At 41.7% G+C, this 46886-nt stretch carries 41 protein-coding genes, 1 tRNA gene and 2 pseudogenes; 15 read left to right on the top strand and 29 right to left on the bottom strand.

Annotated features, from left to right (window positions below; all coding sequences use genetic code 11):
* The 5 genes and pseudogenes from D464_RS14010 to rplU all read right to left on the bottom strand — a co-directional run.
* Positions 1-243: pseudogene (locus D464_RS14010) on the bottom strand (hypothetical protein); the annotation flags it as partial.
* 43 nt (positions 244-286) lie between these two features.
* On the bottom strand, positions 287-583 hold the full coding sequence (locus D464_RS14005; RefSeq protein WP_244264094.1) for a COG3415 family protein: 297 nt from the start codon (positions 581-583) through the stop codon (positions 287-289).
* Positions 584-748: 165 nt separating this feature from the next.
* The gene (locus tag D464_RS12755; protein WP_018911519.1) at positions 749-1237 is read right to left on the bottom strand and encodes a transposase; all 489 of its coding nucleotides are present in this window, start codon (positions 1235-1237) and stop codon (positions 749-751) included.
* A 254-nt stretch (positions 1238-1491) separates the two neighbouring features.
* Entirely contained in the window at positions 1492-1782 is a 291-nt protein-coding gene (gene rpmA / locus D464_RS0111575) for a 50S ribosomal protein L27 (protein WP_004381900.1), read from the bottom strand.
* 16 nt (positions 1783-1798) lie between these two features.
* The gene (gene rplU / locus D464_RS0111570) at positions 1799-2116 is read right to left on the bottom strand and encodes a 50S ribosomal protein L21 (RefSeq protein WP_009434990.1); all 318 of its coding nucleotides are present in this window, start codon (positions 2114-2116) and stop codon (positions 1799-1801) included.
* A 762-nt stretch (positions 2117-2878) separates the two neighbouring features.
* Here rplU and D464_RS0111560 point away from each other — a divergent pair.
* Both D464_RS0111560 and D464_RS0111555 read left to right on the top strand, forming a co-directional pair.
* Positions 2879-3445, top strand: coding sequence for an NUDIX hydrolase (locus D464_RS0111560; RefSeq protein ID WP_018911518.1), 567 nt, complete (start codon positions 2879-2881; stop codon positions 3443-3445).
* A gap of 55 nt (positions 3446-3500) precedes the next feature.
* Complete coding sequence (locus D464_RS0111555; protein ID WP_004381894.1) at positions 3501-3746, top strand: hypothetical protein; 246 nt, start codon at positions 3501-3503, stop codon at positions 3744-3746.
* 377 nt (positions 3747-4123) lie between these two features.
* Here D464_RS0111555 and D464_RS0111550 read toward each other — a convergent pair whose 3' ends face one another.
* The 5 genes from D464_RS0111550 to D464_RS0111530 all read right to left on the bottom strand — a co-directional run bounded on the left by D464_RS0111550 (position 4124) and on the right by D464_RS0111530 (position 12400).
* Positions 4124-5314 carry an AGE family epimerase/isomerase gene (locus D464_RS0111550; protein ID WP_018911517.1) on the bottom strand — a complete coding sequence of 397 codons (1191 nt, stop codon included), beginning with the start codon at positions 5312-5314 and terminating at the stop codon, positions 4124-4126.
* 314 nt (positions 5315-5628) lie between these two features.
* Positions 5629-6918, bottom strand: coding sequence for a histidine-type phosphatase (locus tag D464_RS0111545; protein ID WP_018911516.1), 1290 nt, complete (start codon positions 6916-6918; stop codon positions 5629-5631).
* A 156-nt stretch (positions 6919-7074) separates the two neighbouring features.
* Entirely contained in the window at positions 7075-8232 is a 1158-nt protein-coding gene (locus D464_RS0111540; protein ID WP_018911515.1) for an OprO/OprP family phosphate-selective porin, read from the bottom strand.
* A gap of 45 nt (positions 8233-8277) precedes the next feature.
* On the bottom strand, positions 8278-9069 hold the full coding sequence (locus D464_RS0111535; RefSeq protein WP_018911514.1) for an acid phosphatase: 792 nt from the start codon (positions 9067-9069) through the stop codon (positions 8278-8280).
* A 154-nt stretch (positions 9070-9223) separates the two neighbouring features.
* Positions 9224-12400: a coiled-coil domain-containing protein gene (locus tag D464_RS0111530; RefSeq protein WP_018911513.1), complete on the bottom strand. Its 3177-nt coding sequence runs from the start codon at positions 12398-12400 to the stop codon at positions 9224-9226.
* Positions 12401-12733: 333 nt separating this feature from the next.
* Here D464_RS0111530 and D464_RS13850 point away from each other — a divergent pair, with 333 nt between their 5' ends.
* Positions 12734-12913, top strand: a complete 180-nt coding sequence (locus D464_RS13850; RefSeq protein WP_004381884.1) for a hypothetical protein — start codon at positions 12734-12736, stop codon at positions 12911-12913.
* Positions 12914-13184: 271 nt separating this feature from the next.
* Here D464_RS13850 and D464_RS0111525 read toward each other — a convergent pair whose 3' ends face one another.
* From D464_RS0111525 to D464_RS0111485, 9 genes and pseudogenes are all read right to left on the bottom strand, one after another.
* A complete protein-coding gene (locus tag D464_RS0111525; protein WP_018911512.1) occupies positions 13185-15197 on the bottom strand; it encodes a fructose-bisphosphatase class III in 2013 nt (670 codons plus the stop codon).
* 61 nt (positions 15198-15258) lie between these two features.
* Entirely contained in the window at positions 15259-16416 is a 1158-nt protein-coding gene (locus D464_RS0111520) for a glycosyltransferase (protein ID WP_018911511.1), read from the bottom strand.
* Positions 16417-17622, bottom strand: coding sequence for a glycosyltransferase family protein (locus D464_RS0111515; protein WP_018911510.1), 1206 nt, complete (start codon positions 17620-17622; stop codon positions 16417-16419).
* Between the two features lie 20 nt (positions 17623-17642).
* A pseudogene (gene lysA, locus D464_RS0111510) lies at positions 17643-18803 on the bottom strand (diaminopimelate decarboxylase); the annotation flags it as partial.
* 122 nt (positions 18804-18925) lie between these two features.
* On the bottom strand, positions 18926-20245 hold the full coding sequence (locus D464_RS0111505; protein ID WP_018911508.1) for an aspartate kinase: 1320 nt from the start codon (positions 20243-20245) through the stop codon (positions 18926-18928).
* Between the two features lie 45 nt (positions 20246-20290).
* Positions 20291-21037, bottom strand: coding sequence for a cell division ATP-binding protein FtsE (locus D464_RS0111500; protein ID WP_018911507.1), 747 nt, complete (start codon positions 21035-21037; stop codon positions 20291-20293).
* 753 nt (positions 21038-21790) lie between these two features.
* A complete protein-coding gene (locus tag D464_RS0111495; protein WP_018911506.1) occupies positions 21791-24022 on the bottom strand; it encodes a GH92 family glycosyl hydrolase in 2232 nt (743 codons plus the stop codon).
* Between the two features lie 209 nt (positions 24023-24231).
* Positions 24232-24708: a 6,7-dimethyl-8-ribityllumazine synthase gene (gene ribH / locus D464_RS0111490; RefSeq protein WP_018911505.1), complete on the bottom strand. Its 477-nt coding sequence runs from the start codon at positions 24706-24708 to the stop codon at positions 24232-24234.
* Between the two features lie 8 nt (positions 24709-24716).
* A complete protein-coding gene (locus tag D464_RS0111485) occupies positions 24717-25391 on the bottom strand; it encodes a tetratricopeptide repeat protein (protein WP_018911504.1) in 675 nt (224 codons plus the stop codon).
* Positions 25392-25574: 183 nt separating this feature from the next.
* Between D464_RS0111485 and recF the strand changes: the two genes are divergently transcribed.
* The gene (recF, locus tag D464_RS0111480; protein ID WP_018911503.1) at positions 25575-26681 is read left to right on the top strand and encodes a DNA replication/repair protein RecF; all 1107 of its coding nucleotides are present in this window, start codon (positions 25575-25577) and stop codon (positions 26679-26681) included.
* A 4-nt stretch (positions 26682-26685) separates the two neighbouring features.
* Positions 26686-26976: a DciA family protein gene (locus tag D464_RS0111475; RefSeq protein WP_018911502.1), complete on the top strand. Its 291-nt coding sequence runs from the start codon at positions 26686-26688 to the stop codon at positions 26974-26976.
* A gap of 729 nt (positions 26977-27705) precedes the next feature.
* On the opposite strand, the gene porQ is transcribed toward D464_RS0111475, so the two are convergent.
* A complete protein-coding gene (gene porQ / locus D464_RS0111470; RefSeq protein WP_018911501.1) occupies positions 27706-28650 on the bottom strand; it encodes a type IX secretion system protein PorQ in 945 nt (314 codons plus the stop codon).
* A 154-nt stretch (positions 28651-28804) separates the two neighbouring features.
* Between porQ and D464_RS0111465 the strand changes: the two genes are divergently transcribed.
* The 4 genes from D464_RS0111465 (at position 28805) to D464_RS0111450 (ending at position 31720) form a co-directional block, all read left to right on the top strand.
* On the top strand, positions 28805-29602 hold the full coding sequence (locus tag D464_RS0111465; protein WP_018911500.1) for an energy transducer TonB: 798 nt from the start codon (positions 28805-28807) through the stop codon (positions 29600-29602).
* Positions 29603-29697: 95 nt separating this feature from the next.
* Positions 29698-30672 (top strand): polyprenyl synthetase family protein, encoded by a 975-nt coding sequence (locus D464_RS0111460; RefSeq protein ID WP_018911499.1) that lies wholly within the window; start codon positions 29698-29700, stop codon positions 30670-30672.
* 13 nt (positions 30673-30685) lie between these two features.
* On the top strand, positions 30686-31537 hold the full coding sequence (locus tag D464_RS0111455; protein WP_018911498.1) for a TatD family hydrolase: 852 nt from the start codon (positions 30686-30688) through the stop codon (positions 31535-31537).
* Positions 31538-31632: 95 nt separating this feature from the next.
* Positions 31633-31720: transfer RNA gene (locus tag D464_RS0111450), tRNA-Ser, on the top strand.
* 117 nt (positions 31721-31837) lie between these two features.
* Here the strand turns inward: D464_RS0111450 and D464_RS0111445 are convergent.
* From D464_RS0111445 to D464_RS0111425, 5 genes are all read right to left on the bottom strand, one after another.
* A complete protein-coding gene (locus tag D464_RS0111445; protein WP_018911497.1) occupies positions 31838-32851 on the bottom strand; it encodes a virulence RhuM family protein in 1014 nt (337 codons plus the stop codon).
* Between the two features lie 23 nt (positions 32852-32874).
* A complete protein-coding gene (locus D464_RS0111440) occupies positions 32875-33858 on the bottom strand; it encodes a hypothetical protein (RefSeq protein WP_018911496.1) in 984 nt (327 codons plus the stop codon).
* A gap of 209 nt (positions 33859-34067) precedes the next feature.
* Entirely contained in the window at positions 34068-35156 is a 1089-nt protein-coding gene (locus D464_RS0111435; protein ID WP_018911495.1) for a hypothetical protein, read from the bottom strand.
* 87 nt (positions 35157-35243) lie between these two features.
* The gene (locus D464_RS0111430) at positions 35244-36803 is read right to left on the bottom strand and encodes a DNA methyltransferase (RefSeq protein WP_018911494.1); all 1560 of its coding nucleotides are present in this window, start codon (positions 36801-36803) and stop codon (positions 35244-35246) included.
* 9 nt (positions 36804-36812) lie between these two features.
* On the bottom strand, positions 36813-37016 hold the full coding sequence (locus D464_RS0111425) for a helix-turn-helix domain-containing protein (RefSeq protein WP_018911493.1): 204 nt from the start codon (positions 37014-37016) through the stop codon (positions 36813-36815).
* 357 nt (positions 37017-37373) lie between these two features.
* On the opposite strand from D464_RS0111425, the gene D464_RS0111420 reads away from it, so the two are divergent.
* The 6 genes from D464_RS0111420 to D464_RS12750 all read left to right on the top strand — a co-directional run bounded on the left by D464_RS0111420 (position 37374) and on the right by D464_RS12750 (position 41858).
* Positions 37374-37682, top strand: a complete 309-nt coding sequence (locus D464_RS0111420; protein WP_018911492.1) for a DUF3853 family protein — start codon at positions 37374-37376, stop codon at positions 37680-37682.
* The gene (locus D464_RS0111415) at positions 37679-38731 is read left to right on the top strand and encodes an AAA family ATPase (RefSeq protein WP_018911491.1); all 1053 of its coding nucleotides are present in this window, start codon (positions 37679-37681) and stop codon (positions 38729-38731) included. Before D464_RS0111420 ends, D464_RS0111415 begins: the two co-directional genes overlap by 4 nt.
* A 182-nt stretch (positions 38732-38913) precedes the next feature.
* Positions 38914-39804 carry a CHC2 zinc finger domain-containing protein gene (locus D464_RS0111410; protein ID WP_018911490.1) on the top strand — a complete coding sequence of 297 codons (891 nt, stop codon included), beginning with the start codon at positions 38914-38916 and terminating at the stop codon, positions 39802-39804.
* 102 nt (positions 39805-39906) lie between these two features.
* Positions 39907-40254, top strand: coding sequence for a plasmid mobilization protein (locus D464_RS0111405; protein WP_024985909.1), 348 nt, complete (start codon positions 39907-39909; stop codon positions 40252-40254).
* Positions 40251-41177: a relaxase/mobilization nuclease domain-containing protein gene (locus D464_RS0111400; RefSeq protein ID WP_018911488.1), complete on the top strand. Its 927-nt coding sequence runs from the start codon at positions 40251-40253 to the stop codon at positions 41175-41177. The genes D464_RS0111405 and D464_RS0111400 overlap by 4 nt, the downstream gene beginning before the upstream one ends.
* Before the next feature lie 84 nt (positions 41178-41261).
* Positions 41262-41858, top strand: a complete 597-nt coding sequence (locus D464_RS12750) for a hypothetical protein (protein WP_238309137.1) — start codon at positions 41262-41264, stop codon at positions 41856-41858.
* A 133-nt stretch (positions 41859-41991) separates the two neighbouring features.
* Here the strand turns inward: D464_RS12750 and D464_RS0111390 are convergent, their stop codons facing one another.
* The 4 genes from D464_RS0111390 to D464_RS0111375 all read right to left on the bottom strand — a co-directional run bounded on the left by D464_RS0111390 (position 41992) and on the right by D464_RS0111375 (position 46462).
* On the bottom strand, positions 41992-43344 hold the full coding sequence (locus D464_RS0111390) for a PIN-like domain-containing protein (protein ID WP_018911486.1): 1353 nt from the start codon (positions 43342-43344) through the stop codon (positions 41992-41994).
* A gap of 99 nt (positions 43345-43443) precedes the next feature.
* Positions 43444-44715: a PDDEXK nuclease domain-containing protein gene (locus tag D464_RS0111385; RefSeq protein WP_024985912.1), complete on the bottom strand. Its 1272-nt coding sequence runs from the start codon at positions 44713-44715 to the stop codon at positions 43444-43446.
* A gap of 10 nt (positions 44716-44725) precedes the next feature.
* The gene (locus D464_RS0111380; protein ID WP_018911484.1) at positions 44726-45157 is read right to left on the bottom strand and encodes a hypothetical protein; all 432 of its coding nucleotides are present in this window, start codon (positions 45155-45157) and stop codon (positions 44726-44728) included.
* 18 nt (positions 45158-45175) lie between these two features.
* Positions 45176-46462 carry a site-specific integrase gene (locus D464_RS0111375; RefSeq protein WP_018911483.1) on the bottom strand — a complete coding sequence of 429 codons (1287 nt, stop codon included), beginning with the start codon at positions 46460-46462 and terminating at the stop codon, positions 45176-45178.
* Positions 46463-46886 lie beyond the last annotated feature (424 nt).

The following is a 46886-nucleotide window of genomic DNA, read 5'->3' as shown; positions in this document are numbered from 1 at the left end:
TCCATCCATACAGATATGACTCTCATCACCATAGTAAAGGTCTATAAGACCGTCCTTTTCCTGTTGTACGAGTTCCTGCAGCTTCTCTCTATTGTAAGCATAGAGCTGCGGCGAGGGGCTCCCCTTGGAACGTTTCCTTATACGTCTATATCTTGCACCAATGCGGATAAAAAAGCCCGGAAGGTACTTTCCGCTCGCTTTCTTGCCGGAAGCCTGCTGCCAGGCTTCTTTCGCTTTCTTCATGCTCTGCCTGTCATTCTCGATGGTCCTGCGTACCAATTCCTCGTCAGAACTGTCTATTATATCGGTTTCCGACCTCGCCCGAGACGTGTATCCAGCCCTTGACACCTTCACACTCGACCCGTTTCACCCATGAGTTCACAGATATGTCTGTCATTTCTGTTTGAATACCGACGTCTTTTGATGTTAGACCATTGGATTTCAACAGTATGGCACGACAACGCATACGGAAGGAATGACTCTTCCCACGACGGAAGCCCTCCTCCAACTGAAGACGCTCTTTGTCTGTCAGTTCTATAATTTTAATCTTTCCGATAGTTGTACTTCTTTTATATGTCCGCAAAAAGTATGATATAAACTAATTTTCAATATCTACTTATCTACTTCGTACCCCCATGTTTGTATCTGTATGGCATTTACACTGTTATCATAGAAGAAATGCAGCAGAAAGTATAGTTTGAGTTGCTTATAAAGTGACTCAATATCCCATCTGCGCTTGTAGATCTCCTCAAGGTCTTTTTACATCAAGTTCAAAGTTACTGGTCAGCACGACAACAGACTTATGTGAGTTATTACCCCATAGTTCCACTCGTCTTGCCTCATGTCTTATCTCCCCCTTCTCAAAGACGATCTTCTTGTCTGTATGTGTAACCAGTCCGTCAGGGCTTACATAGGTTACGGAGGACAGCTCCCTATAGGTGAGGTTCTTCTTCATCTTGGTAACATAGCCTACGCCCTCCTCTTCAAGTCGCTGAAAGTGTGCATAATCAACGTATGCTCTGTCCATTGTAAGGGTTTCATCCTTAAGAAGATGCACTTCCTTAAGCAGATACTGATCATGCGTAGTGGCAGAGGTCAGCTGTACGACCGTGGGAACACCAACATGATACTTCATCACCGTATGAACCTTCATACCACCTTTCTTCTTACCACTTTTAGGATGTCTACCTGCACCCTTGAGGGTGTTATCAAAAAGGGTAATCGTAGTTGAATCCATTATATACAGAATCTTTTCCCACGTCTTCTGCTCACCTTTGGGCGGCTGTCCGCTAAAAGGTGTATTTTGCTCATGTTATTGAAGTTTTGTAGAGAAAACAAAAGTAATCACTTTTAACCAGCCACCCCATCTACCATTTAACTCGTCTACCCATCTACTTGTAAGCTTGTCTACCCCCCTGAACGCATAAATCCCAGTCTCCTAATGGAGCTGGGATTATGTTGTTTGTTTGGAATAGTTGTTTTGTTTCTCGCTTAAGCTTCAGGCTTTACAGTCTTTGCAGCGTAAACTTCCTCTGAAAGAACAGATACTGTACTCTTATTGTACTTGCCCTTGTGGAAGTAAACAACACCGTCTGCAAGAGCATACAATGTGTCGTCCTTACCCTGTGCAACATTCTCACCTGGGTAGTGCTTGTTACCACGCTGGCGCACAATGATGTTACCAGCTATGATTTTCTGACCACCCCAGATCTTAACACCTAAACGCTTTGAAGCTGATTCGCGACCGTTCTTAGAACTACCTACACCTTTTTTATGTGCCATTCTTAAGTCCTCCTTTTTAAGCGTTAATTGATTTAATTTCTACCTGAGTGAAGTGAGTACGATGACCATTCTTCTTTCTGTAGTCCTTGCGACGCTTCATCTTGAAGACGATAACCTTGTCGCCCTTTACTAGAGGAGCTACAACCTCAGCTACTACCTTTGCACCTTCTACAGTTGGTGCACCTACTGTGATAGATCCGTTGTTATCTACTAACAGGACCTTGTCAAACTCAACAGCTTTACCTTCTTCCGCATCTTTGATGTGGTTTACGAAGAGCTTCTTGCCCTCCTCTGCCTTAAACTGTTGACCGTTAATTTCTACAATTGCGTACATGTTTATATTGTAAAACGGGTTTGTACCGATGGGCGGCTGAGCATCTATCCAGCACTTGTTCTGAGCCCAATACGGCATAATCGGTTGCAAAGTTAGTAATTTTCTGTATTATACGTGACAGCTTCTTATGATAAATGTTAGTTTGTTAACAATAATTAGTTGATTAATATTGCTTTGTGTTTTCGGCGTGCCAATAGTAATATTAATGACAAGTTCTGCGACTTATCATTGACGGGTGGAAGAGAGTTAAGCTCTGTTCCTGCAATATATAATTGTGGTCAGTGAGTTAGGAAGGAGGCTGTATCTTATCGACAAGAGCTATTGCCCCAGTATTAGGTATCCATGTTCAGTCTTTTAATACAGCCTATCCTTTTTATCTATTGAGCCTTTCAAAAGGCAGATCATCTAGAATGTCAAGCTGACGTTCATCATCTTGATAGATATTATCAAGCTCAAACTCACGTTCATTGTGCATCTTACGTTTTCTTTTCATAGTTGTATTCCTCCATAATTAATTAGCTTCACGACAGGTGATGGGGTTAGTATTCTGTGATTGATAGGATTGTATCCTTTTTGTTTGCCCGTGTACAAAGATAGGTATAAAAGATGAGTAAGTTGTCAATAAACACGAAATGTTTTCGTTCGAGGGGTATATATTGCATGTAATAGGTGTTATGTGCTTATTACTTTGCGAATATATATTTGCTCATTCAAGTGTAATCCTTTACCTTTGTTGATGTATAACGAATGACAATCAATTAAATGAATGATAGTATGGCACGGAATGATAAAGAAATGGTATGGCATACGCTTTCTTCAAAGCAACTCATCAATCGCCCTTGGTTGAAGGCGCGTTGCGATACGGTGGAACTCCCGAATGGCAAGATTTATGATGAATATTATGTACTCTCTTATCCATCGTGGATCAATGTCATTGCAGAGACCGAAGAGGGCGACATTATATTAGAACGTCAGTACCGTCATGGGCTGGGGGTTGTCTCAACCGAGATTTGTGCTGGTGTGATTGAAGCGGGTGAGGAACCCTTGCACGCTGCACAACGTGAACTGGAGGAAGAGACAGGTTACACTGGTGGCGAGTGGCAAGAAATCATGACTATCGCCCCTAACCCTGGCGTGATGGATAATCTCTGCCACTGTTTCTATGCCCGTGGGGTGAAGAAGACAAGCCAGCAACATTTGGATGAGACCGAAGATATAGAGGTTTTCCTACGCACGAAAGTGGAAGTTAAGGATATGCTTGTGCAAGGGAAATTCATACAAGCACTGATGGTCGCACCGCTTTGGAAATTCTTTTCAATGTATGCTTGAGCGTGTTAATGAGCATTCTACAGCGTATGAATAGATAGGTAAAAAGTAATGTAATATGATAACAAAAGACAGTATAGATGCGGCTTATTGCTTCTTTCATCAGAAGTATCAGGTGTACGCATTCTCGCATAGTGAACGGCAAAAGGACGATATAGAGTATGCCATTAGTTCGTATGTTGACTCGATGAATAAGGAACTCTATGACAAACTAGCAGCCGGTAGGGAAGGGTTCTTGCTGACCCATAGCACCTTTGCATCCGATATGCAAGAGGCGATAAAATATCTTAGTAGTTTCGAGTAAATACATATATAATAAGGTGAAGAGGGTATGTATCAACAGGCACATACCCTCTTTTTCGTTTGATTATACGTTATCTGTTTTCATTTTGTGCGCTTTCCGTATTCACGGAACACGTATATTTTTATATTATCTAAGTGTGATAAAGTATTATCAGACTTAGATAATTAATTATCACGCTTAGATAATTAGTTATCACGCTTAGATAATTAAATAATATACGTATCAAAGCAATGCAAAACACGCATCAAAACAATGCAGAACACGTAGGAAAGTAATGCAAGACACGCAGGTAAGCAAAAGAAAAGCAGGGAAAACGAAATGCAATACGTGCGCATCTCGCTTTCCCTGCTTATGCTTTAAGCGGAGTGATAGGGGCTTTATTCCTCCATCTTCTGTAAGATCTCCTGACAGAGCATATAGCCCTTAATCATCATACGAGGGATATGGAACGGCCCTTTAAATATATTTCCTTTGGCTGGTTGGGCTACCGTACCATCACGATGCAGGTATCCGTACCATTCTGGGTAATCCTTATCTGGGAAGTGAGCGTATGTCCACTCACTGATTCGCTGGTGCCGATAGAGGTACTCTTCATCACCCGTACCGAGGTAAGCATAGAGCGAGGCAATGATTGTCTCGCATTGCGGCCACCAGAACTTCATGTCTTGTGAATAGTCCTGTGCAGGTAAGTTGCGGCAATCACGGAAGTTGATAATACCACCATAGAGCTTATCCCAGCCCCAATCCCACGACCAGTCGAATATGGTCAGGGCTGTGTCAAGGAGTGACTTGTCCCACTTGCGCAGCTTAGCCTCCTCCATGATGAACCATGCCGTCTCAATGCAATGACCTGGATTGATGATTCGCCCAGCATTAGTATCTATAAACTCTCCATTCATGCCAACGGTCTCAAGGAGTGCCTTAAACTCTGGGTGCATGAAGTACTGGCGCAATAGTGCGATTGACTTATCTATCTGCTCGGTGAGAGTAGGGTCGTCAATTACTTCGCGAAGGCGTGAGCCAACGTTAATGAGAATCATGATAATCGAATGACTCTGCGCCTCCACACCCTTTTCATACTTGGCTGGGAGGAATCCTGGAGTAGCCAGAAAGCGTTGTGCGTCATGGAATACTTGCAATGCACGTTCGGCATAATGGCGGTCGCCCGTTGCCTTTGAGTATTCTGCAAAGGCTATAGCTGCGAAGGTCTCAGAGAATACGTAACGGCGTTTGCGTATAGGTTGACCAGTGGCAGAAACCTCGAAGTACATGTGACCATCTTGGTCGAAACAATACTTCTCAATGAAGTCGATAGCCGATTTCGACGCCTCTAACCACTCTTGATTCTTCTCTACATTGTTATAGGCAAAGGCGCAGATGAATGCCCATCGCCCTTGGAACCACACCGACTTAGTGGTATCCATCAACGAACCATCACGGTTAAGACATGTATAAATACCGCCATTCTCTTTATCCCAACCATGTTCCAACCAGAATGGCATGATGTTGTTTGTCAAGTCGTTCTTGTAGCTTTCAGCCCATGAACGCACGTATTCTTTCTTATTCATAATTTGTTTTATAGTGTCTGTTTACTTGGTCTTTAGGTGTATGTGATAGATGATATGTTCGTGAATCTCTGCCGCCTTGCATCCTTATCTACACGCACCGACAAAAGTAAAACTTATTTGTTAATCTCCCAAACAATTGCCGATAAAGTTTATTATTACGGCTTTATAAGGCGTAGGTGTACGAAGGGAGCGAGCGTGTGTGGTGGGAGGTTATTAAGAATATGACGCCATATCAGAACGATATGACGTCATTTCCCTTTCGTGTGTACCTATTTCGTGAATTAGATACTACGAGTGTGCAATAGCCTTACACCTTATTTTATCTCATCATAAGCACGGAGGGCTTGCATGAAGCGATTGTTTACATCCTCAAATGAGTATAAGCCATCTGCATTCTGCGTGAGCCCTTTCAACTTCAGGGAATATACTTGTGGCGCATGCTGAAGGTCGAGTAGGGACATCTGTTTCAACTGATCCGTACTCTGGTAAACAAGGTTTACGGCAACGTAAGTCTTACCTGCGTTATCCACCCACTTCTCGAATACTAGCTTAGAGCCGATAGGTGTCTTCTTCTCTATGGAGTTAGGGAGTGAATACTCTTCTACGCCTAATGCAGCATCAACGCTTGCTATGTTTGAGTCGTGCCCACATAGGAAGGTGAACTTACGAGAGTCTGTATTCAACTCGTCATACATGTATTGCAGCAATGGATGTGCTACGTTCACTGCCACGATAGGAGCGGTGAAAAGCACGTCGCCATATACGTCTTTTATCTTCGCAATCTTCGTCCATTCGTCAAGAGATAGCTTATGACCAAAGGCTGCTTTCACGGCATCTGGCTCCTCATAATACTGCAGGATGAAAGCGTCAGAGGCTGAGTTGGCAGTCTTTAATGAGCCTTTCATGCTTGGTTCTTGGTTGAGTTCGAAGATAATCTTGGTGTCGTTATCAACGAAGTCCTTTATCTCGCCTTTCTTATAAGCATCGCTTTCTTTCATATCGAGTACCTTTGAGATAATCGCATAAGAATCCTTCAAGCCCTTGTTGATACCAACGAGCCCATCCTTACCGCCCATCTCATTGATTTGCTTCATAGCCTCCGTGCGGAACGCCTCACTGTTCTTTGTAATGCGAGGGAAGAAGATTGGATCCATTTTAGAGGGTACATAGCGATGGTTTATGCGCAAGTTTGCAACAGGCATAAAGCCACTTGAGAAGTATTGAGCCGTCGCAATACATCGCTGCATAGAGTTTGCATAGAGGTTCACCTCGTCTATGTTAGGCACATAGTTATCCTTGAACAAGCCCTCATTGACTGTCCATTTGCGGAAGAACTGCCCCATCTCGGTCTCTAACACACCTCCACGCAAGGTCAGTTCGCTACCCGCAGCCGACCAGTTTGTCCACTGATGAGGGGTCATCTTGCCCAATGTTGAGCCGTTGGCAGATATTGGAGAGCGGATGTTGTGACGTGAGAGAATGACCAACTCCTTTAGTTTGTATTTAGCTTTAAACGCCTCGGAGCGTTGGAGCTGTGCGAAGGTCAGTGACGGACAAAGGATTGTCAACGCCACGAGCATAAGGATAAAACTAATCTTTTTCATTGTTATTTGTTTTTAGGTTAAGGGTTGCGTGTGGACTACGTTTAGCGTAAAAGGGGCAGACGTGTTCGGTCGTCTAGCCCCTTTTTACTCTTTCCTTTAAAGTCCGATAGCGTCCCTATAAGTTGTAAACGATTGGCTCAAAGAATATATCAAGCCTTAGAACTTAATCTGCAAACGTGTCTCAAGGATGGAGAACGTATTGTTGTTGAAGGCTGCATTATCGGTCGCACGGGTGATAGAACCACGTACACGCCAGATCATATATTTGTTTAGATAGTAGTTGAAGGTTAATGACCAATCACTCACCTTACCGCCATGTATGCCTGCATCCTTATCACTTAACGTTGAATAGTTATATGCAGCAACGAGTTCCAAAGAGCCTGGATCAGGTGTTGCGATACCTGCATCTGTTCTGGTGTAAGTATATCCTTGACCATTGAGCAAGTAGCGAACATTGCCGTAAGCACCCCATGCGCTGTAGTTGGGTAGGGCGTTTTTACGCTTGATACCAACGTAGAAGTATTGTGCTTCAAAGCCTAAGTTACCGCATGCAACATTCAGTTCTGGAGAGAACTTCCATAATGCCTTTGCGTTCGTAATAGTAGCTTCTTGTGCGCTGACATTGGCTATACGCGTTGGGAATGGGGCTCTCAAGGTGTAAGAACTATGGCTGTTTGCTGGGTTCTTACTATATCTTGGCGACTCATAAGCACCACTGATACCAATGTGGAAGATCTTGCCACGCTCAGTGAGGGGGCGCCACACCAAACGAGTCATAGCTCCCCACGCCTCATTACCGAGCTTATCTGTCGACATCTTCATCGCATCGTTTTCTGCAAAGAGAGATGCTGTGGCGTGGAACTTCTCACCTGCATGGAGGAACATAGCACCAAGCAAACGACTATTGAAGAATGCCTGATTAGCCAAAGGCTCCTCCATTGAGATCTTGAAACTTGATGAGGTGCCACTCTGGAGACCGTATTGATGTACGAAGTAACCCATGCGCACCAGGTTCTCCTTATCGAAGTTATAATCAATGTTGATGTCCTTTAAGGATACAGACTGTCGTGCATAACCAACGTCAACCTTAGCTTTCCACTTGCCATAAGTAGCACTTAAGCCAGCGCGAACATCAGGGATTGCGACTCCATCGTTCAACTTGTCATCAACAGTGGGGTCTGATGAGTGCATGACTCCAGCGTCCATCAAGATACGACCGGATGGCTTTATGACTAACTTTGGCGCGTCTTCTTGAGCGAAAGTGTGTGTGCAGACCATTAGTCCACAGGCTGCAATAAGAATTATTCTCTTCATTGTCTTTGATATTATTAGGTTGTTTGTGTTGTTGTTATCCTCGGTTTAGTTGGCTGCTTTGAAGGTACTCTTAGCTACCTTTCCATCCTTTTGTAGCTTCGCAAACTCCTTCTTTGCCTTTGCTAACTGTGCTTGGAAAGCAGGGTCGGCATGCAAACGTGCCACGATGGCTGCGCTGATTATGCGTGCAGCATCCACGTCGCTCTGCCAGTGGTAACCACAGATAACACGGCTCTGTCCCATCTGGTAGCCACGTTCTAATATCTCATTCTGTCGGTCAACATTGATTTCTGCCAATACAAGTGCCGTTGCCCAACCAATAGCGGTGTGACCAGAAGGATAAGAACCATTGGTGGATAGCTCCTGTTGCTGCTCTGGGTTGCAGGTCATCTCCTTGTAGAATGCAAACGGACGAACGCGCATGTAGTGGTTTTTAGCACCGCGAGTGGCTAAGTCACCAGCGTCTTCACGCATATTCAGAACGAGTTTGTAAATCTCAGGAGTAGTCTCCTTGCTTATCTTAATACCGAATGCATCAGAGAAGGCATTAGGCACTCCGTCACCGCCAACACGTGCATCTGCAGCTGCCTGATCGCCTCTTGGCGTGTCACGTTGCATCTTTCCCCATTGGTATTGAGCCTGGTCATATAAGAACTGAATGCTTCCTGGCTGTGGAGGAGCAGGCAGCAAGTCGAGTGAACTAGCCTGTTGACCGTCCTGAAGGAAGTAGAGGTCGGGTTTAGTACGTGCATCTTTAATCTTAGTTGATGCAGTCTGTGCGAACGTTGACAACGATAACATTGCAACGAAACCAACTATGAGAGCTTTCTTTGTCATTTGGTTTTTAATTTAAAAGGTTCATTAATAAGATTGAATTATATTGTTTTTGCAAAGGTAGGTGGAAAGATGTTATAAAAGAAGTTGCATTGTCTTATTTCCATAAAATAAGTCAATGCAACTATTATAAGCTCTTGTTTTATAAGCTGTTAATCTATTCGGACAACTTCAAAATATAGTGTACTATACTTGAAGGATGTGCTTTGCAATAGTCAATTAATGCCTTTCTGTTGTCCCCAATCTTGCTGTGATAAAGTCTACTAACAACTGGGTTGAGGTTACCATATATACCTAACATACCCGGCAGGAGCGTTCGCTTCACCTTAGGAATTGCGAGTAAGAGAATGAGCACACGTACTTGCTGACTGTTAGCAGAGGTGAAGTGGAAGAGATCTCCACACATGCTTTCATCTGTCTTCATCATACTATCGAAGAAGAAAGAAGATAGTGCTTTAATGCGATCAGTGATGTCTCGCGTTGCAGAGTCTATATCGGCAAAGAGCTTCGAGTCGAACTTCTTCATTCGTCTTGACTCATTCTCATGCACAATGTTGTCATGTACTGTAATGTAGTGTTGCATGAGTCGTTGCAGAGCCTTCAGCTGTTTCACCTGTGCAATGCGATAGTCTATGATCTGCAATGTGCGTAACACTTCTATTCTGTCACGTTCCGTCAGCTCGTCCTTGATAGTCTTCAGTTCTGTTATCAGAGCCTTTGTCACATGCTGATAGTCCTCTTCTCGCTCCAAGTAAGCAATGTTCTGGTCAATATACTGTTGGATAATAAATAGTCCTTCAGCACTGAAGATGCGTTCATACTGCGCTTTGATTGCTGCGAAATCATCGTGGACTTCAGCAATAGGAACCTGTTGGTATCGCTCGGAGATACGGCTTATTTCCTCCTTCATACCATCGTTCAAGCCTTTAAGAATAAGTGTTCCTTCAGTCGACCTACGTAGTCCGTGCAGTTGTTCCTCCAGGTCTTCTATCTCTCTAAGCCACGTTTCGTTCCTCTCACACTGTCGTATGATTATCTCAATATCGTTAGATAGTCTTGCCTCCTCGGAAGCCTTTAGAAGGATATTACTTTCATATATATTCACCACTTGAATACGCTTGATTTGATCGTTCAAGTACTTCATCATGTACAGTGCCGTGTCCTGATTAATGCGTGAGATGCGTGCTGATACCGATGAAAACTGTCGACTGGCTGCCTTCAAGTCTTGCGTATCATTCCCTATCTGCTCAATCTCTTGATAGATGCTGTCAATGTCCTTCTGCTCCCCATCTGATAATCTGTTTCGGATGGAGTTAAGGGTAGACAGGCGGCGATGAAGGTCGTCTTTCCCCAATTGAAGTTGCATTTTCTCCGCTCGTTTCTGCTTGATATAAACGAAGATAATCATACCAATAACGACGAGTACAGCCAACAGAACGAGCAGAACCAAGCGTGGATTGGGCACCTTATCATTGAAAGTAACCCATTGTGCAGACGTCTCTTTCCCTACTTGAAGAGCCATCACGCCGAGGTCAGAACCTATATATAACGACTGACCCTGTACGAATCCAGCCTGCGCATTGAAGTGTATATCGTTGTAGAACGTACCACAGTCCACCAGTTTCTGCCCTTGTCTGATGGCATACTTATGTATTCCTGCCTCGGAGATGGTATAAAGGATGCTGTCATTGATGCAGTACATTCGGGTACAACCATCCGTTTGGAGCGAGTCAGAACCCAGTATTTCCAGTTGGTGATTAGTAAGGAGTGTGATGCGATTCGGGCGTTTGCTACACGTGATTATGCCATTGATAAAACTCTTATTCGTGGTGTTCTTGATGGGACTAAACGCTTCGCCGTTGCCCACAAAGACGCCATGATTCAAGGTAGTGATGTATATTTTGTCGCCAGCTGGCGATGGTTGATAAAAAGAAGTGATGTATTTTCCATTCATCGACTTTACTGTGTCGACCTTACCCGTTTCCATATCAATAGCGAGCAGATAGTCTTGTACACCCAACAAAACCTTTCTCTTTGTTGGTTGCAGTGCCATAGCTGTGATGTGCGTCTTGGTTTGCATTAACACTTTCGGGCGTGCGAAGACTTGGTTGAGGAGATAGTTTTTATCTGCCGTAAGCCTACATAGCTGGTTACTCACATTGCGGTAATAGACATCATCACCAAAGGCTTGCATTTCCATAGGCTGCTCGCCCTCCTTAAAGTCGTATATCTTCGTAGCCTCTTTCTCGTTCCCTTGTTGGCGGAAGAGCTCCCGTTTATCATTAAGATACAGGCGTTTGTCGCCCGTCTTACATGCTGCTGCGATAGAGGCATTGGCTGTGAAGATGCCAAGATGATGTGGAATGCGCCATACCTCACTCTTTCCTAAGAGCACGGAAAACCCTTTACCATCATTGGGGATTGCCATTTCGTGCGCATTTGTGGGTATTTCGTGGTGGAGTGGGGCACTAATAAACCGCTTGAGATCGTCGGAAAGCAGAACACTTGACGATGTGATGAAGTAATAGATGCGTCCTACTTTATAGAAAGAAAGCACTGCTTGCGGTATAGCGTGTTGCTCCTCATGCTGACCATCAAGCCTTTCAACCAAGAGTTTACCATTCGCAAGCGCATAAAGGCGATTATCGTACACCTCAAGATGGCGTATATATTCACCTTGATGGCGCACTTTCACCTTATTATTATATAGGTCTAAGGCTGCAATTCCAGCTTGCGTTGCCGCAAAAAGCCACCTGCCTCCGGCGTGCGACAGATTATTTACGACGAAAGGCGTTACCCCTTGTTCCGTCTTCTTACTACTTTTTGGATAGATGGGAGTCAACTCCTTTGTTGCGTTTGATGCGGTGGTAGAGTAGAGCCCTTGCGAGGTTGCGAGGTAGATAGTGCCTTTTACTTGCTCAATATCGTATGGTGAATATTCGTCTCCCTTGTTCGGAAGAGTGAAGGTTGCCTGATGGACCAACGAATCTTGGGCTATGTTCCATAGTTGCAAACCCGCATTTCGAGCTGCAATCCATATCTGGTTAGTGTTTTGAAGATTGCGTTCAATATCGTATATACGGTCTAAGCCAGTGTAATAACACGTCTTGTCCTGTCCTTTCACATGCCACACTATTCCCGTCTCAGCCCCTATCCAGTAGCCGTCGCGGTCAACTGATAGCATTGAGAGAGAGCCATCGTAATGGTATTCTTGCTCTGATAATGAGCGTGTAGTGGTTGCTTCTTCACAACCAGTAACGGCAATTAGGAACAATGAACAGAGCCATGTCATCAGTACATGCCCCCGTTTAGTATAGTTATCGTTTGTCGTCATTATTCTAAACTTTGCCTACAAAGATACTTATTTCTATCTTTATATCCACCAGTTTGGGCTTTTCTTTAATTCAAAATTCAAAGTTCATAATTCAAAATTATGATTAGTTCTGTTGTTGAAAAGCATCAATAAATTCTTTGCTGGGACATTTTTAACACGGAATACACAGATGGCACGAAGCCTGGAGGCGACACAGAGTTCCTTACGGAACATGGGAATCCACAGAAGCAGACGCCCAAGTGTAATTCAAAATTCATAATTCACAATTCAAAATTGTGATTAGGTAGAGTTGACGAGTTGGGAGTTGACGAGTAAACAAGTTATTAGCTCTATTTGAAAAATAGGGAATCTGTAGGGACAGACGCCCTCGTCTGTCCGCCAGAACACAACCAGCGAAAGCCTCTCCAAGCCCCTCAAAAGGAGAAGATGTTGCCTGACGGGATGACACATAGGGGTAAATGGGCGGACAGACGAGGGCGTCTGTCCCTACAGGTTAGTATTATCATTAATTAAAGGAACGCCCTTCTCAATTTGAAGAGGGCGTTTCCTTGCAATGAAGAGGGCGTCTCTTCGATGTGAAGAAACGCCCTCTTTGTTTGTTGATAGAAGTTTCCACTCACCTTTCTGTTGGGAGAGAGGCTGAAAGTGAGGCTTCTTTTGGCGGACAGACGAGGGCGTCTGTCCCTACATTGTGGTGTTCTATTGCACAGAACAAACAACTCGTTTACTTGTCAACTATCAACTCGTCAACTCGAACTAATCATAATTTTGAATTAAACAAGGGCTACACTTTTGGTGGATTCTTACGTTCCTGTTCTGTTAAGAAGCCCGAACGATAAGCGTAAAGAAGCTCTTTGAGCGCTTCAATCTGTAGCTTTAGTTCTGTTCCTTTATCCGTATCTTGCACACGAAGACGGTGTTGATTCATCTCTACAATTTGTATGGTAGAAACGATGTCTGTACCTCGCTTAATGGCATCCTCCGTTGAGGTGAATGGCTCGTGTTGTACAAGTTGGAAGCCACGAGAGTGATAGACGAGAGTGTAACCAGCAATACCAGTCTCCTTATGATAGGCTTGTGAGAATCCACCATCAATCACCATCAACTTACCGTTAGCCTTGATTGGGTTCTCACCCTTCACTACGTGTACCGGAACATGCCCATTGATGATATGGCGGTTAGGCTTGGGTACGTCGAACTCGTCCATTATCATGTCCGCAATCTGCTCATTATCACGCATGCTGAAGTAATATCCCTTCTCCTCGTGATGAGTCTCTTTTTCGGTTAAGAAGTAGCGTTCGAAGGTTGCCATCTTTGACTTATCGAAGAGCGGACTATCAGGTCCACACCACAAGTAAAGGAAGTAGTCGATTGCATCTTGTCGCTCGGTCTCGGTCTGCAATTCATTATTCTGTTGGAAAGCAGTACGTATCTTCATACCGATCTGATAGAGCAGTTCCTTTCCTTTTAACTTCTCTCCGGGAGCGATTTCAACCTCTTTTAGCTTCCCATCAGCCGTCAATGGGATTGAAGCATGATAGAGAAGATTGTGGTTAACGATATTGTACATGCACCCATGACGCAGTAGGGAGCGAATGTGCGAACGTAGCTTCTCACTGCCAGTAAATGAATGGTGAAGACGTTCAATGAGGGCTTGCTCTGCCTCTGTCAACTGGTCGGGATGTTTCGGATCGATGGTTGGGAAATTGCAAGAACGCATCTTATATTCATTGCCATCAACGATGATAGTACCCTTCTTATAGTCTATCACATCAAGAAGACATCGATCATTCATCTTCCAAAGTGGATGCTTCTTGATCAGTTGAGACTCCAGTTTAAACTGGAGAACGCTGATGGCTTTGTGCATTTGAGCCATCAAGGTCATGTTTCGTTCATCGAGTGGATTGTCCTTAGAAACCTTTGGTTTGAACTCGACACAAGGGTCTTCTCCATAGATGTCCATCGCAAAGGTGGCCAACTGGATGAGGTTAATTCCATAACCATCTTCGATAGTTGCCATGTTTGCATATCGTAAGGCAATACGGATAACATTGCATATACAGGCATCGTTACCAGCGCATGCTCCCATCCAAAGGATGTCATGGTTACCCCAAGTAATGTCCCATGTGTGGTAGCGTTTGAGCGTATCCATGACGATATGAGCACCTGGTCCACGGTCGTAAACATCCCCTAAGATGTGCAACTGATCGATGACCAAGCGTTGAATTACCTCACAGATGGCTATGATGAAGTCGTCAGCACGACCAGTTGTGACAATCGTGTGGATGATAGCACTTACATAGTCGGACTTGTCTTTATCGTCCGAGTGCTCGTGAAGAAGCTCTTGGATGATATAAGAAAAGTCCGTTGGCAATGCTTTCCGAACCTTAGAACGAGTGTACTTACTCGATACATCGCGACACACCTCCACGAGCCTATAGATCGTAATATGGTACCAATCGGAGATGTCCTTCTCGGTCTGCTTGACCAGTTCTAACTTCTGTTCTGGATAATAGATAAGCGTGCAGAGCTCTCGTTTCTCGGCGTTCCTTAGGGTGTCACCGAACAACTCGTTGACCTTTCTCTTTATATTACCTGATGCGTTCTTCAGTACGTGTTGGAAGGCTTGATACTCGCCATGTATATCCGCAAGGAAGTGCTCTGTACCCTTCGGGAGATGTGCGATTGCCTCCAAGTTGATTATCTCCGTTGATGCGTCTGCAATAGTAGGGAACGATTTAGAAAGCAGTTGTAAGTAACGCTCGTCTTGCTTTAGATCATACTGTTTAAGTGTCATGTGAATGTCTCCTTTCTATTAGTTATGGTGGTTATGAGGCTCTTTTGAGTGATAACCGCTATTAATATCTATGTTTAAAGTTTCTTTTTATGATGGCTTTTGTCCCATTATCTGCAAGTGGAGGAAAGGGTGTGAAGCCTTCTTCTAAGTGTAAGTAATCTATTAATAGTTGGATGATACGACGGGAGAAACGGTAGAGGCGCATGTGACGCAATACCTCTGCGAGGCGGTCTTCATCGTAGTCATTATATTTAATCATCGTGTATAAGTCTGCCAAATGACGCATGGATAGGGTTCGTTTCACGTCTAATTGATGTGCATTAGCTAACATAATTGCGATGGTTCTAACAATAGTTTCGTCACGATTCGTATTATCGTTCAGTCGTTGCCGAGTAAGTGGTTTAGTTCCTGTAATCTTCTTCTGGTTAAGAGGTTGGCTCTCTTTAGGAAGAATAAGGGCAAAACGTTGAATCGTGGAGGTATCTATGTCGGGTACATTAAGCTGTAGTTTGCTAATCGCATCATCGATGATCTCTCTTATATCCTCATCATCGGCATAGAGCAAGATACGCCTCCATTGTGCTGGATTTAGGCTTCTTACATTCAAGAGCTGGTCGCTTGACAGAAGGTTATGAGTGGTTTCCTGTGCTAATCCAACGTGTAATAAGCTGTGTACGGCATCGCTTTCCATGGTGGACATTGCTAACTGGTAACGAGTATCTAACACCTTATTATAATATAGGAGAGTCTGCTGTGCCATCTCATTAGCCGATAGATTGCTATTCAAAAGACTGTTTGGAACAACGTCAACACGCTTCTGCCAACCAAGACGGAGTATCATTTGGCGTTCCTTCTCATTGGTTACAAGCATTGCATCTACGTGTTGTACAACCTTCTGCTGATACGTTATCTGTTTCAGAAACTTGCGTATTCTCTGTTCGTTAGAACGTATAGGCTCGTTCAGTCCCCAGTGTGTAGAAAGGACGACTGCATAGCCCTTCTGCACTGCCCATTGTGCCCGCTTAGCAGCTTGATAATCCCAACAAGCGTGTATGTGGATTATGTCGGGCTTCTCTTTCTCGGCTACTTTTTGAAAGTCGTCAGTGCTTGTTAAGATCTTAACCTCTGCATATTCCTTTTGCTCGGAAGTGAGTTGTAGGATATAATCGGATAGTAAATTGCCTGCTTTTAGGCTGTTTATGTAATGGAGGATACGCATTTATAGTTTGTGAGAGATGAAGTCATACTTATTAGCTCGGCGGTATTTGAGCTTATAACCGAGCTTTTTCCAAGCGATAGCAAGCTCGTATGGGATTACTTTCCACGCCGATATGTCAATATCGAAGCGGTTGAGTGCTCGCTTACCTATCACCATTCGGAGTACTAAAGTGAGCAGTAAACCAAGTGCGGAGGCTGCTGTTATGATCCAGTTGTGGGTAAGGAGTGATACAGCAAGAGCTGCAAACTGTAAGAGGTAATTGCCATGTAGTGCCAACTGGTCGATGACGGGTAAGCAACGATGCCGTCCCGAGCCTCGCAGGTGTTGGCGGTTCTCCATATAAAAGAGGTGTTTGCTTAACCATACCTTATCGGTTGGAACTTCCTCAATCAATGTACCTTCTGGGGAAGACTCAAAGGCTAAGTTGTCATCATGGGCATATTTGTTCACCATGAAATCAAACTCACCACGAAGATACTTAAGGTTTCCTCGGAACCCTTCTTGCCGTAAGAATACATCCTTGCGGAACATCAATGCGTTAAAAGGACAGCGATAGGCGTGGTCGTGCTGATACTCTCGCATGATGTAACGAGCCTCATAGTAACGTTCAAAGACACGGTAGTCTGGTGTTCCATCTTCATATCGGGTGTATCCGACAACAAGCTCTCTTCCCTTCATACAGTGCTGTGCCAGAGATTGCAACCAACGGTCACTTTGAGGATAACTACATATATCCGCCATTACAACCCAAGGGTATTTTGCGGCCTTAACACCCAACGTTATGGCAAGTTTCTTTCGACTCATATAACGTGAGGAATCAGGTATAAAGGTTGTATAAAGGCGTTTATTCTCAGCGAATCGTTTGAGTACATCGCTCGTTTCATGGTCTCCCTGAGGCATGACAACGATAACTTGAAAGTCGCTGTCATACGATTGGTTGAAGTAGAGGGGGAGGTATTTCTCCAGTTCACTGGCGTTGTCGTGTGGTGTAAACACAATCGACACGGGAGGCAAACTGATGTTCTCAACAGTAGTCTGAGTCGATGATGACTCCTCATCTTCGTCCTCCTCTTCTGGTGTGGTAGGCTCCATTGAAGCCACACTCGTGCGTATCTTCCTAAAGAAAGGATTAATCAGAGATGTCAATAAAGCCATCACCAGCAATACAGCTGATAAGCTGATAGTTGTATTATCAATGGTAAACATTCGTCTAAAGAATTGTTGTTTTATAGTTCATCGGACATATATCCAGTTGGTAGTTTTCGACAGTTATACTGTGAAGCCATGCTCTCTCCGTATGCTCCAGCCGACCTTATCACCAAGAGATCACCGCGATGTACAGTGGGAAGAGACACCTCCTTGGCAAAGACATCACTAGACTCACAGATCGGACCGACTACATCATACGACTGCAGATCATCGGTGTTTGACAGGTTTACTATTCGATGGTGAGCCTGGTAGAGAGCTGGTCTTAACAAGTCCGACATACCAGCATCAACGATGGCAAACTGCCTACTTTTGCCTTGCTTCACATAGAGCGTTCGAGTGATTAAAGACCCCATTTGCCCTACGACTGAACGCCCCAGTTCAAAGTGAACCTTCTGTCCTTTCCGAAGTTTGAGGTGCTTTGCAAAGGTGTTGAAGTACGACTGAAAGTCTGGGATGGGATGCCCTTCTGGATCGTTATAGTCTATGCCCAAACCACCTCCGACATTAATATTCTCAACCTTAACACCACGTTTCTCAAGGTCGTCCTGTATATCGTTGATGCGAGCACAAAGTGCTTGGAAGTCCTGCATCTCCATAATCTGTGAGCCTATATGAAAGTGTAAACCAATAAGGTTGATATGCGTCATCTCCAGTGCTGCAGATATAATGGAAGGAACGTACCGAAGTGCTATTCCGAACTTGTTCTCAGCCAGTCCTGTGGTGATGTTAGCGTGTGTGTGCGCCCCAACTTCGGGGTTAATTCGGAGGCAGACACTCGCTATCTTCCCTCGCTTCTGGGCTAGTTCATTGATGATCTCAAGCTCTTCCTTGCTCTCTACATTAAAGCAGAATATATCGTTGTCAAGCCCTAAGTTGATCTCCCAATCAGCTTTCCCCACACCCGCGTAGACGATCTTCTCTGATGGAAAACCACATTCTAAGCAGCGTTGAATCTCACCTCCACTCACGCAATCAGCACCCATTCCCGTCTGACTTATCAGGTTTAGAACCTTCTTATTAGCGTTTGCTTTAACAGCATAATGCACTATGTAACCCTTGTGTTTACTGGCTTCTTCTTCAATCACGTGTAACGTTTCGCGTAGAAGATCGCAATCGTAATAGTAGAACGGAGTATCTATAGTCCTGAATTTATCTGTTGGGAATGTTTGTATCATTACTGTTGTGTTATATTGAGAATGTGCCCTTTGTTACGGGCAAACGTGTGAGAGGGTCGTTATAAAGTCTATACAGAGGGCAAGTCAGATGTCATATCCACATGTAATAAGCCCTCCTTCTTCTATTATTCATTGAAGAGAACCTTTGATAAGGATTGCAAGGCGCGCTTCTTATCAGCCTCTTTAATAAGGAAAGAAATGTTGTAATTGCTTCCTCCATAGCTGATCATACGCACCGGAATATCCTTCATTGCATCTGTTGCAAGCGTCTCGAAGCCTACATTACTCCAGTCGAGATCACCCACCACACATACTATGCACATATCCGAGTCGACGCTTACTGTACCGTACTTCTTCAACTCGTCGACTATTTCTGATAGGTGACTAGCGTTCTCAATGGTCATTGATAAGCCCACTTCACTTGTCGTTATCATGTCAATGGAGGTCTGATAACTCTCAAAGATCTCAAACACTTTGCGTAGGAAACCAGATGCTCCAAGCATCCTACTAGACTTTATCTTGATTGCAGTTATATTATCTTTAGCAGCGACGGCCTTTATCTTACTCTTAACAAGAACATTGTTTATTATGGTGCCTTCAGCGTCTGGCTCCATCGTATTCTTCAGTCGAACGGGTATGCCAGAGTACTTTGCTGGCTGCACACATGTAGGGTGTAAGATCTTCGCCCCGAAGTAGGCTAGCTCCGAAGCCTCCTCGAAGTTGAGTTGTCGAACAGCCTCTGTCTTATCTACCACACGTGGATCATTATTGTGCATACCGTCTATGTCTGTCCAAATCTGTATCTCTTCTGCATCAATGGCAGCACCCACGAGCGATGCTGTATAGTCCGAACCGCCACGTTGAAGATTATCCACCTCGCCATAAGCATTGCGACAGATGAAGCCTTGAGTGATGTAGATTTGATAGCCCTCGTGCTCCTTCATGATAGCAGATAACTTCTCCTTAATATAAGGGAGATCAGGTTCTGCGTTCTTATCGGTGCGCATGAAGTCGAGTGCTGAAAGTAATATAGTCTTTACCCCTTGCTCTTGAAGATAGTTGACAACCATGTTGGTCGATAGGATCTCACCCTGTGCTACGATGTTCTTCTCCTCGAATGAGGTGAAAAGATCCTTTGTGAACGAACGTAGATAATCGAACTTCTCTGTGATAAACAGCCGTGTTTTCTGCTTGTATTCATCGGTAGAGTAGAGCGCTTCTATGTGTCCGATATACTTCTGTTCAAGGTTATTAATCACCTCGTTAGCACCTTCTGGGTTCTTACGATATAAGTAATTAGAGATCTCAATGAGTGAGTTTGTCGTCCCACTCATAGCTGATAGCACGATAAACGTTGGCTTCCCCGACTTCGTTACCAATGAGGCTACACCCTTCATACGCTCTGGTGAGCCCACAGATGTACCTCCGAATTTCATTACTTTCATGTTTCGTCTTATCTTTCTGTTGTATGGTTGTACTCCTTCCAGAGCTTAGTCGTTCTCTATCGGTTCGACGACTGCTTCAATCGGAGCCGTCTCCTCACTAAGATCTCGAGCATCGTTGCCATCTTCGAGTAGGCTTAGTTCACCATTCCCACAGCGATATACCTTACCGGGGAACTGACTCAAGAGGTTGATGTTATGCGTAGACATGATGACCGTAGTGCCTGCCTGACATGTAGCCTTCAGTATGCTAACGATGTTGGCAGCTGTTTCAGGATCGAGATTACCCGTTGGCTCATCTGCAATAATCACCTTCGGCTCATTGAGCAAAGCGCGTGCAATGGCAATACGTTGCTGTTCGCCGCCCGATAACTCACTCGGCATTTTATCCTTCTTATCCATCATGTTCACTTGAACCAACACATCCTCGATGCGTCGGGCAATCTTCTTTTTGTCCGTCCAACCCGTAGCTTGCAACACAAACCCCAGGTTCTTTGCTACCGTACGATCGTGTAGTAATTGGAAATCCTGAAATATAATGCCCATCTGCCTACGCAGAGCAGGGATGTGACTACGCTTTATGTCGAGTACAGATACGCCCAACACCTCTGCTTTCTCGGCGTCATCACAATCAATGTCAAGCTCTCCGTACATTGTTTTCAATAGCGAACTCTTACCCGAACCAACGCGTCCAATGAGATAGATAAACTCTCCCTCTTCTGCTTGGAAGTCCACATCCTTTAGGATCAAACGCTCATCTTGGTATATGTTAGCCTTCTTATAATCTATTAACATGATTATTCCTTGCGGTTTATGATTATCGAATTTATTGTTACACCCTTGTTAGGAGGGGTACACTAAGTTCTTGCAAAGATAGTAAAAAACTTCTGATTCCTATCTTTATGATGGTGAAAAAAGTTAAAGCAGACACCCTTTGATAATTCAAAATGCAAAGTTCATAATTCAAAATTGTGATTAGGTAGAGTTGACGAGAGGACGAGTTGATAAGTAAATGAGTTATTAGGTAGAGTCAACAAGTTGACGAGTTGATAAGTAAACGGGTTATTAGTTCTGTTTGATATGATGCTACAAGTAGGGACAGACGCCCTCGTCTGTCCGCCTTTCTGCCCCTTTTGGCATCCCGTTAGGTAACATCCCCTCTTTTCGAGTGGCTTGGGAGGCTTTTTATAGGTCGTGTTCTGGCGGACAGACGAGGGCGTCTGTCCCTACTATGTTGCATCCTCTTTATCTAAAGAAGGCGTTTCGTGATAACAAAGAAGGCGTCTCTTGATTGCAAAGAGGGCGTTTCGTCACATCGAAGGAACGCCTTCTTCAAATTAAGGAGAGGCTCTCGTCAAATTGAGAGAGTTCCACATGGTAGGGACAGACGCCCTCGTCTGTCCGCATTTTCGTCCCCTTTTGGCATTTCGTTAGGTAACATCCCCTCCTTTGGAGAGGCTTGGGAGGCTTTTTATAGGTCGTGTTCTGGCGGACAGACGAGGGCGTCTGTCCCTACTTTTGGGTATTATTTTGATTGTAAATAACCATCTAAATTGGCTTCCGTTCACCCATCATGAAGTTGAGGGAAACACCTTTCTTTAACTTATCATGCTCTAAATAATAATGCGGATAAGGCTGTCCGTCCATCGTTATATGCTGTATGTAGCGGTTATCGTCATTGTTATTTTCGGCGCAAATAGTGATGGTTTTGCCATTTTCCAGATGTATCTTTGCCTTGTGGAAATAAGGAGTTCCTATCATATACTGTGTACTTCCAGGGCATACGGGATAGAATCCTAAGGCCGAGAAAACATACCAAGCGGAGGTCTGACCATTGTCTTCATCACCGCAATAACCATCTGGTTGCGCTGTATATAATCGATTCATAACCTCGCGAATCCAGTACTGTGTCTTCCATGGTTGACCGCTATAATCATACAAATATATCATGTGCTGGATAGGTTGATTACCATGTGCATAGTTGCCCATGTGCATTATCTGCATCTCACTAATCTCATGAATAGTGAAGCCATAATAGGTATCGTCGAATACAGGCGGTAGGTTAAATACACTATCCAACATCGTGTTGAACTTATCGTAACCACCCATCAGTTGTGCCAAACCAGACGGGTCATGAAACACGCTCCAGGTGTAGTGCCAGCTGTTACCTTCGGTGAATGCATCTCCCCACTTATATGGGTTAAAGGGCTTCTGAAAACTCCCGTCCGCATTACGACCACGCATTAAGCACGTTTCTTTATCAAATACATTCTTATAGTTCATGGCTCGCTCCTTGAAAGGTTGCAGTTCCTTGGCACTCTTCCTTAGCTTTAATCCCAACTGATAGATACACCAATCGTCATAAGCATACTCCAAGGTGCGAGCGACACTTTCGTTGATACCCACATTATAAGGCACATATCCCAACCGATTATAATACTCGAATCCCTTGCGCCCAGTCGAACTGATAGTGGGGTGAACAGCGTTAGCTCCATGCACAACAGCCTTCCATAACGTTTCAATGTCATAACCTCGAAGTCCCTTGATATAGGCATCTGCCACCACAGAAGCAGAATTATTGCCCACCATACAATCACGATGTCCGGGGCTAGCCCACTCTGGTAAGAATCCACTCTCTCGATAAGCATTGACTAAACCAGCCTGCATCTTCTCATTCATAGAAGGGTAGATAAGGTTGAGCAAGGGGAACAATGAACGGAAAGTATCCCAGTATCCAGTATCGGTGAAGAGGTACCCTTCGAGTACTTTTCCATTATAAGGACTATAATGAATGGGCTTTCCCTCAGCATCAAACTCATAGAAGGAACGAGGGAAAAGTACGGAACGATAAAGACAACTATAGAATGTGCGGAGGTGATCCACATTATCGTCTTCCACCTCAATGCGCCCTAACACCTTGTTCCATTCAGCTTTTCCTTCAGCCTTTACTTGCTCGAATGACTTTCCTTCTACCTCCTTTAAGTTACGAAAGGCTTGTTCTTCACTGATGAAAGAAGAGGCTACTTGTACGTTTATCTGTTCGCCTCTCTTGGTCTGGAAACCTACTACTGCCATCGCATGGTTGCATGTCGTAGAGAGCTGATGATCGATTAGTTTACCATCAGAAAGGCATCCTTTATAAATGAAATCATGGTCGAAACGGAGAACAAAGTAGTTCTTAAAGTTATCAGGAACACCACCACTGTTCTTTGTCGTATAGCCTACAATGGTGCGTTTGTCAGGTAGTATCGTCACAGAAGAGCCCTTATCGAAGGCATCGACAAGGAAGTAAGCCTCGTTAGTAGTAGGGTAGGTGATTCGAACAGAGGCTGCTCTGTTGGTCGGAGAAAGCTCTACCGTAGCGTCATAATCGGCTAAATAGACCTTATAATAATAAGGTGTAGCAGTCTCCGCCTTATGTGAGAACCAGCTAGCTCGCCCTTCCTCGTCGAACACCTTCTTGCCTGTTATAGGCATGAAAGCGAACTGCCCATAGTCATTTATCCATGGACTGGGTTGGTGCGTTTGCTTAATACCCCGTATCTTATCGGCTCCGTAAACGTAAGTCCAGCCGTCCCCCATCTTTCCGGTTTGTGCTGTCCAGAAGTTCATAGCCCACGGTAATGCTATTGCGGGATAGGTATTGCCCGTTGATAGTTCTCTTTTTGAGGCTGTGCCTACCAATGGGTTGACATAATCAACGGGGCTTTTCACAACTACGGCATTACAGTTTATAATGTAAGATAGCATTGCGAGTGTAATGAATAACAATCTCTTCATATATAGGTTTTTATGTTATTTCGATAGAAAACTGATATTCTGCCACATAGGTATCAGTTACAAATGTACAAATAAAAGCTCCATTCCACATAAAAGTGATGTAGGAATATTATCAAGATATGCTTAGAAGTATGAAAAAAGGCACCAGATAGCGGATGACTTCCACATTCTGTTGCCTTTAAATAATTATCTCTTATTCGATAAAGTGCCTAGAACTTTGCCATTTTAATAGCATCAATCGCACATTCGTCACCCTTATTTCCAAGTTTCCCACCGCTTCTATCCTTTGCTTGTTGCAAATCGTTTGTGGTGAGAAGACCATAGATAACAGGGATGTTTTGCGATGCATTCAAACGTGCGATACCATAGGTAACCCCCTGACAGATGTAATCGAAGTGAGGAGTCTCACCCTTGATAACACTTCCGAGGATGATGATAGCATCGAAGCCATCGTTTTTTGTCATCTGTTGTGCACCATAGATGAGCTCAAAACTACCCGGAACTGTCTTGATGTGAATGTTCTCTGGGATAGCGCCATGCTTCTCCAATGTGCGGACAGTACCGTCAAGCAATGCCCCAGTAATCTCTGGATTCCATTCTGCAACGACAACTCCAAAGCACATGTTACTGGCATCTGGCACACTTTGCTCATCGTAGTTTGACAGATGATGAAGTTCTGTTGACATGTTACTGATTAATTAGAAGCACGTTCAATGTACTTATCAATATCCTGGAAGATAGGAGAGTTGACATAAGTCTTCTTGATGTTCTTATAGATGTCAAGTGCTTCTGCCTTCTTACCTTGGCTCTCCAAGAGGATACCAGCCTTACGTAATGCTAATGGAGCAATCGTTAGGTTGATGTTACCTTCAGCCTGCGCATTAGCCATATCAGCTGCCTTTTTGAAGCAGTCGACAGCTTTGTCGAGCTGATTAGTGTTCGCATAGATGTCACCAAGAGCCATTTGTGAGGCTGGACTGATCATTTCATCATCAGAAGTATCGAACTTCTCTGCATTTTCCAAGGCTTTAGTCCAGTCTGGTTTAGCCTGATGTGCATAGCAAAGAGCCACATAGAGGTTTGCAAGATTCCCCGCATCAGTACTACTGTAGTCGCTTTGTACCTTCTGAAAACCAGTTAATGCCTTGTCATATTGCTGTGCATTGAAGAGCATCTGACTCTTTGCAAGTTCTGTACTGGCTTCTGCCTCGCGTGGAGCAGAGATGTAATTCTTGTAAAGGATAGCACCTGCAACGATTACGATAATAGCGATGACTGCAATAGCGATTTGCTTCTTGTACTTCAAGAATGCGGCTTCGGAATTGTTAAGGGTATTTTCATAAGTACCCTGTTCTTTGTTGTTTGCCATTTTAAAGTTATAATGTTTTGTTTCTTTCTATACTTTATGTGTGCATAATAGCGCAGCAAAAGTACGTAAAAAGATGGATATATTGAAATTTATCAACGACTTTTTTCTTTTATTGATACGAAAAGGGGTATCTTTGCAGATGATTGATAGGGGAGGAGAAGAGCGTGATTAAAGACAGAAGAGATGCAATTAAACAAACTTTCTATCATAAACTATAAGAATATAGAAGCAGCCACATTGGACTTGTCGGCTAAGCTTAATTGTTTCATAGGGCATAATGGCGAGGGTAAAACCAATCTATTGGATGCTGTTTACTACCTATCCTTTTGTAGGAGTGCCTTTAATCCGAAAGACTCCGAAGTGATGCGTCATGATGCGGATTACTTCGTCTTGGAAGGTGATTACACCACTGATGGTGGAGACAAGGAACAGGTTTATTGCGGTATGAAACGTGGTACAAAGAAGCATTTCAAACGTAATAAAAAAGAATATAAACGCCTCTCAATGCACATCGGACAGGTACCTCTTATCTTTGTTTCGCCCGCAGATGCAACCCTAATTGATGGTGGAAGTGAAGAACGAAGGAGGCTTATGGATGTTGTTATCTCTCAATACGATACACCTTATATAGAAGACCTTAACAGATACAATAAAGCTTTACAACAGCGTAACAAACTTTTGAAGCAAGAGGAAGAGCCTGATTCTACACTCATGGAGTTGCTCGAGATGCAGATGGCAGAGTATGGGGAAGCTATTTATAAAAAGCGAGCTGCATTTGTGGAAGAGCTTACTCCTGTATTCCAACGCATTTATCAAACGATATGTGAGAACCGAGAACAGGTGTCATTAGAGTATGTCTCACATTGTCAACGTGGTTCGTTATTGGCTGTGATACGCCGAGATAGGGCAAAGGATCGTATCATGGGCTACTCACTACATGGTATTCACAAGGATGATTTGGTAATGAAGTTGGGCGATTATCCTATCCGTCGTGAGGGGAGCCAAGGGCAGAACAAGACATACGTATTGGCTTTGAAGCTGGCTCAATTTGATTTCCTGCGCCGCACATCGGGGAATAATACACCTTTATTATTGCTAGATGACATCTTTGATAAGCTCGATAGCAGTAGGGTAGAGCAGATTGTTCGCTTGGTATCAGGCGATGACTTCGGTCAGATCTTCATCACTGATACGAACCGAGACCACCTTGATAAGATTCTTCAAGGTAGTAGTTTTAGTTATAAGATATTCTCAGTTGAAGGGGGAGAGATAAAGGAGAAGGAGGGATAAGATTATGTTCAGACGGAAAGTTCAAACCTTAGATACCTTGTTGAATCAGATTTTAAGACAGGAAGGACTCGAAGCACCGCTATTGCAAAAACGCCTTATTGGGGCGTGGGAAGGGGTTGCGGGGAAGACCGTTGCACGTTACACACAAGAGAAGTTCATACGAAATCAAACTTTATTCGTGAAGATCATCAATCCAGCCTTGCGTGCCGACCTTAGTATGATGCAGTCGGAATTAGTGAAGAAACTCAATACTGCTGTTGGTTCTATGGTCATCACGGAGGTGAGATTCTACTAACTTGCACAGAACGTGAATATTTGTTATCCTCAAGGTCAATTCCTTTAATATTCGTGTAAGAACTATTGATTCATGTCAATAAATACGAATTATAGAATAAAAAACGCTGATTTGTTTTGATGTGTGCGCAAACAATCGTACCTTTGCATTGTCAAAAGAGATAAAATAGATTGTTTAGGTTAGTAAAAATAGATTTAGGTTTTTAGTTATTTAGCATTAAGGTAGAACAAAAGAGATTGTTCGGGATTATATTAATAGGTTTAGTTGAGGTAATAAATAAGATTGATTAAAGGATAACACTGATGCAAGATGATTGGGTGACGCCGTGAGGCGGCAACCCAAAAATCAAGCTCAATCACTCACAAAGATGTGGGTAGACAAAGGGCGTAACAATCACTTGTTGCGCCCTTTGTCTATGTTTATGATTGAGAAGAGCGTGAAATGAGGTGGTGTTGATGGTGAACACTGATGGTGTTAAGCATAGGCACGAGTGTGATAAATTATCAAGAAAGATGATAAAGATAGGCGAAGTAGGAAGATGTAGATGTAAGGACTACGTAGCGTGACTTTCAATACAGAATGAATCTTAATTTTTTGTGGATATTAGTGATGCGTCTACTCCTATATTGTGGCAATTAACTCCAATAGCACTAATAATTTATTCACTTGTCGACCTGTATATTCATCAACTCTACCTAATCATAATTTTAGATTAAATGAAACGCCTATTTAGAACGAATAAGATAGATTGACTAAGATCGAACTACTTGCTGCATGATATTTACCATAGCTCAGATTGAGCTTGAAGCGTTCGAGGTTAATGCCTCCTCCCACGCTGAAGCCTGCACCATGCGCACTGGCATCTTCATTGGTTCCAATCATCATTTCGTCAGCACGACGGAAGTTGTAACCACCACCAACCCATATATTATCGGACAGAAGAAGGTCTGCTCCGAGGTTCAAGTGATTGATAAATCGATAATTGTAATGCGTCAAGTTTACAAGAGTTGCAGACACTCTGACAGGCAGTGCAGCAAAGGTTTTACTCACGCCGACCTGTACATCAATTGGCATCTTTCCATAGTTCTCCTCATAAGACTTGATTTGTCCACCCAGGTTCTTGGCTACCATCGATACAGACCATTGATAATCGGGCTCATACCAATTGACTCCGAGATCAACTCCCACAGCCATTGAACTATAGTTACCAATGTAAGAATTGATGAATTTAGCCGTTATTCCACCCACAATATTATGCGCCAACTCGTATGCAAAGACACCTTCTATGGCGATCTCGCTAGCACTGAAAGTTCCGATCTGCATGTTGTTCTGGTCGTACTCCTTCATCTTTCCATAGTTCATGTACTGTACTCCGCCTGCAATCGTAGCCTTTTCACCGAGTGCCTTGGTGTAAGAAGCCCCCATGTAATTGGCTCCACTCATATAATTCATATAACTTAGACCAATTGTCTTATCGCTTACTGATGATGCTAAGGCAGGATTAGAGAACATCAAAGTAGGGTCATCTTCAATAATCGTGATATTGTCTCCACCTAAAGCCGCTGCATGCGCGCTAACGGGGAGACGTAAGAAGTTGTATTCAGTTTGGCTCTCTTGTGCCCATACTATACAAGTGAGTAGGGTGGAGATGAGCGTTAAAACGAACTTTTTCATTTAATCTAAATTAATTTATCGGGCAAAGTTACGGCTTTTTCCGAATATCTTATTACTTTTGTCTTTGGAACTGCTTAAATGGTAGAAGGTATGCTTCTTGGTTATTGAGCAGTATTTCGTATAACGGCAAGAGCTATAGTTTTAGTATCTAACAGTGGAGATAAAAAAGTCTAAAGAGGCAGATTTAGAGAATAAGCGATGGATTGGTTTCCTGTTAGGAATCATCGTTGCCTTATCAATCTTCTTTGTTGCTATGGAGTACAACACCAATCCTTCGAGCGATGATGATACTAACGTGAAGCCCTTTAAGAATGTGACACTTCACGATATGGATATGTTGCCTGCCATTGATCAGCAGGACTTAGCTAAGACGAAAGACGATAAGAAGCCTACGATAGAGGATCTTTTGAATCTCAAGCGTAGGGATGTTCCTAACAAGGTGACACCTCACAACGCGGGTAATATGAACTCGAATGACAAGAAGACAGCCGCTCCGCAAGTGAGTGATGTGCCGATTGTTATGCCGATGGTGACCACCTTGCCCGATCCTCCCAAGGTGACAGAAGATGCAAAGAAGGTGACAGAGAAGATGAGTGATGACCCATCGCAAGTGGAGGTGGAACGCTATGATGATAAGATTAGTAAGCGTATTCTCTCTGATACGCCGACGCCTCCTGGTGGCTGGGTGGAATTTATGAAATGGCTTACCAAGACATTGCAATATCCTGCAGAGGCTAAGAGTCAGGAGATGCAAGGCATTGTCAATATTACTTTCATCATTAATGTGGATGGTTCTGTGGGTGATGTTACGATTAAGAGTGGGCATTATCCAGTGCTAAATGCTGAAGTATTACGTGTCTTGAAGACCATGGGCAATTGGAAACCGGGCATTCAGAAGGGTAGGAAGTGTCGCTCTTTAGTGGAGATTCCAATCGTCTTCAAGCTCTCGTGATATGAGATTTTCGGATAGAGCGTAGGGCTGTGTCTATGAGAGTCTACCGATAAGTGAATGAATGATAACAATCAACCAACTTAAAATAATCCTATATGTTTACTGCTGATGATATCTTGTATAAAGTAAATGATTATATAAATAACATCTCATATAATCGCAAACCATGGAGCTTATATGAGCCTATCAAGTATGTACTCTCACTTGGTGGCAAGCGCATTCGACCGACATTGATGCTTCTTTCTTACAATCTCTTTAAGGAGGATCCAGAGTCAATTCTATCGCCAGCATGTGCTCTTGAGACTTATCATAACTACACCTTATTGCATGACGACTTGATGGATGATGCTCCACTTAGGCGTGGTCAGCAGACGGTTCATGTGCGTTGGGATGCTAACACTGCCATTCTTTCGGGTGATTCCATGCTTGTCCTCGCTTTTGAACGAATGGCTAAGTGTAGTGATAAACACTTGCGCGAGGTGTTAAAACTATTCACTACTACAGCCTTGGAGATAGGTGAGGGGCAGCAGTATGACATGGAGTTTGAGACCCGAAACGACGTCAAGGAAGAGGAGTATATAGAGATGATTCGACTGAAAACGAGCGTCCTCCTTGCATGCGCAATGAAGATTGGTGCCATCCTTGCAGATGCACCAGAAGAGGATGCGGAGAGCCTTTATAAATTTGGAGAACAGGTCGGTCTCGCCTTCCAATTGCAGGATGATTACCTCGATGTATATGGTGATCCGAAGGTGTTCGGTAAGAAGATTGGAGGGGACATAACGTCTAATAAGAAGACTTATATGCTAATCAATGCGTTCAACAAAGCTAATGCGCGGCAACGTAAGGAACTGGTGAAATGGGTCACAGTTGAGCATTTTAACCGTGATGAAAAGGTTGCTGCTGTGACCAAGCTATATAATAAGATAGGTGTAGATAAGTTGGCTATTGATCGCATTAATTACTATTTTGAAGAGGCAAACAAGTACCTTGCTGCGGTGAAGGTGTCTGATGAACGTAAACAAGAGTTGGTTTCTTATGCTCAAAGAATGTTGCATCGTCAACGCTAACTAATTGATAACAATGATAATAGATACACATGCTCATTTAGATGTAGAGGACTTTTCTGAGGATCTTTCAGAGGTTATCATGCGTGCAAAAGAGGCTGGGGTGGGGAAGATATTCCTACCTTCTGTCGACTTAAAGTCGGTAGATAATATATTAGCTGTTTGTAGACAATACCCTGATATATGCTATCCAATGATTGGATTACAGCCAGAAGAGGTGCGTGATGATTGGCAGGAGGTGCTCGAAAAGATGTATGCTCGTCTAAAAGAGTCTATTAAAAAGCAGACTGATGGTACAGCTTTACCTGGAGAAACGTTCATCGCTATTGGTGAAGTTGGGCTTGACTTCTATTGGTCGCGTGACTATGAACAACAGCAACTTGCTGCTTTTGAGGAGGCTGTCAAGTGGAGTGTTGAGACGCAACTACCCTTGATGATTCATTGTAGGAAGGCTCAGAATGAGATGTTGCATATCATGCGTCCGCATGAAAAGGAGCTTCCTGGTGGTGTTTTCCACTGCTTTACTGGTAATCAAAAAGAGGCTGAAGCCTTCCTTCGTTTTGATCGTTTTGCATTAGGGATAGGGGGCGTTTCTACTTTTAAGAGTAGTCATTTGCGTGAGGATCTGCCAGCTGCTGTTCCATTGAATCGTATCGTTTTAGAGACTGATAGCCCTTACATGGCACCAGTTCCATACCGTGGTAAACGTAATGAAAGTGCATTTGTGGTTGAAGTAATGCAAACGCTTGCATTGAGCTATGGTGTTGATGAAGAGGAAATTGCACGACAAACAAATGAGAATGTAGCACGTATTTTCGGCATTAAAGTGCAAGGGGCGACCTCAAGTAGAGATATTAAAGAATATTAAAAACTCTCATCTTTTAATGAGACTATAGAATGAAACGATTAATTTTGCACATCAGTTTTTCGCGAATCAATGCTCTCTAACATGCAAAACAACTAGGAAAGATGCTCGAGTGGTTGAAGAGGCACGCCTGGAAAGCGTGTAAACGACGAAATCGTTTCGGGGGTTCGAATCCCTCTCTCTCCGCAAACAAGGGTGTAAATCAACGAGTTACGTGATTTACACCCTTTTCTACACCCAAATATTCTATTGCAAAGAAAATGCTACACCTTAATGAGGTTGAATTGAGTGTAAGCAGATTTATTATTTTATGTTTGATGAACTGTTGCCACGCTTTGGCAAGCGTTTCACCATTTTGTCGAAATCGCTTTTAAGTTGTGCCATTTCTCTTTGGCGATAGATATTGAACTCTCGTTCGGCTTTTTCTATGGCTTCTTGATGCGACACACTGCCTTTACCCTCCAATAATTTGCGTTGTAGGGCAATGATTTGGTTGTCAAGAGCGGCTATCCAGTCTGTCATTCGCATGGGACGTTCTTCAAGGGCTTGAAACTCGGCAAAGTCTAAAAATTGCGACACAAGCAGGTTGAGCCGTTGCAGTTCGTTTTCAGTGAGATAGTTCTTGGCTACTTTTACATCGTCTTTGGTGATATAGTCCCCCTTGAAATTGGTCATGCCCACAAAGGGTTTATCACAGTCCACACGGTCATAGATAATCTCGGCAGCGGTATGCTCGTGTATGGCATAATGCAACTTGTTTTGCACTGTCGCAAAGAAAGTGCGTGTGAGATCGGTGCGTGGATCATAATCCACAGATGTGGCGTAGATATCCGTTACCTGCTGGTAAAAATTGCGTTCCGAAGCCCGAATGTCCCGAATGCGTTGCAGCAACTCTCTGAAATAGCGATTACCGCCTTGCTTCAATCGGTCATCATCCATCGCAAAGCCCTTTTGGATATACTCATGTAGTCGCTCTGTTGCCCAACGGCGGAAGCGTGTCGCTACTTGCGATTGTACTCGATACCCAATAGCTATAATCATATCAAGATTATAGTGGTCAATGTTGCGTTGCACATTGCGATTACCTTCCTGCCGAATTAACAAGTATTTCTTGTGAGTTGCCTCGTCTGCCAATTCCTTGTCGGCATAGATATTCTTGATATGCAGGGCTATATTCTGTTGCGTAGTATCGTAAATCTCGGCCAACTGGCCCTGCGTGAGCCACACATCCTCGTCAGCAAAGCGCACGTTCACCTTTACTAAACCGTTATCATCTTGGTAGATGATGAGGTGCCCTTCATTATTCCTTCCTGTCATTTTTATGAATAAATTATTTTGATTTAAGTATCCATATCACTAAATAAGCTAGGATATACATAGTCATTCTCCTTCTTTTTAGATTTACGATGGTGTATCACCTCTTGAGGAACTCCATTTATAGACATATTATTAACCTCAATAACTTCATATTCTGAGGTTACCACCTCTCCGTCTCCATTTATTTTCTGTTTTTCTATCAATAGACAATTTATTATACTTCCATTGGAAAATGATATTTTCCGGGAATATACATCATTTTGAAACTCTTGATCGGACATTCTAAATGAAATATCTTTTTTCTTATATATTCCTCTCCACTTTCTCTTGCTTCGCTTAAGGATTGGAGCAACTATCTCAATCATAGCCTCTGTGTGTTCTACGGGATCTACATCTGAAGAATCAATTTGGTAAGATGAAAAATGTTCCTTCGATACTGTCCCTTCCCAAATATTTCTTTCCCTCAGAGGATGGTCTTTCTGCTCAAAGCTAATTTTTTCAAGATTTTTATAATTAATAAGTTTTTGGTAGTAGTTAGAACGCTTTACACGAATTGCCGTATCAGCGTGTTGCGTTTGAAAGTTTCTGCTTCTCCCCTTTAATTCTGCTATTTCTGCTTCTAAAATGAGTTTTTCTTTTTCATTACGTAAAACCTCTAACTCTTTAACTTCAGGAGACTTCAAATACTCTTCAATCTGATGTTTGATAAGTTCTCCTATCGCTTCTGATGGAGCTGAACTCAAGATATTTCCTACAATTGTGACAATTAAAGGAATTGCGACTAAAGACAAACCATTTGTTTTCAACCAAGTTTTTATTCCACCTTCCACTAAAGGAAAAGTTTCAATACTGATTGTAACTCCGAATTGCTTTGCAATATATTCAATTAGTCCCAATAATTCCTGCTGACAGGTATAAAAGACTTTTGCATCCATTGAATGGTTGTCATTGGCAAGCCAATAATGAATCTCAAGAATATTTGCATCTAATTGCTTAATATCTTCCATAACTAATACTTAGCTTATGTATAATATTCTATTAATTAACAATATTTTATGACTTAAGACTGTTCCTTCTTTTAATTAGCGAAAGGTAAACATACATCTTAGCGAGTCGAAATGCCCATTCCCACCCTAAGTGCTACTCGGATGCTTTTTGCTATACAACGATATTCAGATATATATATAGAACGAACCGTTCTTTTTCCATTTTACAGTTACTCTTTTATAACGAAAATTATATCGGAGAGGCTCTCATAACCTTTTTTATTAAAAGCAAAATCTATCTTCTTTAATGATTCAGAGTTGAACGTATCTAGATAGCCGTTTATTTGTGGTTCAATCAATGAGAATGCTCGTTTCATTTTCCACGATTGATTCATATTGGTAGAGTCAATAAGGATTATAAATAAACGATTTTCTGCACCAAACAAGCGAGAACTTTGGTTCTCATATAGCCATTTCATAAGGTTTTCTGGTTTATTTTGCGCTTCTTTGACCACTTGCTTTCTTGTAGAAATAAGATTTGTAACAACCGCAGAATGTCCATGATTTTCTAGTTCCTCTTTAAGAAAATAGTATTGTTCCGAATCGGAGAGATTTCTGTCTGGCATAATATTGAACGACTTAGCTTGATGTTTAAGCCATGTAATCTCTTTATTCCCTAATTTCTCCTTTAATTTACTCTGCAAATAAGCTTCAGGAAAGTAAGTTACTTTCAAATCTATTGGATTATTGTCGATAAAAAAGTCAACACTCTTGATTTCTCCAACTGCGGATAGGACACGTTCATGTTTCTTGAAAATAGATTCTATAAGATATGATGTCCAATTATTATACCAACTCGTCTGCACAAATTTCCAAGCATTAGCAGCAATGGCATCTGCTTTACTTTTGAGTATATCAAAATCACTAATGGTTTTGATGTATCTTCTAACGAGATACTGATCAAGTGAGTTCTCTTGGTCACCTCCCCATTCGTAACTTGTAATTTTGCGCAGATCACTTTTCAATTTTTCTTCGTCAACGCCCATTGTGTGATACCACTCATTGTTTCTGTTAAATAGATAGGTATCAAGCATAGCCATGCTATTAGGGGTATTCTCCATAATAGAGTACAATTCGGCGAATTGTTCACCTATTTTGGTAGATTTGAGGACAATATTGTTATTCTTCACAAATTGCTTTATCTGTTTACTTCTGCATACGGCTCTTACTTTCAAGTAAAGCAATGCATTCTCATTATGATTAAACGCGTATAGATTTTGGGTACGAAACTCTTGGTCCCATCTTTCAAAATTTGTCATAATAATTCTATTTTATGAAATAAATAAATCCATATCTGTTAATAATGATGTTTTATACGACTTATTTTGCATTTTTTCGTATTGAATTTATTTAACACCCCATCGCCCATCGGCTTTAAGTAAATAATTGTTATTTAAAAGTTTAAAGACATCAACGTTTCCGATGATGATCATATTGCGTAAAACCCATTCCATTATAGCCATCATTATACCATTGGTATCATTAATTCCATTTTGAATGGTATTAGTTATTAAGTCTTTTATAATACTCGTGAATTGTTCATCATCACAGACATGAAGGCAAACAGGATCTGGGTTCTTCCGGAATGTAACAAGCACATCTCCTTTTATAGACTTTATTCGATTGAGTTGTCGAGGAGGATAAGTTTTTTGTTCAAGCCACTCATAATCAACAACGTTAAAGTTATTAAATACGCATGCATTACTTATAGCTTTCCATTCTAATCCCGAGAGAGAGTGGAAAGTTAGTGAGAAATACTTATTATCTTTTAAGATTCTTCTAATTTCCGAGATTGCCGAATTAATATCTTTCTCGAAAGAACTGATGTTTTTTTCTCGTTGATTACTATCTGATATTACAATTTCTTGTGAATAGTCAGGAGATAATTTTAGCCACGAATTCCAAATAATGCTTTGTTCAAAGTATGGTACACTGTCACCGTAAGGAGGATCTGTGAAAACATAGTCTACAGAATTATTAGCTAACCGTATTCTTTTTGCGTCATAATTGGTTATCCTAAAATCGGATGTCACTGGGTCTGTTCCCAAATTACCTAAAATCGCATCTAAATAATTTTCCTTACCCTTTATAGCTTTTTTTAAGCGATTCTCAAAATAATGCAAAACATTATTTTCAATATAAGTCTCACCTATATAAAAACCAGTCATCCAAGCACCTTGGGATAGCATACCTCTACTTTTTATAGGAGGTACGAGTTTAGAACAATTTGCTAAATTTGCAGTAAACGCAATTAATAACAAGTCTTTTTCTGCTCCCGAAGAATATTTTTCTATTAAAGACAATAATTTTGCATGACAAGCAAGGGTTCTTTTTGTGAAGAGATCCTCGACTTTCATATTTGGATATGCTGAGATTCGGGAGTTTTCGATTATGTTTACTACAGGATACCAATCATAAATTTTAGAATTATTTTCGTATGAACAAAATTTTTCTGCTAATTTGGTCGGAATGTCTATAGTCGAGGTTTTTCTATCGTTTTTATAAGTGAATCGAATCGGCAAACCATCTTTTGATCTTAAGACAGAAATAGGAAGATAGGTGATATCGTCAATTGATATTTCATACCACAGCTTTACATAAGGAGTTAAGTCTTGTTTGATTTTTTCCCAAGCTTTCTTTACGTTTGAGATGTTTATATCTTTAGAAAATAAATTCCTGGCAATAAAATTAGCAATTGGATTTAAATCATTTACTATCACATTACGATTTTTCAAATAAGCCTCACAGCAGAAAACACCATAGCCAGAAAAAGGGTCAATAATCGTATCTCCAGTCTGTGTGTATTTATCAATTAAAGGACTTAAACCTGCTGCAGGCTTTTTCCCCCAATATTTATGCATAAAATACTGAGAAGATTTTTTTTTGCTTTTTGTATTTGTCGTCATATACTGTATTTACTTCACCAAATATTTAACTGACACGCCGAGCAAGTCTGCCACTTTAAAAATAGTGGCGAGGTTGGGTTGCTTGCGGTTGCAAACGTATGCGTTGGTGATGCTAAAACTCATACCTAACTCTTTGGCGAGCCACGTTTGGGTAATACCTCGCTTCTTCAAATGTTCCTTAATGAGGTTGCTATGCTCTTTTTTCTGTCCCATCGGATGATAGTTTATCTTGATATTGTCTACAAAGTTATGAACTTATAATGAATAAAACGAAGAAAAATGGAACTTTATCTCCACTGAAAATAATTTTTCTTTCAAGAGGACGCTAAAAGTAATCTCTTAACTAATCAATGATGATTGAGAAACAATGTGTATGTGCCCGAAATAGCCTACTTTTAGAATGTATATTGAGCATTTTTGATAGTCGCTGATATCCTTGTATTTCCCTATACTTCCCGCTATATCCCTGCCTCTTGGTAGAGTATCAGAAGCTCTCTACTTTTGCATCGTCAGACCTGACTGAAAGCCCTATGCGCAAGGGCAAGTTATTCATTTCAAAACAATTGAATTATGACGATAAACGAATTACTGGACAAGCCTGTTTGGCAGATGACTGGTGAAGAATTACTTTTCCTTGCACAACATGGTAATATTTCCACAAGTGGGGAATTAACAAAGGCTTCTTCCTCCAAAGAAGAAAAGCGATATGTGTACGGGTTGGCTGGCATTGCACGCCTCTTTGGGTGTAGCCTGCCTACAGCTAACCGTATCAAGCAGAGTGGTAAAATCAATCGTGCCATTACACAAATCGGTCGTAAGATTATTGTTGATGCTGACCTTGCACTTGAATTGGCAGGGCGAAAGACAGGAGGACGATGATGAATACAACTGATTATGAATACATTTGGCGAAAGTCTCTCATTCATGTAACCGATGAGTTTACGCTTCCTCCTGTTGTACTACAAGCAGGTGAAGCCATTATTGGCACACTGGGGAACTTCAGTGTATCGACAGGTAAGGCAAAAGCCAAGAAGACTTTCAATGTGAGTGCCATCGTTGCAGCAGCTCTTGTCAATGGGCAGGTGCTGGAGTATAAGGCTTCATTCCCCGAATCGAAGAGGAATATCCTCTACTTTGACACAGAACAAAGCCCTTATCATTGCCAACTCGTGATGCAGCGCATTCTGCGATTGGCAGGACTACCGATTGATAGAGAACCCGAATATTTGAGATTTAGCCACCTTAGAGCCATTGCTGACCCTAATGAGCGCAGAGAAATCATTCGTTATGCCATCTACCATACGCCCAACGTGGGACTGGTAGTCATTGACGGCATTCGAGATTTGATGCTCGACATCAACAACTCCACAGAGGCTACCAAGTTGGTGGGCGACCTGATGCAATGGACGAGTGAACAGAATATTCACATTCAGACCGTGCTTCACCTCAACAAAGGCGATGACAACGCACGAGGGCATATCGGCACAGAACTCAACAACAAGGCAGAGACCGTCCTGCAAGTCACGAGGGACAGCACGCTGCCCGAGCGAAGCATCGTTGCCCCTGCCATCATTCGTTCCAAACCCTTCGACAAATTTGCTTTTCGGCTCAAGGAAATGGAAGATGAGGTGTGCATTCCCGAAGTCGATTCGACTTACACGGACAATGAACTCAAGCCCCATCGCCATTCATACCACGACCTAAGCGACACCGAACATCGTAAAGCATTGACACAAGCCTTTTCTTTGCGTGAAGTCTTGCCCTATGGTGAACTCATCGCAGTGCTCAAAAAGGCTTATACTGAGGTTGTAGGGCAATCTTATGGGCAAACCAAACTTAAAGAACTCTTGCAATTTCTGCTCAACAAAGGCATAGTGGTTAAGGAAGAACGAGGAAAATATCGGCTCAGCCAAGACCATCTACCCTAAAACCTTTGGTCGGTCGGACGCAGGCTATATATACCTGAACCACCCCGACCAAATAGAAATAAGTTTGGTCGGTCGCAAAGGGGTGCCTATAGTAGGCGACCGTCCGACCAAACAAAAATCAACCAGCCTCCAAAAGAAAAAGGCTGAGAGTTATTCTTTTCAAACATCAAAACAAAATCACAATGGAAATACAAAATATCAAGCAAATCTCTATCACAGATTATTTGCAGCAACAGGGTTATTCACCTGCACGAGTACAAGGTATTCACTTTTGGTACTGCTCTCCGCTGCGCAACGAAAGTACACCATCATTCAAAGTAAATACAGAGCGTAATCAATGGTATGACTTTGGAACTGGCGAACATGGAGACATCATTGACCTTGTACGTACTTTACAGCATTGTACCATGTACGAAGCCATTGAATTGCTAATCGGTTCAAAACAAATAGTGCATCAAGATTTTTCTTTTGGAGGTGAAAGAAAAACCTCTAAGCACAAATTAGAAATCATATCTGTGCAATCACTTACCAATCCTTATTTGTTACGTTACATCGCAGAGCGAGGAATATCTCTCAGCATTGCCAATAGATTCTGTTCTGAAATTCGATACAATAATACCAATCGGACATACTATGCCATTGGATTTTCAAACGATGCTGGCGGATGGGAAATTCGTAGTCCTTATTTCAAAGGCTGCATTGCTCCAAAAGCGATTACAACTATTAGTAAAGGCACAGACGTTTTACAAATCTTTGAAGGGTTTATGGATTTCCTTTCGTGGCAAACGCTAAATCTTTCTTCAACCTGCGACACCATAGTTCTTAATTCTCTGGCTCTTTTGCCACGCATTCAAGAGAAGTTAAAAGGCTACAAGCAAGTTGAGAGTTTTCTAGACAATGATGATGCTGGACGAAAATCGTTTGAAGTTTTGAAGCAGTTTTACCCACAAATCATAGACGGGTCTGTTCGCTATCGAACTCACAAAGATATCAATGAATGGCTCGTAGCTCAATCCCAACTCAAAGAAAAACAGCCACGATTACCGACTACGAAACGTGGCATCAGAAGATAGCGTGTATCAGGGAAGCAAGTTTGTGTTTTGAGTATCTCAAAACCTACTTGCTCCCACCATTGGGAGGTAAAAATCCCGTTGGTCTCATCAAAAAATAAGATTATGGAACAGAAGAATAAAGGTGGGCGACCCACTAAGACTTTATCAGAAAAACGAAAATACCAAGTACTTCTTCGGCTCAACACCATGGAGTACTACACCCTGCTGGGTAAAGCACGTGAAGCCTCTATTTCACGAACAGAGTTTTTACGGAAGCTCATTATAAATGCAGAAGTAAAGAGCCGAATCAAGCCAGAGGAAATGCAACTCATCCGTACAGTTTCTGGCATGGCTAATAATCTTAACCAAATTGCCCATCGGCTCAATTCCTTTGGCATTTCTACCCTCAATGAAGATTTGAACGCACTGAAAGTACTCATTTATGAACTCATCAAACGCTTGAAACCATGATAGCCAAGATTATTAAAGGAGCAGACTTCGGAGGTGTCATCAACTATATGCTCAGCAAACAGGAAGGAAAAGCTATGGTTTTGGCGAGTAATAACATAGGTTTTACCGACCAAAACCTATGCGTTCACGAGTTCGTTCTGCAAGCCTCCATGCGCCCGAACGTGCAGAAGCCTGTTTGCCACACGATACTCTCATTCTCAGCCAACGATGCCGATCAACTAACAGACGATGTGATGATAAAGATTGCCAATGAGTATTTAGAGAAAATGGGCTACGGAGACACGCAGAGCCTTATCGTAAGGCACAGCGACCGCCAGCATCCGCACTTGCACATTTGCATCAATCGCATTGGCAACAATGGTAAGACCATCAGCGACCGCAACGAAAAGTATCGTTCAACGAAGATTTGTAGAGAACTGACTGAGCGTTATGGTCTAACCATTGGCGAAGGAAAGCAAGAGGTAAACCGATCACGATTGAGAGGTGAAGATAAATTGCGGTATGAGATATTCGATACTATCAAGGCTGTATTACCTCAATCTCAGACTTGGAAAGATTTTGTTGCAGAATTAGAGCAACAAGGTATTACCACTCGTTTTAAAACAAAAGGTAATACCAATGTTGTGCAGGGAATCATCTTTGAAAAGGATGGTTGCAGCTTCAGTGGCTCAAAGATAGATCGTTCGTGCTCTTTCTCTCGCCTCAATGCTGAGATAGAACGAAATTCTCACAAACAAGAGCAAATTCATCTACAAAACGAACCTATGGTACATTCTGTAGATGAAAGCAATTTTATTACCGACCTATCCGAAGCAATTAGTGAAGTGTTTTCTATGTCAACACCAAGTAATGGCGTAGATGTTGATGAACTTCGATTTCAAAAGAAACTCCGTAATAAAGCTAATCGCAAACGTAGAATTTAATCACATCAAATTTATATCAGTATGAATAACGAAATAGCACCTATTCTCGATATTCTCGAAGAACTCAAATAAGAATGCAAAGCCATCAGTAAGGCACAGGTAGAACTGCGCACTACTATTGCTGAACAGCTATCTAATCCAAAGGGAGATAGCGTTAAAACACAAGAAACCGTGCAAATCCATCTCTCGAAAGAAACTCAAGCCAAAATCGAAGAACATCAACTTTTTGTTTTGGAGGCACTATCTGAGTCGAGTAAGAAGCTCAACCCAAAGTTTGAAGCTTTGCACCAGCTCATCAACAAGCAACAAAAGCCTGTAGAATATAAGAACTACTCGCTATTTGCAAGCGTGCAATTAGCCGAGCGTATGCTACTCTTATTGGTTTGTGGGCTGGTCATGGTGAGTTGTTGGTTCTTCGGTATGGGAGCCAACAAGCTGCAAACAGCCTCTGATTACGACCTACGTTACCGCTATCTGCGTATGCAGGGCAAAGCTACCGCTTCAGACTTTACACATCTTGACAGCATATTTATCACACATCGCAATCCCAAAGCTATTCAGCAGATGCAACAGAAGGTTGTTGATTACGAGCAAGCTCTGCAACGGCAAGCGGAGTTGGTATTAGAACAGGATAAAATCAAGCAAGAACAAAGAGAACTAAAGATGCATTTGAAGAAATAGTGAACACTCCAAGAAATTGTTTAGTGCAGTTTCTTGGAGTGACTGATGTGTACTACGATATCGCTGTTGTTCCGTAAAGTACATTTGCGGACAGACAGTCTATAATCAGGTGACAGATACTTAATAAGCAAATCTAATCATCTTTGGAGAGTAGATATTCATATTCAGCTCTGCAATTATCACATAAGCCAAATTCATCCAATTCTGCCCATTCCCCACAATGGTTACATGGCTCTTTTTTACAAAAAAGTATATGATTATACAAATCCATTTTTTGTATGATGATCGCATCATCAGCTTCTATGTCTTGTTCGTTAAAAACATTTGGTGGGTATTCCCATACATTTAATGTAAGTTCGATATCTTTTTCACAGTTTGGACATTCACAAAACTCTGTAGAAGAATAATGGCATTCATCTCCCATGCCTCTTTCATCATGTTCTTCCATTTCCCAATCAAAGTTGAGATCATCAGCATAGACCTCAAAAAGATGACCACATTCTTTGCATCTTAGAAGCATGCTATCTTTCAAGATAGTCTTATACCTCTTTTTTAATTCTGCTTCGAGGAGATAATACTTAATTGCTTCCAAATCATTAAACAAATTCAATACAGTCTCATCTTTACACTTTTCTCTTAAAAGATCGATAAACTGTACCAGAGTAAAAATCCATATCTGTGAGCCAACACAATCATTAAATTCTTTAAGAAGCTCATGTCTAGGCGATTCTAATTCGGATTTCTTATCAGCGTTAAACCAATCTTCTTTTTTATCGTTACATATTAAAATAATAGGTTTTTTTTGAACTGAAGAATATCTCAAGATTTCCTTCCAAATAATAAGATCTCCATATTTCTGAAATCCCTTTTTCTTTTTATATACCTCATTATCGTCCATATACCCTGGAGGGAGCATATTTCTATATCGAACTTCGCCTTCTTTTATAATTTCAATAATTTCTTGAAAAGAAAATGGTTTGCCGATTTTCTTTTTTTCAATACATTCCTTCAAAATGTCATTTGATTTAATATTTTCTATCTCTTCTTTTCTTTTTTCATACTGAGCCTTTATTTCTTTTTTTATGGTATCTAAAGCTAAATTTATTGTCTCTGCTTCTTTTTTGATTTTATCCAAAGATGTTTCTTCAATGTACGGGTGAAAATTATTATCATTATTAGTTTTAATAATCTTTTCCAATTCCCTTTTTATGTCATCTGCTAGTAGCTTTGGATTCTTATATTTTTCTTGGATAGGATTCATGATTACTTTATCTCTATTTTTCAAATACTCATACATTACATGTGCAGGAATCCAAATACGTTCTGATAGAGTATCAAGTATTTTACAAACTGTTTCCTTTGCCTCATTAGTCATGTTGTATAACTCACAAATTGCAGAAGTATCAAAAATTATGTCTGCATTCTTCCATAGATTCTCTTTTAACCCATCATCTAAGTGGAATATTTCCCAAAAATTCTCAGTCATCTTATATTATTTTTAAGTTCTTAGTACATCTACTTGCTAATACATAACGATTTTTCATCGTCAATCATTGTTTAATTTGATAAACCATATTTTAATTTATTATTTATCAATTATTCGGCTTAATGCCTCCTCAACTTCCTCCACCGTAGGCAAAGCAGATTTTAGATTGTCAGGGATTGCTTTTGATAGTTGGTAATCACTCACACCAATTGGCTGGTCGTAACCTGAGAGGGCATATTGTGCCACGACTTTATCACCTCCGTTGCAGAGGAGCAAGCCGATCGTCTTGTTGTCGTGTTCGCCACGGAGGGTATCATCCACTACATTGATGTAGAAGTTGAGTTGTCCCATATATTCAGGCTTGAAAGGTGTGGCCTTGAGTTCCACAACTACATAGGCATGCAGTTGGATATTGTAGAGAATAAGGTCGGCATAGAAATCAGAATCACCTACTTCAAAATGCTTCTGCCGTGCCACAAATGCAAAGCCACTGCCCATTTCCAAAAGATATTTGATGATATGCGAAACCAATTGCCGTTCAATGTCTCGTTCTGCCATTTTATCTGTCTGTCCCATCAAATCAAAGATGTAAGGGTCCTTCATCAGATAGTTGGCAAGGTCGCTTTGCGGTTTGGGTAATCGTGCTGAGAAATTACTCACTTTCTTTGTAGTAATCTGCCGAGCAAAAAGATTGGTTTCAATCTGCATTTGCAGAACATTACTACTCCAACCATTGGCAACCGCCTGCGTGATATACCAATAACGTTCACCCAAAGGCAGCTTGCTATTAAGCAATATAACATGGCTCGCCCAGTTAGTGCGAACTACGGCAGACTGCTTAAAAATTTCTTCTATCTGATTTATATCGTGTTGGTAAATGACAGACAGTGCTTCAGGAATCTCTCCTAATTGTGCAAGAGGTTCTTGCGTAATTATATTTCCTTGATTATCTGTAGCTTGAATTTGCGCAAGAGGTTCTTGCGTAAATTGATTGAGCTCGTTTGTAAGTTGTAATATATTATCAACGGAAGGATTATTAAGCTGTTTTTCAGCCTTACCCATTTCTAATAGAATCTCCATAGGATAGGCTTTGGCGAATTGACACATATAGATAAGATTACGAGTGGAATAGCCTTTCTTATTAGGATATTTAGAACGTATCGCCTTAGAAAGATTATCTATGACTTTGCTTCCCCAACCTTCTTTCTTTTGGAGATAGAGAATAAAATGTCCTACTTTCCAATAGTGGAAAAGCATATCTACATTTGCAGAGGCTATCATGCGTACTTGTGTATGCTCGAGATCAGAACCGATGGCTCGAACAACAAGAGATAAATCTTGTTTCTCTGCTTTATTTATTTCTTGGCTCATATTATTCATTTTAATATCCTCTAAGGATATACAATTTATTGCTAAGCTCTTCGTTTAATTTAATGAAATCAAGCAACATACTCTCTGAAATAATGTATTGATTATTATTTCTATCTTTAGTTGCAAGCCGTTGTTTTCCATCATTATCTGTAATTTGGAAACTATGTATCAACCGGTTTCTTTTGTCCACGAGTTTACAAAATAATTGTGTAATATCTTTTTCTATTTCCAATTGAGATACAAATATATCTTCAAGGACTGACTTCAATTGTCCAGATGTTTTATCAATAAGTTTATACCAATCATACTTATTTTCTTTATCCTTTTTTAGGATATTCTCAATAATAAATGCATTATTAGAATTGAATACGCACATTGCGCTACCCAATAATTCTCTATAATATTTAGAAGGAAGAGCCTGTCTTGTATAATCTTCATACATGGGATTATTTCTCTATTTTTATAATTGATTGAATTTACTCATGGCATTTGCCTTGATGTCGTCCGCAATATCTATGTAAGGTCTCATAGCCTTGTAATCGCTATGCCCAGTCCATTTCATAACTACTTGCGGAGGAATACCCAATGCAAGTGCATTACAGATAAACGTTCTACGACCAGCGTGTGTTCCAAGCAAGACATATTTAGGTGTAACTTCATCAATGCGCTCATTACCTCTATAATAAGTTTGACGTACAGGTTCGTCAATACCAGCCAATTCTGCCAACTCTTTAAGATAATCGTTCATTTTCTGGTTAGTAATAACAGGCAACACCTTGTCATCTTCAAATGCCACATCCTTGTATTTATCAAGAATTGCTTTACTATGGTTGTTCAACTCGATAATCAGGCTATCAGAAGTCTTAACCGTTGTAACCTCAATGTGGTCGCCCTTTATATCACTTCTACGAAGATTAAACACATCGGAGTAGCGCAAGCCCGTGAAGCATTGGAAGAGAAATACATCACGCACCCGATCAAGAGCTTGCTTGGCAGCAGGTATTTCGAACTCTCGGAGTTTGTTCAGTTCCTCCCATGTGAGGAAGATGATTTTCTTCTGTGTGCTTTTGAGTTTAGGTTTATAGCTATCGTAAGCATTTTTCTGGTGCACACCTTTCTTGAAAGCCCAGCGTAAAAACCACTTCAAGAAACTTAATTGCTTGCCTATAGTAGAATTGCGCATTTCCTTTACATCACGAAGATAGGTAACATAATCATTTAGACCTTTCTCATCAAAGAAATCAAATGTAAGTCCATCACGAAAGTTCATCAAATGATTTTTCACAGCAGCAAACTTCTCGTAAGTAGAATCAGTCCAATCATTCTGTTGTCCACAATCTCTCACAAAATCATCGAAAACCTTGTAGAAAGCATTAGGTGTTGATTTTCTCGGTTTGACTTCCTCTATAGGTTTGTGCAGTGCATTGAATGCCTCTTTAATTTGTTCAGGAGTTGGCATTATTTCTTCTACTTCAAACTTCTTGAAGATTTCCTGCACCTTTGTATAATAGCCTAAGAGTGAAGCATTGATTTCAGAAGCTGATTGTTTCAGTTTGTTTGTGCACCCATTTCTTACTCGCTGCTTATCGGTATCCCATTTCACAGCATCAATACGATAACCTGTTGTAAATTCAATTCGTTTGGAAGCAAAATTGACACGCATACGGATAGGTACATTCTCAACTATGAGAACTCCGTCCTTTTTCCTGCTTTCCAACGTGAAGATAATATTCCGCTTGATGTTCATACTTTTGGGTGTTTTAATTTATGCACCCAAATTTACACCCAAAAATTGATTCTACCAAAGATTTCCTATGAAATCTTATTTTATTAACATTCTACTTAAAATGCTATTATACAGCATATTGAACGTTTATGATACTATTTGAAGGTTCAAGAGAAAGAGCCTCTCTCTCCGCTAATAGGCTTCAAAAGGACTTCACAAAGGTTGTCAATTTAGCCTTCAAAAATTAGCTAATCGTTGTAAAATCAAGGTTTTACAACGATTTTTCTTTGTATATACCTCTATCGCCTGACGGCATAACCCTATGTTTTGACAGTCATTATTCGGTCAAATTCTGCTACATAAACTGCTACACAAAAATTGTAGCAATAAAAAATGTAGCAGTGACGGGATTCTGAATACCATATTGACGGCATCAATTCTTTCT

The sequence above is a fragment of the Prevotella veroralis DSM 19559 = JCM 6290 genome (assembly GCF_000377625.1).
Classification (GTDB): Bacteria; Bacteroidota; Bacteroidia; order Bacteroidales; family Bacteroidaceae; genus Prevotella; species Prevotella veroralis.
This window is presented reverse-complemented; position numbering and strand designations above follow the sequence as displayed.

What these genes read in the sequence shown, in the direction of transcription:
- D464_RS12755 (WP_018911519.1), bottom strand. Translation starts at nt 1,237, where the DNA reads ATGGATTCAACTACGATTACCCTTTTTGATAACACCCTCAAGGGTGCA.
- rpmA (WP_004381900.1), bottom strand. Translation starts at nt 1,782, where the DNA reads ATGGCACATAAAAAAGGTGTAGGTAGTTCTAAGAACGGTCGCGAATCA.
- rplU (WP_009434990.1), bottom strand. Translation starts at nt 2,116, where the DNA reads ATGTACGCAATTGTAGAAATTAACGGTCAACAGTTTAAGGCAGAGGAG.
- D464_RS0111560 (WP_018911518.1), top strand. Translation starts at nt 2,879, where the DNA reads ATGAATGATAGTATGGCACGGAATGATAAAGAAATGGTATGGCATACG.
- D464_RS0111555 (WP_004381894.1), top strand. Translation starts at nt 3,501, where the DNA reads ATGATAACAAAAGACAGTATAGATGCGGCTTATTGCTTCTTTCATCAG.
- D464_RS0111550 (WP_018911517.1), bottom strand. Translation starts at nt 5,314, where the DNA reads ATGAATAAGAAAGAATACGTGCGTTCATGGGCTGAAAGCTACAAGAAC.
- D464_RS0111545 (WP_018911516.1), bottom strand. Translation starts at nt 6,918, where the DNA reads ATGAAAAAGATTAGTTTTATCCTTATGCTCGTGGCGTTGACAATCCTT.
- D464_RS0111540 (WP_018911515.1), bottom strand. Translation starts at nt 8,232, where the DNA reads ATGAAGAGAATAATTCTTATTGCAGCCTGTGGACTAATGGTCTGCACA.
- D464_RS0111535 (WP_018911514.1), bottom strand. Translation starts at nt 9,069, where the DNA reads ATGACAAAGAAAGCTCTCATAGTTGGTTTCGTTGCAATGTTATCGTTG.
- D464_RS0111530 (WP_018911513.1), bottom strand. Translation starts at nt 12,400, where the DNA reads ATGACGACAAACGATAACTATACTAAACGGGGGCATGTACTGATGACA.
- D464_RS0111525 (WP_018911512.1), bottom strand. Translation starts at nt 15,197, where the DNA reads ATGACACTTAAACAGTATGATCTAAAGCAAGACGAGCGTTACTTACAA.
- D464_RS0111520 (WP_018911511.1), bottom strand. Translation starts at nt 16,416, where the DNA reads ATGCGTATCCTCCATTACATAAACAGCCTAAAAGCAGGCAATTTACTA.
- D464_RS0111515 (WP_018911510.1), bottom strand. Translation starts at nt 17,622, where the DNA reads ATGTTTACCATTGATAATACAACTATCAGCTTATCAGCTGTATTGCTG.
- D464_RS0111505 (WP_018911508.1), bottom strand. Translation starts at nt 20,245, where the DNA reads ATGAAAGTAATGAAATTCGGAGGTACATCTGTGGGCTCACCAGAGCGT.
- D464_RS0111500 (WP_018911507.1), bottom strand. Translation starts at nt 21,037, where the DNA reads ATGTTAATAGATTATAAGAAGGCTAACATATACCAAGATGAGCGTTTG.
- D464_RS0111495 (WP_018911506.1), bottom strand. Translation starts at nt 24,022, where the DNA reads ATGAAGAGATTGTTATTCATTACACTCGCAATGCTATCTTACATTATA.
- ribH (WP_018911505.1), bottom strand. Translation starts at nt 24,708, where the DNA reads ATGTCAACAGAACTTCATCATCTGTCAAACTACGATGAGCAAAGTGTG.
- D464_RS0111485 (WP_018911504.1), bottom strand. Translation starts at nt 25,391, where the DNA reads ATGGCAAACAACAAAGAACAGGGTACTTATGAAAATACCCTTAACAAT.
- recF (WP_018911503.1), top strand. Translation starts at nt 25,575, where the DNA reads ATGCAATTAAACAAACTTTCTATCATAAACTATAAGAATATAGAAGCA.
- D464_RS0111475 (WP_018911502.1), top strand. Translation starts at nt 26,686, where the DNA reads ATGTTCAGACGGAAAGTTCAAACCTTAGATACCTTGTTGAATCAGATT.
- porQ (WP_018911501.1), bottom strand. Translation starts at nt 28,650, where the DNA reads ATGAAAAAGTTCGTTTTAACGCTCATCTCCACCCTACTCACTTGTATA.
- D464_RS0111460 (WP_018911499.1), top strand. Translation starts at nt 29,698, where the DNA reads ATGTTTACTGCTGATGATATCTTGTATAAAGTAAATGATTATATAAAT.
- D464_RS0111455 (WP_018911498.1), top strand. Translation starts at nt 30,686, where the DNA reads ATGATAATAGATACACATGCTCATTTAGATGTAGAGGACTTTTCTGAG.
- D464_RS0111445 (WP_018911497.1), bottom strand. Translation starts at nt 32,851, where the DNA reads ATGACAGGAAGGAATAATGAAGGGCACCTCATCATCTACCAAGATGAT.
- D464_RS0111440 (WP_018911496.1), bottom strand. Translation starts at nt 33,858, where the DNA reads ATGGAAGATATTAAGCAATTAGATGCAAATATTCTTGAGATTCATTAT.
- D464_RS0111435 (WP_018911495.1), bottom strand. Translation starts at nt 35,156, where the DNA reads ATGACAAATTTTGAAAGATGGGACCAAGAGTTTCGTACCCAAAATCTA.
- D464_RS0111430 (WP_018911494.1), bottom strand. Translation starts at nt 36,803, where the DNA reads ATGACGACAAATACAAAAAGCAAAAAAAAATCTTCTCAGTATTTTATG.
- D464_RS0111425 (WP_018911493.1), bottom strand. Translation starts at nt 37,016, where the DNA reads ATGGGACAGAAAAAAGAGCATAGCAACCTCATTAAGGAACATTTGAAG.
- D464_RS0111420 (WP_018911492.1), top strand. Translation starts at nt 37,374, where the DNA reads ATGACGATAAACGAATTACTGGACAAGCCTGTTTGGCAGATGACTGGT.
- D464_RS0111415 (WP_018911491.1), top strand. Translation starts at nt 37,679, where the DNA reads ATGATGAATACAACTGATTATGAATACATTTGGCGAAAGTCTCTCATT.
- D464_RS0111410 (WP_018911490.1), top strand. Translation starts at nt 38,914, where the DNA reads ATGGAAATACAAAATATCAAGCAAATCTCTATCACAGATTATTTGCAG.
- D464_RS0111405 (WP_024985909.1), top strand. Translation starts at nt 39,907, where the DNA reads ATGGAACAGAAGAATAAAGGTGGGCGACCCACTAAGACTTTATCAGAA.
- D464_RS0111400 (WP_018911488.1), top strand. Translation starts at nt 40,251, where the DNA reads ATGATAGCCAAGATTATTAAAGGAGCAGACTTCGGAGGTGTCATCAAC.
- D464_RS0111390 (WP_018911486.1), bottom strand. Translation starts at nt 43,344, where the DNA reads ATGACTGAGAATTTTTGGGAAATATTCCACTTAGATGATGGGTTAAAA.
- D464_RS0111385 (WP_024985912.1), bottom strand. Translation starts at nt 44,715, where the DNA reads ATGAGCCAAGAAATAAATAAAGCAGAGAAACAAGATTTATCTCTTGTT.
- D464_RS0111380 (WP_018911484.1), bottom strand. Translation starts at nt 45,157, where the DNA reads ATGTATGAAGATTATACAAGACAGGCTCTTCCTTCTAAATATTATAGA.
- D464_RS0111375 (WP_018911483.1), bottom strand. Translation starts at nt 46,462, where the DNA reads ATGAACATCAAGCGGAATATTATCTTCACGTTGGAAAGCAGGAAAAAG.